Genomic DNA, 57,671 nt, shown 5'->3' with positions numbered 1-57,671 from the left:
CATGGATGGTTGAGTGTAGGACAATCCGCAGCTATTCTGTTCTGGTGTTTTATTGGCTGGGAGGCCGTCTCCCATCTGTCAGAAGAGTTCAAAGATCCACAGCGTGCAGCGGTTAAAGGTGTGACCATCGCCGCTATTATAGTAGGAATATTATATTTCCTATCCGCTTTAGCCACTGTCGGGACACAAAGTTACCTTAAAGGTGGCTCAGGGGCCTCACTCGTCTGGATTATCAGCCAGCCTTTGGGGGCTTGGGGCGGATTTATAGCAGGACTTACAGGACTTTTTATCTGTACGGCTACCATCATCGCTTACTCGGGTGCTGCCTCCCGCGTCGCCTTTGCTTTATCACGTCAGGATTATGCACCAAAGTGGATGGGTAAGCTGTCCAAACGATTTAATACACCTACGGGAGCGATTGGGTTTCTGTTGTTATGTTACACCTTCGTACTTTTCTTATATGGAAGCCGACTTCTCTCCATTACTACATTAATACAATTTCCCAACGCCACCTTTATTCTTACTTACATAGGAGGATGTGCTGCCGGTATCCGTCTCTTAAAAGGAAACACCCTAGGAGTGACGATCAGTTGGATTTCCTTTTTGGCAACAGCAGCCGTGTTCCCCTTTACAGGTTGGGCGATTGGATATCCGCTACTTATTACACTGATATTTGTAGGGTTTATATCTATCCGAAGAAGTGGCATCTCCGTAGAGTCTACTATTATCGCAACATCTCCAGGGGACAGAGAATAACCTGAGACTCGTTTCAGGTCGGCGGCTGGTGGTTATGAATTGGAGTGAGAGAATTTGACTATGATAGACCAAAGGAGTCGATTCCAATGCCAGAAGTGAACAAGATTGTCCTTGAACCCGCCGCTCAGAAATTCGCCGATGATAACTCCAAACCTCCCTTTTTACCCGATCTTGGTCCTGAAAAAGGGCGAGAAACGGTAAATCAAGTACAGTCAAGCGAAGTATACAAACCGGATGTAGAAATAAAAGACCTTAAAGTACCCGGTGGACCAAACGGAAGTATTTCCGTAAGAATCGTCCGCCCTAAAAACCCTTCAGCAGCCATCCTACCTATTATCGTCTATATTCATGGCGCAGGCTGGGTGTTCGGCAATGCACATACGCATGACCGATTGATCCGCGAACTAGCCGTCGGTGCTGAAGCAGCTATTGTGTTTCCAGAGTACAGCCTTTCCCCGGAGGCCAAATATCCAATAGCCATCGAGGAAATCTATACCGTTGTGAAATGGGCTGCCGAAAAGGGGTCTGAACATGGGCTTGATTCAAGTCAATTAACCATAGCAGGAGATAGTGTAGGCGGAAACATGGCCGCAGCGATTACACTGATGGCTAAAGAACGCAAAGGGCCTAAAATTTCCAAGCAGCTTTTGTTCTATCCGGTCACGGACGCTTCCTTCGATACGGGTTCCTATAATCAGTTCGCCGAAGGTTATTTCTTGCAGCGTGAAGGTATGAAGTGGTTTTGGGATCAATATACCACCGACCCTGAAGAACGGGCGCAGATCACTGCCTCTCCCCTTCGCGCCAGTATCGATGAGCTGCGTAATTTACCAGAAGCCTTGGTCATTACCGCTGAAGCGGATGTATTGCGTGATGAAGGGGAAGCCTATGCCGCCAAATTACGTGAAGCAGGCGTTAAAGTGACAGCAGTTCGTTTTCAAGGGATTATCCATGATTTTGTTATGCTGAATATTCTGGCAGACACCAATGCCAAAAAAGGTGCAATTCTACTGGCCACTACTTGGTTGAGGGAATAGTCTAATGTAACACAACCCCAAATAAAGCCATCTTCACTTCAAAGTGAGGATGGCTTTTGCTATTAGATTAATGGTTACTCCCCTTTTTGAAGGTATCGACCGATCCGTTTAGCTGCTTCCACTAATCTTGACTCTTCTTCAACGAGCGCAATCCTTACAAACCCCTCTCCTTGTGAACCGAATGCATCACCAGGAATCACGGCTACTCCCGTCTTCAGTAACAAATCGCGGGCAAAAGCTCGAGAACTCCCGACCTCCGAGGGGTTGTCCATTTCTTCTGGAAGTGGAGCCCAAATGAACATTGTTGCTCTCGGCTTCGGGACCACCCAACCTTCTAGAGCCAGGGCTTCGACAAATACATCACGACGGCGTTCATATAATGAAGCAACGCCTTCACTCGCGTCGTTCCCCGTCATAGCCAATTCCAAAGCTACAATAGCCGCTTCCTGTATAGGGTCAAACACACCGTAATCCATATTCCCTTTCAACTCGCGGAGTGCAGAGATGGCTTCTCGATTCCCTGTCATAAATCCAATACGACACCCCGCCATGTTAAAGCTCTTGGAGAAGGAATGGAATTCAACCGCCGTATCTATCGCTCCAGGCACCTGTAAGATACTTATAGGTTTATAGCCATCGAAGCCCATCTCCGAATAAGCGAGGTCATGAATAACGAGGACCTCCCATTTACGGGCAAGTGAGATTAGTTTTGCAAAAAAGTCCATATCCACTTCCGTTGAAATGGGGTTTCCAGGAAAATTTAAGAGGATGAATACAGCCTCTCTCCATACTTCTTCCGGGATGCTATCTAAATCCGGTAAAAAGTCATTTTCAGCTAGCAACGGAAGACTCCATGGTCTCACCCCTGCAATTGCTAGTGAACCGGCATAGATAGGGTAACCTGGATCAGGTACAATCGCCAGATCACCCGGATTACAAATAGCCAACGCCATATGGGCAAGACCATCTTGTGAACCCATAAGTGCAACAAGCTCTTCTTCCGCATTCACAGTTACGCCAAAACGTTTTTTCATCCAGGCGGCAGCCTGTTTACGAAAGGCCAAGCTCCCCTTTGATGAAGGATAGGAATAACTGTTCTCCCTGATAACCGCAGCGCTTAAAGTTTGGCGTATTTCAAGAGCAGGTGCCTGATCCGGGCTGCCAATCCCTAAATCAATCACATCCAAACCCGCCTGAATAGCCTCTCCCTTCCAACCTGCTACCTCTGAAAAAATGGAGGAACCAAGATGTGATAATTTTTCAGCTCTCCATTTCACTTTATTGCCACTAAAAGTCAATGAAATCCACCCGCTTATTTTTTTCAATCATTATAGCATGCTCAGGCAAAGCTTGACCGCTACAAAAAACAATAAACGTGATCAATGATCATCTGGATTATTACCTAAGTTAATTTCTGTGATCCGGCTTTCCAGGTGAATGGATTCACTGGACCCAATATGAAAGGCCGTCCCGTTGGAAAGAGATAATACCTTGATAGCATCCAAACGTATAACCGACGCAGACGAATCCGTCATGATCTCCATTTCATCGTCTTCATCCAAAGTATTCAGCCAAACCGGGAACGCTTTATAGAGCGTTTTCTCTTCGCTGTCACCTTCGTTCGGCTTCTCATTTGATTGGAGAACTTCCTTTCTCCCCATAAAGTTTGATTTCATACAACCGACAGATCCGCATACAAAGATAGAACTATTGGACAAGTCATTAATATAGACATTTCTAATCATGGAATTGCGCATAGGTCAATTTTCTTTATCCGGCAGAGGAGAATCTGGACTGTTTCTGCTGTCACATACAGATGAACAGTTAATGTTTTGGGCATCTCCTACTAACAAGACCGACGATCCTGATATCGATATCACTTTCACTGCGCTCATATTCAGTTTTTTATTAACAACAGTCAGATTCATCTGGATTCCACCTTCGCTTCATATTCCAATTCGACATGCCGTTTCATAGTCTTATCAATATCAACTTTAATTTGCTCAAAAATGGAAACGCAAATCTCTTCGTCGTTTTCCAGCCTCTGCTGTGCAACGGGAAGCTGACCGAGATATTCAAAAATCCGTTCATCCATCTGACGCTGTAGATCCTGCATCACCATTTGAATGTATGTCTCGTTAATACTTAGTCTGCTCTCGATGGCCAATTGTAAAATCCGCTCCGGGGCTTCTTGCTGCAAATAATCCACAACCTGCGGACGGATTTTTTCATATAAAGCTGTGCGATCTGCATCCTGCGACCCAATGGATTGACCGTTAACCATTACCTCTTCCAGCTTGTTCCCTTCACTCGGTGTTACTCCTATATTTAAAGTGCCTTCCAGCTTCTCAATTTTCAACTGCTCAAAATGGTAATTAATTGGCCCGATAGTCGCCGCTTTATTATTTTTCAGACTGTCTACCTCGCTTTGCAGGTCCCGAACCATCTTTTCTAACTGCTGAAGTTTCTCGGATTGCACACTTAATAGATCAAATAACTGCTGTACGTAAAATGGGTGCATACAATTCCCCCCTCTAGCTTAATTGTATGCGGGGGACCCACTCCTAATTCAACGTGGATATAGCTTAGTGGGTGCCGGTAGGGGTACAAGAGGTGCATCTTTTATTGTCGTAGACCTGGCCGGAGGTGATCGTGTGTCATTACTTTCATAGTTGTGTGATAAGGCGTTAATCTTGCCGGATGTACCCATCTGAAAAACCGACGAATTAGAAATGCTGCCTATTTTAAGATTTTGTACTGAAATGCACTGATAGACTGAAATATTCAATTCAACCACACCCTTTAAGTAGGTGATACCTGATCCACCACATCCGAATCCATCGTATTCGCGATGCTGCCTTGATTATAGGTAATATTGGTACCGAGAGAGTCGCCTATGGAAAAAGAGTTGGTACCGGCATAGTACTTAGAGTTACTGCTTAATATAACGGAGGCTGTATTTCCAACCAGAACAGTGGAACTGGGGCCTACGCTGTTAATTTTGATATTTCCAATGATGGATACCACCATTCCACTCCCTTTTGAAGATGATAAGCCATTCTATGTAGATATTCGCCCAAGTGTCACTGAAAAACTCCTCCGCCCATACTATGGATAAACACAGATGGGAGGCGTAAGACTCATGAAATCAAATAAGTCCAACCCTATGGATTGGATGAGTGAGGATCCTTTTTTTAAGAAGCAGTTATCTATAAAGGGCCTTGAGGATCAGCTGAAGCTGGACCCGCATCAAATCGACAGCTATGTGGAAAAAATAATCCGGGAGGCGACCTCCTCGGCCTTGACGAACGAAGAATCCAGTTTGCGTTATGAACATGTCGACACCCACAATTTCCTGATTACAAAAATACGAATTCCGAGTCGGATCCATCCCGAAAATATATGGGTGCAGCTAAACAGGACACAGATAAAAATCAATGGAATAGGAAATGACAAAGGTGAAGTCATTCAGCTCCCGGTTCCAATTAACCCGGATCAGAGCAAAGGTACCTTCAAGCAGGGTTCTTTGCAGCTCAGAATGCCAAAAATGCTTTCCGGCCGTTTTAAAGACATAGATATCCGTTTTTTATAGTTTTCCCCTCTTTGTTTTCACCACCCATTGACCATGTGGACAACTGAAAACCCCTTAAAAGCGAAACAGCGTATAATTTATGTTATACGCTGTTTATTTTCGTGATTTACTCAACTTATTCGCATAATTAACAGGTTTTAAACTTCGCGAACAAAGTATGAAAGAATCTCCGAACTACTGCATAGATATATAGAAACAAGCTAAGAAAAGGTGGGACCATTCATGTCTAAAAATAAACGTGGCAAAGCGCTCTGGCGTATGCCATCTCGCAGCAGAGGCACTTGTCCGATTTGTGGCAGCACTCGTATCAAGCTTTTGTTTACCGGAAAAGGAATTTCGGGGGAGAAAATTGATGTATGCAAGAAATGCCACGGCAAGCAAGCGGGCTAAATGCACAATTAAAAGCGGCAGTCTTGGACGAGAAACAAGTCCACGGCTGCCGCTTTTTTTATAAAATGATTATTTTACTCAAACGGACTCCACAGCCCTTATTGTTGTCTGAATGTCCTGGTTAGATTATTAACGGACACAGATAGCACTATTTGTGTATCCAAAGCCTTAATTGACCTCATTTCGACTAAATAGCTGCATCTCTGTCCGTATGCTTAAGAAAAGAGCGTTTATCACATAAATAGGGTCACCTGAGTCCGCTAGACCACGATTTGAGTAAAGATCCAGCACTATTGTTGATAGGTTATCTCGTAGAAGCTTCGATTCTCTCCCCATTCATTTCTCTCGGGCCGCCCTTTGTTTAACTAACTAATATGTCCCCATGGGTGAACACTTTGATATCCTACATAGGATACCTGTATTGAATTGAGTTGGAACTTCACCAGGAGTGTAGCTATTGATGATCTTGATGAGAGGTGAGAAATTATGAAGGTACACGACTGCCCTTCTTGTAACTCCTACAGTAAAGAGTCTATGATCGTCATCCAGAATGCGTTGGATCTTTCAGAAGAGATACTAAAGTGCAGTGTCTGTTCCTGAAGCGGAAAGTGGTCGGACATGAAAGTCCGGGAGATTCCAGGCTACGAACTGATTACAGACTATAGGGGTGCTTCATTCCGATCAAACTAGAATTCAAGCTTCGGAGGTTGTTGCCCTCATTGTCGAGGAGAGGATCCTTTATTCTGGTGGCAAAACTTTCTAAGTTGTTATTTAAGCATCATCCCCTACTTACTTACACGTTTAATCTAAGAAACGACCGTTAGCACAAAAAAGGGATACGCTCGCTTGTCAGCGATGTATCCCTTTGGATGTTCGTATACTGGTTAGGTCTGCCCGACCAGTCCTGCCCGGCTGTTTTTGTCCCAACAATCGCTGTGTGTACACCAGGTGTACTGAGAGTGAACCGTAAAGCGGTCTCTACTCCCTTTTGATGATCTGCCAAGAAGCCATACCCTAAATCACGCAAGCGGTTCCAGTAAATATAAGGATAGGCGGTTTCATCCATACTCTCATAAGTCCAGGCTGCATTGGCGATTGGTCGCTTAGCGGTTACGCCCACATTCCGTTTGATCGCCTCGTCCAGCGTTAAATCGATCGCTTCCTGATCGGCAATGTTAACCGAGATCTCCAAGCTGTCGAATAAGCCAGTCTGAACAGCGTATAAGGCATCTTTTCGATCCCCGCTGTAACCGATATATTTAGTTTTGCCAGCCTGCTTTGCGCGCTGGAGAACTTCAATCACTCCGCCCTCACGCAAAACCTCTTCTCTGCAGCTGTGCAAATGAATCATATCCACGTAATCCGTATTTAGACGCTTAAGACTTCGATCAATACTTTTTTCGAGCATCAAGAGATCCCAGTCGGCATAATCGAATCCCGCGGAATGTCCGCATTTGGTGAAGAGATAATAATCGCTTCAGCGCCCACCTAACACTTTCCCAATCAGTTCCTCGCTATTGCCATAGCATTCAGCCGTGTCAATTAGGTTAAGTCCGGCATCTACTGCCCGTCCTAGCAAGAGATCTACCGTTTTCTCATCCGAGCTGCCAATTTCAGCCCCACCAAAACCCAGAATACTAACATCCATATCTGTATTGCCATATTTGCGCTTTTCCACAATAGCTGCCTCCCTTAGCAATTTGAGATATCTTATAGATTATACCCCTCTGGGAAAAAAGGAAACTTTCAGAGTATCTCAAATTATTCTAAAAACCCTAAGCACACTTATGAAGGCATGAGGGTTTGTACTCATTTTAATGCTAATTCGGAAAGTTTAACTGCCACGACACACCAAATCGATTGTTGTATGAATAAGCTTTTCCAAATTAAACTTTACATTTCGTGGCATATAGCACAGGATAGAAGCTAGTCTATTTATGGTTACAGGTATAGGCTCATGTATTATAAAAGGGGTATGAACGGCTTCGGCTAAACGCATTCTAAACTCCTTACACTTTTATTTCTCCCTTTTTACATTACAATTATATAGAATAGAGTATAAATATTCATACATAAGAACGTATTTACAGTAGGGGGTTCTCTCATTTATGAATCAACATTTAAGACATATTCATCCTTTAGCATGGACAATCATCATCGGAACCATGTTCGGGCGCCTCGTCACCTCAATGAGCATTCCCTTTCTATCCATCTATCTAACTCAGGTGCTGGGCGTTTCTCCTACTCAAACAGGATTTACCGTCGCCGTCAGTTCACTCGCTGGTGTCTTGATCAGCTTCTACGGAGGTTATATCTCGGATGTCATTGGCCGCAAAATCGTAATGTTGGTTTCTGTTTTTGGCTGGGCTGCCGTATTCTTTGGGTTCTCCGCAGCCCAGCATCTCTGGGTTTTCTTCCTGGTGAATACACTTAACGGGTTATGCCGTGCCGTATTCGAACCCACTTCACGGGCCTTATTGTCAGATATTACACCTAAGGATCATAAACTGCTTGTGTTCAACTTAAGATACGCTGCGATTAATCTGGGTGTTGTCTTTGGTCCTATTATTGGCTTACAGCTGGGCTCAGCGAAATCAACCTTCCCGTTTCTCATTGCTGGAATCGTCTATATCGCCTATGGTCTTGTTCTATTTTTACAATTTAACCTACATAGTACTAGCCTGCCCGAACCATCGAAGGTCCAAGCCCCGCGCTTACTTGAAGCTTTAGCAACCACTGGACGAGATCGTGTTTTCTTACCTGTGCTGCTGGGTACCATCTTTTGCGTGCTCGGTTATGGACATTTCAGCTCCACGCTAGCACAATATTTAGCGATGAACTCTCATTTTTCCGATGGCAGGCAGTTATTCTCTTATATGCTGTCCCTAAATGCAGTTACCGTTCTGGTTGTGCAATACCCCATTGTCCGTACAGCCAGTAAATTCCCTCCGCTCGTACCTCTAATCCTAGGAAATGCCTGTGTAGCGCTTAGCTTGCTTCTGTTTGGGCTGTCTGAAAGTGTTGCTTTGCTTATGTTCAGTGTTGTTCTGTTTACTGTAGGTGAGGTTTTACTGTTTACTATGATGGATATGCTAATTGATCGAATCGCTAAGCCGGAGTGGAAAGGTACTTATTTTGGAACCATAGGGTTTAATAATATAGGAAACGTAGTTGCACCCATTCAAGGTGGGCTCCTGCTGGATTACTTTGGTGCTTATAACGGCCCTGCCGTCTTTGGACCTCTGGCTATAACAGCGGCTTTGGGTCTTCCTTTCCTGATCACTGCTCATAGACGCCTTACAGTAAGGGAGAAGCTAATAACAATGAGTGAAAGCAACAATGTACAACTTTGATAGCTACGTTTTGATTAGAACCCAGCAAAAAACCTTTTTCAGGTTTTTTGCTGGGTTCTTTGTTTATGAATGGAAAAATATATAATTAAGTTTACATAATATTAATTATGTAAACTTAATTATATTCATATTCCCATACGCTCCCAACAATACCCGACCTTTAAACGGATCCTGCGCAGCATCAAATATCAGGTTTGAGAATTTTTTATATAAAAAAGGGCTTTTTGGGAAATATTAAAACCAATAAATAGATTGTCGAAGGGAATATTCGAATGAAAGTGAGCCAGCTTTATACCGACCTGCAGCAAAATGAGGATCAGATCCGCTTAATTTATGCCAACTGCTCAGATCTTGTCTACCGCTCCTTCATTATCGAAGGTCACACGAAGGCAATCTTGATTTATATTGACGGTCTTTCTGACTCTGCTGGCATTGAAAAAAATGTTATCTGCCCCCTTATGCAAGAGGTAAACGGAAAACCATATGAAATAGGGGAGCTGGCGGAGCGAAAAATATCTGCTTCTCAAACAAAGCCTTTTACCACCTTCGAAGAGTGCGTCGAGTATTTATCGAATGGTCTTCCGATTTTGCTGCAGGATCATGAAGCAACGGGACTTGCATTGGGTCTGAACAAATGGGAGATGCGTTCTATTGAGGAGCCTGTGGCTGAATCTGGCATTCGAGGGCCTCGTGAAGGTTTTACCGAAACACTGCGTATTAATACCTCTCTTGTCCGCCGCATCGTGAAGAGCCCTCTACTCAAAATGGATTCTATGAAAATCGGCGGTTACACCCAAACGAATGTCGTCATTGCATACATTGAAAAGCTAGTCGATATAACATTGGTAGAAGAAGTGAAGAAACGATTGGAGCGTATTCAGATCGACGGTATTCTGGAAAGCGGATATATCGAAGAATTAATTGAGGATATGCCTTTATCACCCTTTCCGCAACTGCTTACAACCGAACGCCCTGATGTGACCTGTGCAAGTTTACTGGAAGGTCGGGTAGCAATAATGGTGGAAGGAACTCCATTTGTATTAGTCGCTCCCATAACCTTAATCTCCTTAATGCAGTCACCTGAAGATTACTATCAGCGGTTTTGGGTAAGCACCGCTATGCGTTGGCTTCGTTATTTATTTACATTGATTTCATTGATGCTTCCCTCGTTGTATGTAGCAACACTGTCCTTTCATCAAGAGATGGTACCCAGCTCCTTACTTATCAGCATGGCTGCATCGCGGGAAGCGGTGCCCTTCCCAGCATTAGTTGAAGCTCTTATTATGGAGGTCACCTTCGAAGCACTACGTGAAGCGGGTGTAAGGTTACCCAAGCAGATTGGCTCCGCCGTTAGTATTGTCGGAGCGCTCGTTATTGGACAAGCAGCCGTTCAAGCAGGCCTTGTATCTGCACCGATGGTCATTGTCGTGGCCATCACCGGGATTTCTTCCTTTATGATCCCACGGTACATTGCCGGTATTGCTATACGACTATTGCGTTTCCCGTTAATATTTCTCGCAGGTTCTTTAGGATTACTTGGTATTATGATGGGGGTTATCGCCCTTGTTCTCCATTTGTGTAGCCTGAAATCTTTTGGAGTTCCATATCTGTCTTCCCTCACAACTACAAGGTTGTGGGAACTGAAAGATGTTATGATCCGAGCTCCTTGGTGGATGATGGATACGCGTCCTCACCTTACTGGGAAATTCAACAAATATAGGCAACCAAAGCGAAAACCAAGGCCAAAACGAAGTGAGTAAGCCTTATTAAAAGAGTCGGCAGAAAAAGGGGGCTCAACCCGTGAAAATAGCCTTAAGGATATGTGTTTTGGTGTTCATATTGGTGCTTCTCGAAGGCTGTTGGGATCGTACTGAGCTCAACGATCTGGCAATAGTTACGGCGATGTCCTTCGATAAAGCGGAAGATAACCAAATAATAACTACAGTACAAATCATCGTTCCACAAAATCAAGGTGGTGGAGGTATGTCTGGCGCAGCAACCAGCGGGGCACCACATAAGACAACGATAAGAAGTGGAGTGGGAATCAATATTTCTGATTCCCTGTCTAAACTTCAACGAATCATACCTCGAAAAATGTTCTGGGGTCAGTGTAAAATTTTTATATTCAGCGAAGACGTCGCAAAAGCAGGTATTAAAGATGAATTCGATTTTTTGATGCGTCACCCTCAACCTAGAGAAAGAGCCTTTGTTTTTGTCAGTAAAGAAAAAGCGGCAAAGACGCTTGAAATGTTCCCACCTATCGAACGAAGCTCATCTGAGGTGCTAAGAAAATTGACCGAATTGAAAATTGGCATCAATGTAACACTTGAGCAGTTTAGCATTATGTTGAAAGGAGACGCTGAAGCTGCTGCACTTCCGCTTGTTTATATACTTCCAAAAGCCGAATACGCCGAACCGTTTCAAACGATCCCGTATATCATGGGCACCGCCCTTTTTAAAAAGGACAAAATGGTCGGACAAATTTCAGAAAAAACAACTCGCGGCGTGATGTGGATTATAAATAAAATCGATGATTACACGGTTACGTTTGAAATGAACGGGAAAGATGATTTTGTGTCCATTAAGCCGGTCAATGCCAAAGTTAAGCTCCTCCCAAAAATTCGTGGTGATAAATGGATGATGGAAATCCAGGTGAGAGCTACTGGTGACATTATTCAGAACGGCACCGACCTAAATCCTATGAATCCGAAGCTATTAAAGAAGATGGAAAGTGCTTTTGAAAAAGATATTAATACTCGAATTAAGCTAGCAATTCAAGAGGTCCAAAAACAAAAAAAGACAGACATATTAGGCTTTGCCAATGCCTTTCATCGGAAATATCCGAAACAATGGGAGAAAAACAAAGATCGCTGGGATGTCCTTTATCCTCAGGTCAAAGTAACGATTGATGTTACCGCATCCATTCTGCGTCCTGGACTGATTAACTCACCCGGTGGAATACCAATAGGAGAGGTGCAGCAAAAATGAGGATGGCTGTTTTTAGCGTCGTGACTATTGCGATACTGCTGATTCTGTGGTTAGACTGGCCGCAAATAAGAGCAAAGTCAAAAAGGGATAAGGTGGCGTTCATAACTCTTCTTCTTATCGGGTGGCTGCTGTCTTTGCTGGATCTGCCGAATACACCAGGCCCTGTATTAGTCCTCAAAACCATTTTCAAGCCCTTTAGAGGATGGGTAGAATAATATGTCGAGGTGATAAGCATGTTAGATAAAGGAAAAATATCAGCCGTTCAAATGTCGTTGCTGTTATATCCAACCGTCTTGGCAACAAGCTTTCTATCCATGCCGTCCCTTGCGGCCCAATATGCCCAAAATGACCTTTGGATGACGGGTATCCTCTCGTCTTTCTTCGGATTGCTTACCATATACGTTGCGACAAGGCTTCATGATCTCTTTCCAAAGGAGTCTATTATTCAGCAAAGTGAGCGCGTAATTGGAGTGCTGCCTGGAAAAATCATTGGAATCCTATTCTTTATATTTTATATACATGTCACAGGAATGATTGTCCGCATGTATACTGAATTCGTATCAGGACAATACCTGTTCAAAACACCACCACTACTCATCATTTTCATAATAGTCTTACTGTCCTCAATAGCTGTTCGGGGTGGAATAGAGACTCTGGCTAGATGTGCCGTTATTTTTACACCTATATTAATGTTTTCTTTATTGTTTCTTTTGCTTCTCTTTCCCTCTTTCGACGTACGAAACATCTTCCCTATTCTTAGCCATGGAATTATCCCCGTGCTCAAAGCTTCAGCTTTACCTCAGAGCTGGGTCAGTGAATTATTTTTTATTTCTTTCCTCTTACCCCATTTGACTGATCCTAAAAAGGGTAGAAAGTGGGGGTTCCTGACATTAGGTGCAATAGTGTTGAGTATTATTTATATGAATTTGATAACATTATTATTGCTTGGATCAGATACAGCAAACAAAACATATCCAATCCTTGTCGTATTCCGTTATATAAGCCTCGCCGGTATTTTTGAAAATCTAGAGTCGTTGTTGCTCGCGATGTGGATTGTCGGAAACTTCATCAAAATTAGCTTGTTTTTGTATGTAGCCTCCATTTCTTTCGCGCAAACGCTTCGTTTATCCGATTACCGCCCCTCTGTCTTCCCGCTTGGAATTCTAGTGATCGTATTCAGTTTATGGGATATTCCCAACTTTTCTAAATTGGGGGAACATTTAAGGTATGTCGCTCCATTCGAAATACCACTGGTGATGGTCCTTATTCCTGTACTGATACTTATTATTGCTCGTTTGCGTGGTATCAGAACCTCGAAGAGATAATATTTGTGCTGATAAGCAAAAAAGAGGCTTGTATAGCTGCATTAATCATGCTAACTCCCTGCCTCTTTATACATGTTTATGGAATTGGGGAGTTCGTGGTTGATTGATTAGGAATAGTTGCTAGGTGAGGTAGATGTTTTTATGGTCTACTATTATGAATTTTTCATATGATGAAATAAGTTTTATGAACCCTTTGTCATAAAATGGGCAAACTTCTCGATCGTTTCCAAGGATAGGCCCGAGCTGGATTTTTCTTTTCCTTTGACCATTCGCATAATAAATTTATCCATCAGGGATAGCTTATCGTAATAAATTTCATCTCCAAAAACCTCCGATGCAACCGCTGCATTCCGCAGATCCTCAGGGAAAGCCGTTCGAAGCTCCTCAGGCGCCTGCTCCTTCGATCCGGCACAAATAAACAGCCCCACTCTTTTACCGGCCAGATGTGATAATTGAAGACGAAACGGCAACAACCAAACATCTGATGGATGAGTTGCTGTTGTTCCTTTGTCGGATAGATTCAATACTTATAGGCTTTATGTTTACGGTTGTGTGAAGCAGAAACTTCATCCGATGCCAGCATGGCCACAAACCTCCTTTCATAGGGGTTATAGGAATATAATAGCACATATGTTCGATTCAATGCTAAAACCGCCGATTCTTCCCCAACCTATAGAGGTAGGGGTGTTCTCGGCTTTATTGATAAAGCATCGTTTCTATCACCGCTGTAGCCGATATACCGGGTTTTGCCAGCTTCCTTCGCGCGTTGGAGCACTTCAATAACTCCCCCCTCACGCAATACCTCTTCTCTGCAGCTGTGCAGATGAATCATATCTACGTATTCTGTATTTAAGCGCTTTAGGCTGCGATCAATGCTTTTTTCCAGCTACAAAAGATCCCAATCGGGATATTCCAAGCCCGCAGAATGCCCGCATTTGGTGAAGAGATAATAATCATTGCGGCGTCCTCCCAAGATCTTCCCAATCAGTTCCTCGCTGTTACCATAAAACTCAGCCGTGTCGATTAGGTTTAGTCCAGAGTCCAGAGCCCTTTTAGCAGACGATCCACCGTCCGCTCATCCGAGCTGCCGATTTCAGTACCACCAAATCCGAGGATGTTGACATCCATGTCCGTATTGACGTATTTGCGCTTTTCCATAGCAGCTGCCTCCTTTAGCACTTTGATGTGTCTCCCCTCTGGAAAAAAAGGAAACTTCGCTGCCCTCTAAGCGGTAGCGGCATTTAGTAATTTTCATGCTGTAAACTCATCCTTCTTTGGTTTTTTGACTGCTGGTTGAAATATAACATTCTTGAGACTTAATATGGTTAATATTAAATTTAGACTCAATAATCCTTTGTGCAAATCCGATAATCTAGTTCGTTCGATCCATTTATTAACCAATTCTCCAGTCATAGCTTGTCTCTCCATTCCATTGGAAATAGCAGCTAGGGGGAAATAAAACTCTACCCACGACTGCTTTGCCCATCTGTCATATTTATAATTGAAATCACCAATGGTCTCCATACGCTCCCACCTATAATTCCCCAGTATAACTAGTATACATAGTGACAATAAGCTGATGGTGAACATTTTGTAGCTAACTGGAATCCGCATCATTAGTAAGCCCTCCTGGGAAAATTTAATTGCCAAGACATACCATATCGATCTGCCTGATTTACATTTTATGCTATGCAGTATAGGATTGAAAGCTGTATATTATTTGTTATGGGCTTTATAAGATTAGGAGGTACTCTGAAGAATGAATCAACATTTTAGACATATCCATCCTCTAGCATGGACAATTATTATCGGTACAATGTTCGGTCGCCTCGTTACCTCCATGAGTATTCCATTTCTAGCCATCTATTTAACCCAGGTCCTTGGAGCTTCACCTACGCAAACCGGATTTACCGTAGCGGTAAGTTCGCTGGCGGGGGTGATGGTCAGTTTCTATGGAGGTTATATCTCTGATGTGTTTGGACGCAAAATCGTAATGCTGATCTCTGTTTTTGGATGGGCATTTGTATTTTTCGGTTTCTCTGCAGCCCAGCATCTATGGGTATTCTTCCTCGTAAATACACTAAACGGGTTATGCCGCGCCGTATTCGAACCCACTTCAAGGGCATTATTATCAGATATTACGCCTAAGGATCAAAGACTACTGGTATTTAACCTAAGATACGCTGCGATAAACCTGGGTGTTGTCTTTGGTCCAATCATTGGATTGCAACTCGGTTCAGCAAAGTCAACCTTCCCTTTTTTCATTGCTGGTATCGTCTATATCGCCTATGGTCTTGTCCTGTTTTTACAGTTTAAGGTGCATGGTTCCAGTCTTCCAGCCCGTTCCGCAGCCCAAGCACCTAAGTTAAGTGAAGCCCTCTCCACCGCTGGGCGGGATCGTGTGTTTTTACCTGTACTAATCGGTACAACCTTTTGTGTTCTAGGTTATGGTCACTTCAGTTCCACCTTGGCACAATACTTAGCCATGAATCCTCACTTTTCGAACGGTAAACAGTTATTCTCTTATATGCTTTCTCTTAATGCTGTAACCGTATTAGTAGTACAATATCCAATTGTTCGCACCGCAAGTAAATTTCCACCGCTTATTCCTTTAATTCTAGGGAATTTCTGTGTAGCGGTGAGTCTTTTACTATTCGGTTTTGCCGGGAGTATTGCTCTTCTAATGTTTAGTGTTGTTTTATTTACTGTAGGTGAAGTTCTGCTCTTTACCATGATGGATATGCTGATCGACCGGATTGCCAAGCCGGAATGGAAAGGCACTTATTACGGAACAATCGGTTTCAACAATTTCGGAAATGTTATGGCACCTATAGTGGGTGGCCTGTTGTTGGATCAATTTGGTGCTCACAACGGTCCAGCTGTCTTTTTACCTCTGGCTTTATCAGCAGCTTTGGGTCTGCCTTTCCTAATTACTGCTCATAGAAGACTAACCCTTAGAGAGAAGATTACCCTAAAGGATGCTGATTTCAGTGCGTGATTATTCTATAAGATAAAATAGAAATCTAGTTGGTTTACATAACTAATATTATGTAAACTTTATTTGAAGGGAATAAATTATGATAATAAACAAACAAGATTTCAATGTGAATGGATTAACATATACGGTCAGATCTGCAGTCGATAAAGATGCATTAGCTTTGTCTGAACTAAGACTACAGATTGATGGGGAGACCGAAAATTTAGACAGAGAGAAAGGCGAAGGGTTTATTGATGCCTCTGGTTTCGAACAATTGATCCAATCAGATACTGAAAATAAAAGGAACTTATTTCTAGTAGCAGTTGTTTATGATCGGATTGTTGGATTTTCTAGATGTGAAGGAAATCATTTACTTAGAAGTTCTCATAAAGTAGAGTTCGGAATCTGCGTACTAAAGGAGTTTTGGGGCTTTCATATGGGTAAAAATCTTCTTATGGAATCCGTCTCTTGGGCAGACACCAATGGTATTACAAAAATCACTTTGAATGTGCTAGAAACAAACGAAAAAGCTATTAAACTCTATACAAAGCTTGGTTTTGAGGTAGAGGGAATACTAAAGAAAGATAAGATTCTTTCTGACGGTTTATACTACAACACTATAGTTATGGGGAGATTTCTCCACAAATCATAAAATCATCTTAAATCGGTAAGGAGAACAAATCTGCATGAACCCCTTTCAGATGGATCCTAGTGCTTTATCGGTAACATGGAATAACAGCACCCTCTTGTTTTTGCCCAAGGAGTTCGCGTTGTTGGAGTACTTGTATCTAAATAACGGTCAAACCTTATCAAGGGAACAGCTTCTAAATGCGGTATGGACATTAGAGGAACCTACAGATCGAACCGTGGATGATCATATCTATCGATTGCGTAAAAAACTGCGGGCCTGGCATCCAATGATCAATATTGAAACGTTGCGGGGCTTAGGGTACCGATTACAACTATTGAAATCACAGCATCAGGAGAATCCACTGCTTCACAATCCTACATATAAAGAAGATATGCGGGATATCTCAGACATGTATCTCAGGTATGGCCGCGGAGATGCTCTATTTGCTTTAGCTCAGAATAAAGAAATTTTTGGATTTGAACTGGAAAGTCCTCTTCAGGTCATCGTCGATCTAATGCAGGGTGGTGTCGAAGTTCTCTTAGAGGAAGGGAAATTGCCTATAGAGGAACGTCTCTTCACTTTGCTGGTTCTATACCAAATGATCGACCCTAGTGGAAATCGAAAATATCTAGAAGCCGCTCTTCGAGGTAAAGTTCTTTCACCCCTCTTACATCATGAGATTGAGGTTATAATCTATCCTTCCATACTAATGGACTGGGGGGACCTTAAGGGAGCTAAGTTAAAGCTGGATGCCCTAGCTGCTGAAGTCGAACGCCAGGGATGGGACGGATTAATCCCTTACGTGAATAATATGAAGCTGGAATATGATCTCCATACACAGAATTGGTCTGCTCTTGAGAAAGATATTGTGTGGGCGGAAGAACAATGGAACAAGTATCCCTATCTGCGGGAAAAAGGACAACTCCTTATTTTCAAAGGCCTAGCTTTATACCGATCAAATCATAAGGAAGCCACCCATCTAATGAATGAAGGAATTTCAATTATAAAAGAAACTCATTTCACTACCCATTTGCTCAGGGGGTTGCAAACTATCCTGTATTTCTCCAAAACGTTCGGATGGAAGGAACTTTACGAAACGTACGACAAAGAATGGGGTCGCTTATTGGTTCACGTTGGAATTGCTGAAGTGAAGGATCGAATGGATCAGTTACTTCATTCCTATTTACGGGAATATTTATGATTCCCTCTGATATTCCTCTGACATAGAACCTTTACTTTTAAGGAAATGAATGTTGGAGGTAAAGGTATATATGGAATCTGTAATAAAAAATAAGAAACAAGCTTTTTGGTCACCGTTGCAGCGCCCGCAATTTCGAAGATTATTTATAGGTCAACTGTTATCGGATTTAGCCAATTGGCTAGACTTCGTAGCGTTAGGTACTTTACTCGTATATGGTTGGGGACAAGGTTCCCTTGCCTTAGCAGCGCTGTCTGTCTCTATGGGGCTTCCTTGGGTTATTGTGGGTCCGCTTCTAAGCGCACGTTGCAGTCAATTTTCGGGACGCAGATTACTTATACTGTGTGACATCCTAAGAGCATTCCTTCTCCTGGGGCTGATTTGGTCCGATTCGCTCGCTATCCTTCTTCTTTTTGTCTTCCTCAAAATGAGTGTTAGTTCGGTTTTTGATCCGATTAGACAACATGCTGTGAAAAACCTGACTGAACCCGATCAATGGGCACAATCCTCTTCTTTAAGCCAATTGTCCGTTAATCTTATGAAAATTGTTGGGCCAATGGCCGGCGGAGGACTGCTCGCACTATGGGGAGACCGTTCACCCTTTTTAATTGGGGCCTGCTGTTATGCTATATCTGCATTGGTCCTTTTCGGGCTGCGAGAATGGTCAGTTCCTAGTGAAACAAAAAATGAGGGCAAATCTAAATCTGTTATCCATGAAGCTTGGCAACATGTTACTCTACACCCTGAATTGAAAGCAGGAATAATATATTCGGCGCTCCTCTTCTTCCTAATCTTTGTGTATGATGGTTTATTCGTTATGGTCGCAAAAGAGGCTGGAATGGATGAAAGCCAATTCGGCCTGATTATCGGGTCCGTTGGAATCGGCAGTGTGCTTGGTGCGCTTGCAGCAGGACAATGGAACGGATGGCAGCAGCATCCTTTATCCAGCATGACATTGGCAGGAATGGTTACCGGGGTTTTGGTTGGTGCCGTAGGAGTCGGAGCCTTAGGATGGTTTCCGAATGAATTAGGGTTCTGGGTGATGATTTGCATTCTTCTGGGCGCCTGTGGAGCCTTTTCCTTGGTTCCCTTTGGATATCTGCTGCAGAAGGAAACTACAGATCAAACGATTGTTCCTGTCAGTGCTCTCTCCAATGCGCTGCAAACCGGCTCTATGTTAATTGCACCTATTTTGGGTGCTTTTGCAGCAGAGTGGATTAGAGCCGGAGGAGTATTCTTAATTGTAGGATGTTTGACGTCACTGATGGCTGGAATATATCGTTTACGGGTGCAGAGAACTCTAAAAAAGAGAGAACTTTTATAAGCTCTACAGACGAGTATCTTTTATTCTAATATTGTTACTGAATAGACTGGAATCGCTAGTTAACTTGTATGAAGGATAGCTCTCGTCCGCTTCCAGACGCATGACTTCATCAAACAAAGACTCTTGCTGACGGTCACACAAGAACACGAACGGTTCTTTTTGAATTTCAATGTCCGTATGAAGTGGCTCACTCACGATTAAGATGACAATCACTCCATTACAGCCACATCCCTCTGTATCATAAAAGATCTTAAAGCAACCCTGTTGATCTACAAGGCTCTCTTCTAATCGTTTTGTGGTCAGGTCGTTTAATTTTATAATCATGGAATGTTCTCTCCTTAAATTTAAGTAAGTTCGAGTTATGTTCGAGGACATTACCACAGATTATAATTCTAATATCCGCAGGACTCCTGTGACGGCAGTCACTTCTATTTTGACAGATATTATCCTCTAAGGGCTATCCTATTTTCACGGCCGCCAAAAAGTTGAACAGTCTGCCTTATCCCAAATATTAAACTCGATCAATTTCTCAAGTAATGAGAAATCAACCGGACTATCCCACTGGATACGTATTAACAGCTTGGTGTGATCATATCCAGCCTGCACAATTTCATCAGAAAAATGATTAATCCCTACCCTTTCTGAGGCAACAGCTAAATGCTGTTTGGCTACGCTAAAGCCAATAATAAATGTGTCGTGATCGGTAAACATAGGCTGATTCCACGCAATTTTTGGCATTAAATTTGGAAATTTCTTAGTTATCCAAACCAAAACATCTTCTGTTCGGGCCCGATGTTGCGGGTAATCAATAACAATCATAATATATTTTATAACAATTAAAATATATTGTAAAACGATAAACTTTGTGTTAAGTTCAAATTGAAAATAACTATGTGAGGTGCATTTTATGGAACGAGGAAAAACACTCTTTTTAAAGGTATCTGTTTTTCTTATTGGAATTCCGATTCTTGCTATGTGTATATTTGGGTTGCCTGGGATAGCAAATGAAGCAGCAGAACATTACCCGGCTTACTGGATATATCCCGTTATAATCGGTTTGTATGCAACGGCGATATCGTATTTCGTTGCCTTGTATCAGGCTTTAAGACTTTTAAGCTATATTGATAAGAACAAAGCTTTCTCAGAATTATCTGTAAGACCTTTAAAGAATATAAAATACTGTGCATTCACAATCAGTATTTTGTTTGCGACATTCATGCCATTCTTATTTCTTGTGGCACAGGAAGACGACGCCCCAGGTCTCGCAGCACTCGGTTTGGTCATTACTTTTACTTCAATTGTGATTGCAGTTTTTGCTTCTGTTCTGCAAAAGCTATTAAAAAATACCATAGATATAAAATCAGAAAATGACTTAACGGTCTGAGGTAAATTAACATTATAAAATATGGAAAGGCAAAAGGCCCTTGAAAATTTCACTTTAATACAATATTTTTGGTTTTCTATTGTGAATTTTTCATATAATGAAATTTAATTAGTGTGTCATCGATTGAGCGAACTTTTCGATTGTTTCGAGGGAGAGTCCCGAACCAGACTTTTGCTCTTTCCCCTTTACCATCCGCAGAATAAATTTATCTATAAGAGACAATTTGCTGTAATAAATTTCGTCTCCAAACACTTCCGTAGCTACAGCTGCTTGCAGAAGCACTTCCGGGAATGCCGTTTGCAGTTCCTGTGCGGCTTGATCCTTGTTACCTGCACAAATAAAGAGTCCCACTCTTTTACTGGCGAGCTGAGGCATTACTTTATTCACAAAAGCAGTCATTTCCTTTTGTATTTTCCCATAATAAATCGATCCACCCAGTATAACTGTGTCATATTCCCGAAGCGATGGCTCTTGTGTACGCCGCAAATTGATAACCTCAACCTCTCCACCCATACGGGACTTCAATACATCAGCTGCCTTTTCCGTGCATCCGTACTTCGAGGTATATACGATAATCGTCTTCATTATGAACCTCTCCTTTTCGTAATCTGTATTATATTGTTGTGGTACCTGTTTCCCTGACGTTCTTCAGTAAAATAATAAAACATACTATGATCCCAGCATTAAAAACCGGAAAAATGATAGCCTCCACAGGTGACACATCAACGCCCGCATAAATCATAGCACCCAGCATCGCACTAATCGAAGTCAACAAGCTAACTCCTTTAATGATTACAACAGATGCCAATAAATAACCGAAGGCTTGTCTACGGATCACCATATAACCGGTAATAACTGCTAGCGGAACTATAATTGCAAGATCCATCGCTTGAATCGTTAAAGTTGTGTAATGTTGCAGTATATCTGGAGTAGACCCCTCTATTAAAGGATTCACAATCTTGCCCAGCCACATCATCGCTATAACAAAACCAATGAACCATAGAAAAGCTCCAATCGATTTCGCCGGTAATTTATCATTAAAATAATTATGCAGAGTTGACTTATCAAAGGAAGTTATCGATAAAATAAAGGCGAAGAGGCTAGTTGAAAACAAAGCGACATACACGAGAAACATGGAGTTATACATGGCCAGAAAAGAGTAAGAAGCATAGGTATACAAAAAAAATCCCAGCGTCCCGGTTAACATCAGGCGGCCTTTAATCAACCCTTTTACCGTCATTATTAAGGAGAGGATCAGTAATGGTATCCCCAGGAACAATGTGACACCATCTTGTGCTCTAGCCTGGGCCGCCATGGAAACGGATTCATGTGAATAGAGTCCTTTCCCGTAAATCTGTACCGTTTCACCCCGAATGGACGTAAATGAATACTCACCTGTCCCCCCACTTGAGAACAAACCGAAACCCGCTGCAGCAACCGATAACACAATAATGATCAGACTTAGCACACCCACTGCCCTAATATTCTTAATCAAAATGCTCCCCCCATCGGCAAATTAACTTATTATGATTGATTCGCAATAACCAGCATCGTATCTAGATAATGAGAGATCAATGCTTCTCTCTGTTCTACAGGCAGTTCCTTCTCCACCGTCAAACGTATAATTAACCCAAATGCTGCGCTCCAAATGACTTGGGCAGTCAATTCTATATATACCTGATCCTTCTCTTTTATATGCTGAAATTGGCCTAAACAGTGACATAACATGTCAATCGCTTTGCGCTCCTGTGCAGCTCCTCTAAACAATACGGAGGTATGGCTTAATACCGCAGGGGAATCATTTAACATCACATTCGGGTACTGCGAACCTTCCTCGAGTGCCATCGTGATAAATTGCTGTAAAGATTGCTTCAGAATGAGGCTTGGATCCCCTCCCATTTCTTCCCCCTGAGCAGAACGGATACCTGAAACCATATCTTGATAACCTTTTTGAAGAAGATGTTCTATGATGTCATTTTTATTTTGAAAATAGTGGTAAATAATCCCGGCGGAGTACTCCATTTTTTGGGAAATCTTCCGAATGGACAGCCTTTCAATACCCTCCTCTGCAATGATTTGACCTGCAGCATCCAATATAATCTTCCGCATTTCTTCTCTTTCACGTTCTTTTCTGATTTCCTTAGTCATTTATGATCATCCTTATAGGTTGTATTGTCTGAAAAATAACATCGTTCAATCTATTGAACAGTGTTAAATATATCTTTTTCATTACACGAAGTCAATCCGTTCAGTAATAAATAGGCACTCTTCCATCCATAAAAATCAATATTCTTCGCAAAAATTCACGAAACTCATCAGTAGTTACTTCCAGCGGAAATACTGCTGAAGCAGGTCGCTTTGGATCAAAACGAAAACAAGCCATCCCCCAATAAACCGGAGACTGGCTCGTAAATAACATGTACAGCTTTGAAGTGCAAAACTGACTCGTTCGTGAAAAATATACAAGGAAAATAAGAATATTCAATGACTTAAGACCGTAGGCCGGATGCATTTGAACACTTAATCAGTGTAATATCTTCCTCTAAAATCAACTTCCTCGTATTCCCTCGGTGCGTACCAAGAGACAGCTTGCCGGCTCCAAGCGTGTTACCTGAAGACTGACATCTATGTGTTACTTCTCAATCATTAACCACAACAGCTGCGAAGGGGAAGTTACGTTGAATTTACGCCTTAAATCTCGACCAACTCACGAAGATGTATTGGTGTTTATGGAATTTATGACTTCGTCCGCGGATGCGCTAATGCTGCCATATACTTTTATTATAACTACATCATTTCAGTAGATATAGAGGATATTAAAAAACTGTCCGCTGAGTTTTTTCTCGTCCAGAATCTCGTTCAGTAATATCCAAACTATAGTTCTCGCTATAAAAGAACATTCAAGAAAGGAACCCAAACGAAGAAGATGTATTGAACCTGATGTACGAGTTGCTTAAACGACCCAATTTATTTACCTCAGACTACGATGAAAAATATAATAACTGTGGGATTTATCACTCTATCAATGATATTTATGTTATAACAATATTAAAAACCGCAAAGATTTTGGAAGTATATTTTGATCTCGGTGACGTAACAATCACAACAAAGGATACAAGCGATCTTGCAACCAAGTTTAGGCTCGTTCAACAACTTATAGTATAGATATATAAGAGGATAAAGGAGCCGATCCACCGGCTCCCCTTCCCCTGCACATATTCTCTCGATGCGCTAGCTCTGCTAGATGACGCTCAAGTTTTTTCCGTTAACGACCGAGACAGCTAACATTTGCCTCACAAAATCCAACAACAGCCCCTGACTAGGCACAACAAAAAACCGCCGAGCCCAAGGATAATAAATAATCCAAGGCAGAGCGGTCTTTCTCTTTCTCATTCGAATGATCTTATTCCAGTGCGTACAAATATCCGTCCATGGATGCATAATAAACGACGCCGTCCGCCACAATAGGCGAAGACAAAATCGGAGCCTTCGTCCCTTCGAAGCGCCAAAGCTCTTTCTGCGTTTCTAAATCCACGGCATAGAATGCGTCCCTGTTTTTCCAATTCGTATGAGCGGTTCCGAAATACAGGACATTATCGACGATTGCAGGAGAAGAGAACACTCTGCTATCTGCATAGAAGTCGAAGCTGTGCTCCCCTGACTGACGTTCGAATACATGAATCCTGAAAGAGTCTGACGAGCCGATTGCAACATATTTATCGTTGACCGAGGCTGAAGACACGACCCAGGAACCCCCAGGCGACATATAATTCCATAGTTGCTCGCCGGTCTTGGCATCGATGGCGTAGACATTCGTATCGCGAGAGCCGTAGTACAAGACGCCGTCTTTATAGGCGAGACTGGATTGCACCTGTCTATTTTTTGTACTCCACTTTCTCTCGCCTGTCAACTGATCAAGAGCAACAACTTGCCCCGACATATCAGCAATAAAAACATTCCCTTCCGCCAGCGCCGCCTTGCCGTGGACAAACGCTCCTGTTTTGTAGGTCCAACCGATCTTTCCGTCCTTCCGGTTAACCGCGTAGAAGGAAGGGCCCTCACCGCCTACATAAATGACATCCTGCTCTACAGCCGGCGAGCCGATATAATAGTCCCACTCATCCGTAAACTCCCCCGTGCTGATTGGGTTATCCATAGCGAGCGACCATTTCACCGTGCCTGTTGTACGTTCCAGCGCATATAAGGTCGACGTGCTGTCGGTAAAATAAAGCTCATCCTCATAAACCGCCGCGGTTGATCTAATCTTCCCCTCAAACTCTGCATTCCAGAGTATTTTGCCATTCTTGGCATTGACAGCGTAAAACTGTCCGGCTTCATCTCCAAAATACAACGTGCCGTCCATTAGCACAGGAGAGCTGTGAATATCATTCTCCAGCTTAAGCTGCCACTTCTCCCCGGTTAGCTTCGGCACTCCTTTCGTTACATACACTCCTGTGTTTTGATTGTCGCCCCGGAATATGGCTGAGCTACCGCTCTCCTCTTCGACATTGGCGCTGCAGCCGACGCATATCAGCGCCAAACTCAAAATGGACCCGAAAAATCGTTTGTTCATTTACTTCCCCTCCGTTGTTATGGATAGTTTTTATGCACCCTCCAATTAGTTAGATGCCGGGGAAGAGATAAGTCTTACAATCTTTTTTCAACATAAAAAATTCAGCATCGTCTTCAAGTGCTCCAGTCCGCGCCGTTCGCTTGCTTTAGCCTGCTCGAGCAGCGCTATGCCCTCGTTTCTAAGTGAATTGATCTCCATATTGCCTCCGTCCGGAAAAGGAAATCGCTTTCGCAAATCGGCAAGCGCAGCGGCTGCTGCTGCATAATACTGTGCGGCTGCTGCAGCTGCCGGGGCGATTAACTTCCCGTATTCCCCGTAGACCGCTGCTTCCTTAGCGATTCCCTCAAGAAATTGGACGGCAAAATAACGAGCGTTCGATGTGCACCAAACCGTATAAGCATGGGCTGCAGCATTTATTCCTTTATCCCGCAAAGCCTCTATCCACACGTCGTATGCTGCAATTCCTTGAACGTATTCCTGCTTTATGGTACGCTCCTGGCCTTCTGAGTGCGTGATAATGATACTTAGAGCTCCGCGCAAAGCAGCCGCCGGCTCGATGTCATATGCGTTGCCTAAGGATAAAAGAAACAAATCCGCGCTCCAATCTCGTCCGAACCGCTCGTATGGCAATATGGTTGACTCGAACAATCCCGTAACCCGAAAGATTCGCGATTCATCATTATAACCGTTGATTAAGGCAAAAAAAGGCTGTTCGACCCCCCATACAATGACCGGCATGCCTTGATCAATCGCGTTGTGAACGAAGGAGAACGCCTCGAGGACCAGATCATCCGTCTGAGGGATTCGCAGCCCTTCTCCGATCGTCCTGGCGCCAAATCCCATATTCAGCAAGCCTTTACTGAACATGCTCCGCCAGCTGTACGCTGTCGGTCCCGTCAAATCGAGATGATCGCGGTGGATTTGCAGGCGGAAGGCTTGACCGGTTAATCCCATAATATCCGCCATGCTATAATGATTTTTCTCCGTATATTGAACAGCGTGTATAACGCTAAGAGCGAACGTGTCCCATACTTCTCCGAAGTAAATGCCACGATCGCCGAGGTGTTTGTTTACTGCTGTATTTTTTTTGGCGCGTTCACTCAAGTATCTCGTCAAATTTGATTGAAAATGTTTATTCTGAAGCTTGCGTCTGGACCTTGATAAGGTGGTATATACGTTTGTGGAGGATATCTTGCACATTGCTGCGATTTCATGAGTTGAATAGTGATTGAAGAAATGAGCCTCGAACACTTCTCTTTCTTTAGGGTTCAGGTTATAAAGCAGGCTGAGAATCATAGCGGACGTTTCCTGCCTGACCGCTGCTTGAAAGGGATCCTGATCAGCTTGTTGAATTTGTTCGGAGTTCCGCGCCAATTGATTCAGGATCAGCTCGATTGGATCGTCCGTCCCTGTCTCGCTGGCATCCGATGCTCGCGTAAAAGCCGAGAATGGCCGCTCCTTCGCATATGGTCCGCCGCGTCTGACAAGCATAAGCGCTTGGTTGCGAATAATCCGTTGAAACCAAGGCACAAAACGGTCGATATGCTCCAGCGAATCCAGCTGCATAAAAGCGTTAATCAACGCCTCCTGCACGACGTCTTCGGCCAGATGAGCGTCATTCGTTATTTTTCCCGCCCAATTCAGCGCCTTCTTCCGATGCCGCAGCACCAGCTCGTTGAACGCTCCGTTCTGTCCGGTTCGAGCTTGCGTCACTAATGCATCGTCTGACAGTTTATGTAATGGACTGCCCTCTATCATTCCCAGCTTCTCCCCCTGTTCTTCACGTTAAAAACTGCGGATGGAACCATTCATATCCTACCATAATAGAAGCACAGTGAAATAAAAACAACTTGTTTTTGGCAATTGACGCGGTCGCGCGAGCCTAGGATCGAGAGTTCCGCTTGTCACGCTTGTCATGCCAGTCTGCATAAATGGCAAAGGGAAATGGATGTCCTCCATTTGTAGCAAGGACATAACACGAAGCCACACTTGACAAATTAGATGCAACGAAGCGGCGTTGGTCCTCAGAAACTTCGAGATTAAATATCGTACGCCGGTTTTCTAACGTAATTTTTCTGAGCGTAATCATTTAGAGATTCCCCCTTACGCCTGTTGGAAATAACAATCATAATAGTCTTTCATAAGTATATAACATTCCATTCTTGGCTTTGATAAATGACTTCCCTTTATAGCCCCGTTTAATTAATTCTTTTCTTAAATAAAACATTAGTGCTCCATGGCTGACTATTAGTAAATTTGGTTTTTCCAGAATCTCTAACTGTTCTACAAATTTCCGAATTCTTTTAAGGGTTTCTTGCTTCCCTTCTATTTGTGAACGATGTGAAACTAACCAAGCAATTCGTCCTAATAAAGTCCAAATGTTGTAATGTAATTTTAACTGAGTTCTGAATACTGATCGAATTGTTATCTCTCTTAAGGAATCCGTGTGTATAATATCTTTTAGATAAATTGTCTTCGCAGTTTCAATAGCTCTAGACAGATCACTTGAAAAACAAAGATCCCAATTGTATTCACTGAGATCGAGCCGATCCTTATATATTTCACACTGGTCGTATAGAATGATCCATCTGTCAAACTCGTCCGAAGTCATCCATGGTTTTTGGGGTTTAGATTGAACGACTTTAAAATGTCTTACTAGTCCAATAATCCTCATATTGCTCCTTTAAGTTTTGAAATGTCTCGCCATATTTCTTATAAGGTTTCTGATTCACGACGTTCGTTCAAGCGTCTTAATAGGTCCGGGTGGCTCCACCACTTAGCCAGTTGAAGGTGTCCGGTGACTATTTTCCCTCGAAATGCCACTTCCGGACCAAAAGCCAGTCTTGTCCTGGCTTGCAACGTTAATGCGAAGTTAGACGAAGGATCTGCCTTTCTTGAGTTACTCACAAAAATAGATATATTCATCTTCGGTTTTGATAAATATTTCTTTATATCCAGCCCAATTATTATAAAAGTATAACTCTTCAGCCATTAATATATTTGATTTAAAAGTAACTCGTTTATCGTAACCCTCACTATACTTCCTGTTTATGTAAATTCCAACTTCTGAACAAGGATAATGATATTGTTCATGACTTATTGGGTGCTGTATTCTATATTGGGTAACATAATTATTCATTTATTATGTAATCTCTGATACTCTTCTCGATCGAAGTTTTCTAATAAATAATCAATAGAAATATTACTACCTATACGGATTCCGAGCTCATTAAGAGTGTTTATTTGATCTTCTAATGCAATCTTTTTCCTCTTAAATAATCCAAACATACTTCTCTCCTCATTTTTTCTATAGTTTTTGTATTCTCTGGCGGTCCAAGGGCGGAATGGCCCTGAAGTGTGTATACGATGTTGCTGATGATGTTACTTCTAAGAGATTCTTTCAAAAACAGTTACGTTATCATTCCTGTTTGCATAAATATCTTTTTCAGTGATAATTATTCGAATTGTTTTATTTCCTTCATTAACAAAATTTTATTTATGATTTCCTTGCTTAGCTATCTGATAACGTTCTTGTATTCACGACGCCACACCACCTTAAGCGACGAAGTGACGTCGCGATGCGGTTGGGGTACGGGTGTTTCCGGCCGAATCGACTGCTCCGAAACGTCTTAAGGTGAGCGAGGGCGGAATAGTCAGAAGCGTGTTGTTATAAGATGCCCCCGCATTCTTCGAGTTGCTTGCTCAATTCTTTAATCCATCTCTTGTTTCCATTCATTTCCTTTATACTTTGAAATAACCATAACTTTGATTTAGTATCATTGGTTCGATTCATATATATTTCAAAGTCATGTTCATGTTCATCTTCAATTCTTGTCCTAAAACTTTAGAATCAACCGCAAAAATCAGTGCTTGACTATTTAGCCGAAAAAATGGGGCTTCGCACCAAACGGGTGTATAGCCAAAATGAGGTTAGCTTGGATCTAGCCTCTAACGGACCGTATCGCCGCTATTTGAGTAATAATCCGTAATTGAAGTATGGAACGGACTCAGAAGCCTCTATTTCTTCCAAAAAGACCTTTTATGAGGAAGAAAACGGACAATAGAGTCATTGGTGAGTCCGTTATTCTCCAAATTTAACTTTTTTAAAGCAAATAAGGGCTTTGGTGTCCGTAGCTCCTTCTATCCTTCCACTCCGCACATGATCCCTTTACACCTTGTCTTTTCGGCCAAGCACTAGTTTTGGTTTTGAGCCAAACTTTTGAATAATAATTGCCACGCAGGATTCACATAGGGAATCTCGCCAGACTTCTTATAATATTCATTCATATTCATCTTGATTTGATTGTTCTTTCTAAAAATGATTTGGTCCTCAACCCGGTCTGTAAGCAATAACTCAATAAATTCCTGATCTCTGAAAAGATGTAGGCAATACCTTGGAAAACTAGTGTCGTTTATATTTGTGACCTTATCAGATTTTGAAGTCTAATAAATTCTTCAGAGTTTATCATTCTTTTCTCCTATTTTAAGTATTAAGCATTGCGGGATTTCGTATAATGTTGTTGTATTCACGACGTCCCACCACCCTAAATGTGCGAAGTGATAGGCCGCGATGCGTTTGGGTGGTGCGGATGTGTCACCTAACTTCTGTCCGGACCAAGGCAGCTGTTTGCCGAAGCTTGAATACGGTGTTGGACGAGTTCCTGACCTCTTCGAATTGCTAGAAGGTTTAACTTAACTATTGGTTAAAACTCTGTCGCCCGTAGTAGTTGGTTGAGATATTACTAAAAACTCTATTGAATTATCTGTCTTATTAATAATTTGATGCGGTGTTAATGGAGGCACTTCAATACCTTCTTGTTGATTTATTTCGTAAATTTATCCATTTATTTCTATTACTGCTTTTCCTAAGAGAATAAAAAAGAATTGTCTTGATCGATTATGATAGTGTCTTGCCTCCTCAGTACCTGGAGGCATTCTTTCATGAATTATGCTTAAATTATCTTGTTTTAAGAGATGCCATCCATCACAATTTGTACCCCAACTATAATATTCTCCTGTTTCTTACTTATCTTCACTATGGAATACTTCCTTTCAGTTACAAAATTTAGCTACGGGTATTCGCTACTATCTATATTAGCTTTAATGTGTTATTGGGTTCTTAACGACCAATAAGTTAACATAATTAATATTATGTTAACTTATATTTAGAAACTTCATTTCCTACGATTTCATCATTAAATTAATCGATGTCTGCGACCTTCCATTCACCTTGCTTGTTACGCAATAAAGGAATTGAAACTGTCCGTTCTGAATAATACCCCTCTGAAGTCATTTGTTCATAATTCACATAAAACATGACTCGTTTTGAGTCATTCGCTTGTTTCTCATAGATAAGCTCATTGAATCGAAAAATGTTATTATTATCAATCCAATATTGCAGCCTGTCTCCTTCACCGGTGTAATATAGAGTTGAATTAAATTTTTCTTTATCTTTTGATACGAGTGCCTCCAAGCAGCGCATAACTTCTGTTAATATCTGCTTCTTTTCTTTGAGGTCCTCCATTTCGGGCTCTTTGACGAACACACCGGCAACTAAAGCAGCTCTCTTTTCCAAGTAGTGAATATCACGAATCATATCCATAAAAAGAGGCCGCAGATACGCTCGCTGGTCAGCATTTGTTCGGATCAATGCCCGATAGGATTGACCTTTTGCCACAAAAGAGAAAACGTCGATAGTTCCCTCTCCATCCACATAGTTACCCAAGTACTCTTTATATTTGCTGAGTGTTGGATCTTCGCCAGTGATTGTAGGCAACCGTGTTGCGTCAGTAGCACCTACAATGGTGATATAGTTCTGTTTATCTTCAGATCCCCATGCCGTTCCACCATTCAAATCGAAACGCAACATAGTCTCAGGCATAAAGAGTCCAAGCGGCAATATTTTATGCACCAAAAATTCTGTCTGGAGTTCATTCCCATCCACTATATAACCACGTCCGGAACCATCAAAATCCGGAATTTGTTCTTCAAATAAGGATACTGACTTTGCCTTTGGTGCGTCTGACGCCTTGACTTCTGGAGTTGTCACAGACGTTTCTAGCGGTGTAGTTGTAGCTTGTACGACAATTGCTGCTCCTGTTGGTATGGCTGCCTCACCCTTTGAGCCCTTGCTAACATCTGAGAGATCACCTTGGCAGCCAGAGTTTAATGTGGCTATAATCAATACACATCCAATGGACAATAACACTTTCTTATTCTGCATCTCGTAATCACCTCAATTACCAGACGCTGGGAATTGACAAATGTTGCGCTAAATAGCTGAAAATCAGAAGCCAAATATGCTCATGCCACCATCCACCAACAGCGTTTGTCCTGTAACATAATTAGCTGCATCAGATGACAGGAAGACTACCGGCCCTACTAACTCCTCCAGGCTTCCAATACGACCCAGCGGAGTGCGATCCAGTATCCGTTTCAAATATTGTTCATCAGCGAGCAGCTTTTCCGTTAGCGGGGTGCGGAAATACCATGGACCTACTGCATTCACACGAATACCATAGTCTCCCCACTCCAATGCCAGATTTTTGGTCATCTGTATGAGTGCCGCCTTGGTCGAACCGTATACCACTCCTGTACGCAGCGCCGTGTGGCCGGCTACGGAAGAGATATTAATAATACTGCCTCCGCCCTGCTCCTTCATCACTCTCGCTGCTAGTTGTGAAGCAATTAACGCGGACTTCAGATTTGTACCCACAATGGTCTCCCATTCAAGGTCTGTAACCTCAAGTGCAGGTGTACGGATATTCATCCCTGCATTATTAACAAGTATATCCAATCGGCCAGCATCTGCCGCGAGGCGTGTGAACACTTCCTCCATTTGATCACGTTGACTTACATCAGCAGGATAACAATAGCTATGTGCTGAGGTATGCTCTGAGATTAATGCAGCAGTTTCCTGCAAATCACTTAAGGTTCTGGAGACTAAGGCTACATTGCAACCGGCCTCTGCCAGACCTATTGCCAAAGCTCGTCCTATTCCTTTTCCAGCTCCTGTTACTAACGCAGTTTTTCCTGTAAGTTTAAATGAAGGTAAGTACAAGTCATCAGCCCCTATAATTAGTACGCTCTAATGTCACACATTACGGTATAAAAACAATCCGAAGCCTAGTGTTTCCCGACCCCAGGTCAGGTAAGTACGGCGCCAATCACATATTTTGTTCCGCATTTCCTTGATGTTAGGATCCTCCGGATGGTTCTGACAGTATTGTTCAATCGCCAGACTGTAATTCCATTCAAACCGATCCCAATCATCTTCACTAGCTACGGAAGCCCATAGTGGAGTTAGTCCAAAACGCTCACCCAAAAGAACAGTAGAATCATAACGCAGCAGTTCATTCTCTTCTGAACCCAGAGCTCCCAAATAGGACGGATCCGGTTTCTTTTTCCAATATCCTTCCCCGATCAAAATACTTCCTCCAGGGCGAACCACCCTAGAAAGCTGGCGCAGTGTTCCTTCCATACTTCCAAGGGCATGACAAGCTGCAACGCAAATAGCCACATCATAAAACCCATCTTCTACGCTCGAAAGGTAGGTAGCGGCATCTTGTTGTATCCAATGTATACGTGACTCCGGTGCATTCTCAGAGGTGCGTTTCTTAGCCTCCTCTATTGCATATGTACTAATCTCTACGGCATGGAGCTCGGTATTATACTGATGAACCAAGCGTCTAGACAGCTCTCCTTGTCCCGAGCCTATTTCAAGGACATGTGCGTCTGCTTCTAACTGTAACAGCGAAAGAACCTGATCTAGCTTGGCCTCAGACATAGGATTGTTGAATTTGTGGCGGGAATGTCCGATATAAGAAAATTGATCTTGCTCCATAGTTCGTGCGCGCTCCTTATTGTTTGAGTCTATTGGGTGGTAACGTACTGAAATACTGACTAGGATTCCCCTGCTGTGGATTGAACCGTTCTTGAAAAGTACTCTTCGCATAGTTGCCAATTACCCGATGCCAAAAATCACGGGCAGCTGAATTCGCACGAATCTGCGATACCTTCCAGTCCCCCGGGAACATATCGAACAGACTGTGTGCAGCCCATGTACCAACGCCTGAACGACGGTATTTTTGCATCACAAAAAACTCGGTCATATAGAACTGTCCTTCAGGATTGTGAAGCAAGCGATCTACTAGAGCAAACCCGGCAAAATTACCATCTGCAATAATCAAGAACGGGTATTTATTATTTCCGCTATACCAATAAGATTCCAATCCGGGATAGGACGGGAAAACTCCCTCCTGATTCAAATCGAAATCCAGATAACGGGTAAAATCATACAGGTAAAACTGCATCAGCTTGCTGATAATATGCTTTCGTTCCTTGGTAACCAGTTCTAAACTAAGCTCCATAGTTCACCTCTGTCTGAGTGCGGATGTTTGTAATTGAATATTCCGTGGCTTGGAGAATACTTAACTGGTAGTATTTTATCACAAAAATCGTTTCCTTAATAATCGTTAGGATACACAACTATTCATCATAGCCAAAGTCTCCATCCAGTTCCCTTATAATTGTGTCAATCTGCTGCTGGTTTTTATGTGGCCAATAGGTATCATAGACATGTTTTTCTTCCAGGTTTTTCTTATGCTTATCTAAAAAGTCTGAAGTTTCTCCAATTACTCTAGCGGGATTGCCTGCAACAATACATCCGTCCGTAATTGATTTGGTTACTATTGATCCGGCTGCAACGATAACATCATCGCCAATAGTTACATTACACAAAATCACGCTGCCAAACCCGATAAATACTCTATTCCCAATCTTCACTCTTCCTATTTTGGACTTGTTAAAATATAGCTTCGTACTGGCATCGTGGGCCAGGATCGCACTGTTTGTTATAGTAACATCGTCGCCAATTTCAATAAGCCAGCAATGTCCAAAATCGATATGACTATTAAAAAAATTAAAGTTTTTTCCGTATTTTAACCCGCGTTCTTTTAGGATCTCCAATTCTGTTTTTGGATTGATTTTGTTCTGTATCCTAATTTTAATAGACTTCAGTATTCTGATCAGCATGTCCCAGCTCCTATTCCTAGTTTAATTGGTATTCAGGATTATTTTACCATGGGTGAATATCATTGTAGTATGAACTTTTGATATAACTGGACAAGAACTCTTATAAAACATGATAAGATAAAGAAAGAATCTTTATTCCTACAACGAAAAAGGTGAAGCCCCATGAGTATTCAAAAGAATAGCGACCGCATCAAGCTGGAACAAAAGCTGCCGTATATGCCCAATTTTGTACAGCAATTCATAGATTATAAGCTGCCTGACCTTTCACCCTCTACCCTGCTTGAATATCTAAGGGATTATGAGTCCTTTTTCGGCTGGTTGCGTGCTGAAGGACTTACACAAGCCACCAAAGATACTGAGATAACTTTGCACGATTTAGAGATCCTCCATATGGACAGCGTAGTCGGATACCGGTTGCACCTTATGACTCGAATTGAAGGAACGAACACCAAAATTACAGTATCCCGTAAACTGTCTGCTTTACGTTCTTTATTTCATTATCTAAGTCAGATTGCTGAAGATGAGAATTTTTATCCAATGCTTAAACGAAATGTGATGGCTAAGGTTGAGATTAAGCGTATACATAAACCTAAAGATACCGCCGCCAAGCTCAAAGGTAAGATTCTGGAGGAGGACGAGCTGCTCGAGTTCGTGGGTTATATTCTAGAGGGTTACGGAGTCGACGTGATGAACAACAAGCAAGCTTACTATTCTTTTCAATTAAATCGGGAGCGGGACGCTTGTATTGTTAGTCTTATTCTGAACTCCGGCTTGCGTGTTTCTGAGGTCGTGAATCTTAATGTGGATGATCTGGATTTTGGGAACAAGCTGTTATATGTATTCCGTAAAGGCCATAACGATGAAACATTCAAAACCCCTGTCTATTTCCGGGAGCAAGCAAAAGATGAATTGTCGTTATACCTAAGCCTCCGGCAAACCCGGTACAAAACGCCGAAGAAAGAAAAGGCATTATTCATAACCTTGCCCAATGGACAATCTGAAGGTAAACGTATGACAAAACGAGCGATACAAGAAATGATCATTAAATATGCTAAGCGATTTGGCAAGCCTTATCTTACCGTACACAAGCTGCGCCATTCCTTCGCAACGGACTATTATTTGCAAAATGATATTTATAAAACTAAGGAGCAGTTGGGGCACGCTTCAACAGAAACTACCGAGGTATACGCACATCTAACGGATAAAACGATGTCTCATGCGATTGAACGCCGTTTGGATAATTAATTATCTTCTATATCGCGCAACACACAACAGCCCCATTTCGTCCATCATGGACTTTGTTGGGGCTGCCTCTTTTTACGAATGGGTTACAGGACGTTGCATTTAGGGTGGAACGATGATTTATGAGGTTTTCTATTGTGAATTTTTCATATGATGAAAGTTTTCTATATATCCCGTTGTCGGTTCAAATGTAGAGCGATCGCAGAAATGTCGTTGATGTCATATTGCGGCATCTCCGATGGCCTGAGTAAATCTACTGAACTCCACATGGATTCCCAAACCACCACTGCAGAAACAGCTGTTAACGATAACAGTTCCAGCCCTTCTTTTTCATGAATAAGCACTAGTTTGGGATAATTCTCATTCTTAAAACCCTCGACCAATATATAGTCATAGCTTTGAAAAGATTCAACCAGTTCCTGCAGCCCGCTTCCCTGCTCTTCGATTCTTGCCGTCCGCATGCTGTTGGTAATGGCAACGGCTGATGCACCCGCTTCTCTTTGACGCCAGGTATCGGTGTGAGGATGATCTATTTCAAACCCGTGGTGATCGTGCTTAATTACGGCCACCGTATAACCATGATGTCGCAGTCGTTCGATTAGGGCGCATACCAGTGTGGTTTTACCACTGTTTTTGTAGCCTACGATCTGCCAGATTGATGTTGTATGAGGGGTTTCAGGTGCCTGATGTATTCGGCGTATGCCTCTCCCTCTTGTTGCCTTCCTCTTTCTCACCCTATCACCCGCCTCTAACATATCATACGCATCGATATCATACGCATCGTCTACTTTCCTTTAACTCTCGATTACTCCTGGGAGCTTAATCACAGTCACCTTAGCTCCTGCGGTTAATCCCCGCTCCTCGGGAGGTACTACAATAAGGCAATTACTGTCTTTGATGGTAACCATCACAGATGATTCGTCAATACTTGCGGGATATGCATAGAGGGCTCCCTCGCGGATTTCCAGACGGGCTCGCACAAACCGGGTGTAATTATTGACTTTTGAATAATCCTTACCAAGCGTAGCGGTCCATTCCGGTAAATAGGGAAATAGAGCTCCTTGCATCAAGCCAATCACTGGGCGGGCAAATAATTGAAACCCGACGAAACAGGCTCCCGGGTTGCCGGATAATGCAAGCAGAAGCTTGCCACCACGAACAGCCGCCGTAGTTACACTCCCCGGTCTCATTGTTACTTTATTGAATAACATTTCAGTACTCTGTTCGCGTACCAAATCGCCCATTACGTCATAATCTCCTACGGATACCCCTCCAGTGGTAATGACGAAATCATATGTTTCCATAGCCATTTGCACCTTGCTCCTTGCGAGCTCCAAATCATCAACAATTGCACCCAGAAGGACGGGTTCTCCCCCTGCCTCTCTTACCAGTGCCTCCAGCATAGGCGAATTGCTGTTGCGGATCTTACCAGGCTGCAAGGGCTCATGCACCTCCAGCAATTCAGTTCCGGTAGCAAAGATACCGACTTTAGGCCGGCGATGTACCTTCACGGTATGAATCCCAAAGGCCGCCAGAACTGCGATGTCTCCTGCCGAGATTAAGGTACCCGCCGCCAGAACAGGCTCGTCCGGACTGAGTTCAAAACCGAGCGGTGTAATGTTGCGACCTGCGGCCTGCGCCTTGCGAATGCCCACATAAGTGGTTCCGTCCGTCTCTCGCGTCTCTGTTACTTCCAGCATGACAACCGTATCTGCACCGCCGGGAACCTGAGCTCCAGTCATAATTCTTGCCGCTTTACCACTACTAATCTCCACTGAGGGTACAGCACCACAAGGAATATTGTCCACTACCTGCAGCCAAATTACATTCTCGCTGCTGCATCCTTCGATGTCCGCTGCAATTAATGCATATCCATCCATTCCTGAGCGGTTAAAAGCAGGAAATGGATGCGGTGCTATCACGGTCTCTACCAAGTAACGCCCACAGCTTTGACTCAGCGGCACGAACTCAGCATCGAGTAAGTTAGCGTAGTTAGTTACTCTAGCCTGTGCCTCTTTGACCTGAAGCGCTCTGCGCTGGAATTTATCTTTATTCATATCCTGATTCCTCTGCATTAACACTCCTCCTCATGTTCTGTATCAACAGCACTATTTTAACATGAGTTTCTATATAGTATAGTTTATGTTCTTATACAAATCCTCCATTCACACGCAACGTCTGACCTGTTACCCACTGCGATTCCTGGCTAGCCAAGAATAATACCACATTTGAAATATCTTCAGGTTGACCCAAACGTCCAAACGAATTCATATTCCCGATGCTGGTAATTTGTTCTGCCGTCTTCCCAACTGTGAAAAGTTCGGTATTAACAGGCCCTGGAGCCACCGCATTAATAGTAATTCCTTTCGGGCCAAGTTCTTTGGCCAGCTGACGGGTAATTTGCTCCACAGCTCCCTTTGTCCCTGCATAGGCGCTATAGGTAGGGAACATTTGACCGTTAACAGAAGTTGAAAAATTTATGATGCGACCATTCACATTCATATGCTTCGCAGCTTGCTGACAGCTAAAAAATGTACCTTTGACATTTATCGAAAACTGTTTGTCGAAATCCTCTTCCGTCATATTTGCAATGGGCTTAGTGATCATAATACTTGCATTGTTAACGAGAATATCCACTTGACCATAGGCTTCTAATGTCTTCTGGAACAACTGCTCGATGTTTGCCACCTTGCTTATGTCCGCTTGAATTGCCAGTGCTTCTCCTCCATTATGCTTAATTCCCTCTACTACTTCTTCAGCGGAGGCCGGATTACTTGAATAGTTCACGATAACCTTTGCTCCGTGGCGAGCCAGATCTTCGGCTATCATCCGCCCGATCCCACGCGAGGCGCCTGTCACTAATGCAACTTTCCCTGTAAATTTGTTTTCCATTATTAATACCCCCTCGAATTTTATATAGTAAGCTCCATAACTTTTCTGTTGAGTTGATTATATATCAGCAAATAACATATATCAAGTGACATTTATTGATTTTTGTCATTTAATTATTAAAAAAAAGCCCCTTCTAATCGTGTTCATCAGATGGGCTTCGTTTTATTTATAACCTCTTTATGCCTATAAAAGGTTTGTATACTTTGTCGCTATCTTAAGCTGCTCCAATTCTTTAGCCGATAAATTTTCTTTTCCGGTAAAATGATTTACTAACTAAGAAGCCCGAATCACCTTTACATCCGCCGTGATCACTTTCTCTCCTTCATACAACATAAAGCGTCCGTTCTGCCATTCTATACGCAGCAGGCGATATTCATCCGTCTGATATTGCCATACATGCTGATCCCCGCCGTTCATAAAAGGGGTTTGGCCTAAGACAGCTACATGACCTTCGTATTCTTCTTCCAAATAAAACACCTGATCATCAAGTTCAAGTGTAGCCGGTACCGCCGCCGGATTATCCAGCCGTCCGTCTATCGGTTTGTACAATCCATATTGTAGCTGTTCTCGCTCTTCAATATGCAGATAAGAAATGTGTATTCCGTCGCGAAGTGTCAGAACAACTGCATTACGTCCTCGGTTATGGGTACGTCCTGTCACCTCATACGTAACCAGAGATACTTCGCAGATATCTCCAGGTGCCAATTGCAGCATACTTTTTTCTACAGCGGGAGGCTCAGACTTGGAAAAAAGATTTCCGATACGTTTCCACATACTCATGTTTCATCAACCTTCCTAGTAAGCTTTGTCGAGCTGTCACTCATTTATAAAAAAGAGGAAATTATTAACGCCCCGGCGATATGCAGTGAGCCTGCAACTAAGCCGTATCCAATTTTGCCCTGCTGGGTCCCGTGATCCAGATTCATCCTGCCCCATTTCCACAACAGTACACGAACCGTCCTCTCCAGTACAAGCAAAAGAAAAAAAGAAATCAAAGAGACAATCAGTGCTTCACTGAGCCTGGAAGAGGCGGAGATCGAGGACGATAATATGTAAGCCTGTGCCAATAGCTTCAGCACGAAGCGAGTGGTCACCGCCATATTGCCGTTCTTTATTTCCTCTAAATCGTGATATCGGGTGAACACGGAGTCAACATACATCAACACAAACAACAGTACCGCGCCACATACCGTCCAGACTGTCATGGAAACTAGAAGTTGGATATCCACTCTTTAACCTCCAGTTGGCAGGTATACCTGCAAAGATAAGGCGAAGAAGAGACGTTACCACTGTCTCTTCTTCGCCTGTAAATCTAAAGCTGCTATAAGCAGTAGATATATGTTATTGCTTCTCGTATTGTTTCATCAAAGCTGCAAGTTCATCGTCAACTTCTGAATCCTTACTCAATTTCTCGAACTCATCGTCAAGAGATTTGTTACTTGAGCTCATCTCGTTGCTGGCTTCTGCCTGTGCCTCAGCCTGCAGCATCTTGTCTTCCATACGTTTCAGTCCCGCGGAAGCCGAATCTGAGCTAAATCCGCTCATAGCCTTATTAATTTCCGTTTGGGCCTTAGCAGCATTATACCGGGCAACAAGTGTCTCGCGTTTGTTCTTCATTTGGGTAAGCTGTTTACGCATTTCATCAAGTTTGCCGCGAAGATTATCTGCTGATGCCTTGTTTTGGTCGAAGCTTGTTTTGTACTCGGCAAGTTTAACTTCAGCTGACTTTTTCTCTTCCAGTGCACGACGTGCAAGATCGGCATTCCCTGCTTGAGCAGCTGCATGAGCCTGCTGATTGCGTTTATTTGCCAGTGCTTCTTGTTCTTCATAAAGCTGCTTGAATTTTTTTTCAATGGCAATTTGGGCAGCTACCGCTTTTTCGGCATCCTCCAAATCCTCTGTCATATCACGAATGTATTGGTCAGTCATCTTAATCGGATCTTCTGCTTTGTCAATAATCGAGTTAACGTTAGACATGGTTAGATCACGCAATCTTTTAAAAATCGACATTGTTCATTCCTCCAAAAGATAATTTGAAATCCTTATTTGTTATCTTTTACGCAGAAAGGTTCAACCCGTTTCAAATTTATTGCATCAAATATAAATTAACCTTATCCTCGACAATTTTAACAACTTCCAAAATGCCCTCTTTTGAAAGATTGTCATAATGAATTCCCATTACAACAGTCACTGTCCGACGTGTAGCTTCTGCTACTCTCATCGCTATGGACTCAGTGAGGGTGTGCTCTTTATGGTGAGGTACGGCGGAGGTTAACACCTCGATATGGTCTCCAGCGACATAGGCAGTGCTGGTTGCGCCGATATGCCGAACGCCTCCCGTAATCAACAGTAAAAGATCCCGGCCTACAACCGTTTCGGACAATTCTATATCATCCGGATGAACATACGGAGTAGTCAAAGGTTAACCTCCCTCCCCATTATATTAACCGAATTTTACACAATTCCGCGAATTTCATCCAAGGAACGAATATTTTCCTGAATCATAAATTGCTCAAGCTCTTCAACAAGATCGTTTCCTGCCCGTAAATTCATGAAGTTATAAGTGCCAACTTGCACTACTGTAGCACCGGCCATAATAAATTCAATAATATCGGTTGCAGAAGTAATCCCGCCCATGCCTATTACAGGAATAGTTACTCTTTTGGCAACCTGGTGTACCATCCTTAATGCGACCGGCTTGATAGCTGGCCCGGAGAGTCCCGCATACAGATTGTGGAATACACTGCTTCTGCGGCGCACATCTATTTTCATTCCGGAGATGGTATTAATAAGAGAAATAGCGTCCGCACCTTCCTCCTGACACATATAGGCCATATCTGCGATATCCTCTGCATTTGGCGACAACTTAACGGCCAAGGGCAGCTTAGTTGCCCCGCGTACTGCTCGTACTACTTCCTGCGCAGCACAGGTCTTCACACCAAAAGCAATGCCGCCTTCTTTAACATTCGGACAAGAAATATTCAACTCAATCATATCCACAGCCTTATTGCCGGCAAGCATTCTCGCATCAGAATCCTGCTGGATCAATTCCGCTCCGCGCACATAATCATCCATTGTGTTACCGCCAAGGTTAACCATTCGCACCGTATCAAGAGTCTCCCAGTATGGGCATTCCTTCTCCAGAAAGGCCGCAACACCCGGATTCTCCAGACCAACACTATTGAGCATCCCGGAAGCAGTCTCATATACCCGAGTTCCGGGATTCCCCGCTTTGGGATTTAAAGTAAGTCCTTTACCGGAGATCCCTCCAAGCTTGGACACATCATACAGCTTGCCATATTCCCGTCCGAAGCCAAAGGTTCCGGAGGCCATGACAATAGGATTTTTAAATTGGACTTGTCCAATATTTGCGCTCAAATTAATCATGGAAGACCACCTCATCCGCAAAAAATACTGGACCGTCCGTACAAGCTTTACGCTGACCGTCCCGGCAGGAAACGCTGCATACCAAGCAAGCCCCTATACCGCAAGCCATACGATTCTCCATGGACAGGTATACATTCGTTCTACTCCCTGCGGACTCCGCAGCGATACTCTTTAACTGAGCTGCCTTCAGCATAGGATGAGGCCCGCACACAAAGACATGGTCATATTCCGAAAAATCCACGCTGTCTAATATTAATCCGCCTACATCTACCGTCAGCTTGTCGGTATGGAGGCGGAAATCTTCGACTTGAAAAGGTTCACGGCTAAATCCCAAATATACGTCACAGCTTGAGAGTTCTCGTGCACAATATAAAAGAGGTGCAATCCCAATCCCGCCGCCTACAAGAGCGATTCTTCCTTCTACAGCAGGAAAACCGTTGCCGAAAGGACCTTCCAGCCCGATCGCATCACCCGGCTTCAATTCGGATAACAACTCTGTACCTTCACCTACAACATGGTATAAAAAATCAATGCTGTTCTCGTTCACTAGATTTATACTAATAGGTCTCGACAATATCGGATAGGCTCCCCACGCACGCAGCATGTAGAACTGCCCGATTTTGCCGCCATTTCCTCCCTCAACACTGAGGCGATACACTCCATCTGTCAGCCGCTCGTTACTAATCACCGTTCCCACGTTATCAAGCTCCTTCAAATTTAATCTTATTAACCATGCCTTAGAAGGGGCTTAAAATCTGTGACTTTGTTCACAGATAGGAGAGTCTATTTTCTTCTCCAAATGCCTCGTTCATAAGGTTTAGGTACGTTATGCACACCACCCAGCGCTTCTTCGGCATGCAAGGTCCAGTAGGGATCGCTTAGCATCCCTCGTCCGATGGCTACCAGCTCTGCCTGTTCATCATTCACAATGGACTGTGCCTCTTGATAAGATTCAAGTCTTCCTACGGCTATAACTGGTACCTGTAGTCCGCTTCGAATAAATTCCGCTAGGTCCACCTGATAGGCGGAACCTGCATTTGGGCCCCCATTGGAACCGATAGGACCTTCACCACCAGATGACACATGGAACATATCCACTCCTGCTGCCTTATAACGGCGACAGATACCAAGAGCATATTCAGTTCCGTATCCCCCGTCTACATACTCCTTAGCCGATACTCTCATTAATAGTGGCATATCAGCAGGAAGTTCTTCTTTAACTGCTGTAATTACTTGTTCACCAAAGAGTGCCAAGTCGGCCCCGTATTCATCATTTCTTATATTTGTTAAGGGAGAATGGAACTGGTGAATGAGATAACCGTGAGCCCCGTGAATTTCTACAGTGTCAAAACCTGCCTCAACGGCCCTTCTAGCCGCCTGACGGAAAGCCTCAATCAATTCTTCAATACCTTGGGCTGTTAGAGCCGCCGGCGTCTTGGAATGTTCGTCAAAAGGGATTGCTGAAGGTGCTGCTGGAGGTTCGGCATCCTGCGCCTTACGTCCTGCATGCCCTAATTGGATGCCGATTTTGGCACCGTTGGCGTGCACACCCGCTGTTATTCTACGATAGGACTCTATATGTTGGTCGCTCCAAATTCCGGTATCATTATTGGTGATACGCCCATCCGGATGTACACCTGTCATCTCTACAATGATAAGTCCTGTACCTCCAACAGCCCGACTTACATAGTGAACATAATGCCAGTCATTAGGAATTCCGTCCTGGTTCTCTACTGCATACTGACACATCGGAGGCATGACCACCCGGTTCTTCAATCTCATTCCCTTCAATTCATAAGGGGTGAATAAATCTGTCATCCTTTTGCACCCTTCCCATTCTACTTATTGTCTTAAAGAAAATACTCCCGTTTCCATAGTATACACGCATTAATGGTATCTAGAAATGTTTTTGAGGGAGATCTGAGAGAAGCATATTTCCATTCAAGTTGGGGGATACCAACGGAATAAAGGGGTTCGTATATGAATCTTCAAGGAGGAACGGGGATGTCCATTGGGCTCGTAAAAAAAGTAGCATTGTTACTCTTACTCAGCTTCATAATCTCGGGCTTTCCTGCCCCTTCTTCAGAGGCCATACCCGTAACCAGCAAAGGTTCTATACTCCTCTCGAAGCAACAGAATAAAATGAATAAAAAGAGACTCACCATGAGTCAGCTAATTCGTAAATATCCGGAGACATTTAAGACTGGGGGCCCGCGGATCAAATCCGTAGCCCTTACATTTGATGATGTTCCCGATCCACGGTTCACCCCGCAGCTACTTGATGTTCTGCGCAAAAATCAGGTAAGAGCCACTTTTTTTGTTGTAGGCAGCCGCGCTAAAAAACATCCTGATCTGGTAGCCCGGATCGTTAGAGAAGGGCATATTATCGGCAATCACTCATATAATCACCCTCAGTTCCGAAAGCTTAGGATGAAAGAATTCAAAGCTCAAATTTTACGTACGGAGAATATTATTCAAAATATTGTAGGGTATAAGCCCAAGTTGATTCGGCCGCCTTACGGGGAAATTACGGAACAACAGTTGGAATGGGCCAAATCACACGGATATAAAGTAGTGAATTGGAACGTGGACTCTCAGGATTGGAAGGGTCTTCCTAAGGGGGAGGTTAAAGCCAATATCCTTTCTGCTGCCGGTAAAGGAGCTATCATTCTTCAACACGGCGGTGGGGGCCCAAGCAGTCACCTAGAAGGGTCTATACAAGCCCTGCCTGAGGTGATTGCCAATTTGAAGCAACGTGGATACACGTTCGTCACAGTTCCTCAATTACTTCATGTTTCCAAAAGCAAATAAAAAAGCCCCACAAGGCGGGGGCATTTCGAAGTCATTAAATATCGTTTTATTATTGAATCACGTATAATTGTACATATTGAAAACCGAACTCTGACACAAAGCTTTGACTGCCAGGTATAAAGATATCAATTCGATTACCTTTAATGGCGCTACCCATATCCGTTGCAGTCGCCAGAAAGGCCTGCTTGGGTAGTCCCGGGTGCGAATGTCCGGTGACCAGAACCTTTGTGCCCATAGGAATCACATCCGGGTCAACGGCGATAGTCCCCAGCTTAAGCGGTTTTCCAAAGTAATCCACTGCACCCCACTTGCCGTTTTCACTGGCTGCAGATGAATACGCTGTAGCTTTGACTTGTATTGTTTTTTCATAGCTAAATTCTTTGCCCCAAGCTTGGACTGTATTGCTCTCCGGCTCTACATTAAGACTGGCAGTTATCACCTTAGGTTTAACTGTATCCGTCTGTACTGCAGCTCCAACCTTGGCTTTACCCGGAATAATCAGCTTTAGTCCTGGATAAATATTCAGGGGCTGAACCTTGGGATTGGATTTCATGAGTTGGTTCATGTTCACACCGTACTGCTTTGAGAGGTTATAGAAGGTATTCCCTTCGGTAGCGATATGAATTCCATCCGCTTGTGCGGGAACGGCATGCAGCAGCACACTTATTCCAAGAACGGTTGCGAGTGACTTAAATACTGAAAATTTAATCTTCATACTTTGGAAACTTGCCTCCTTGGTACTTCTATGTATAGTAAATGACAACAATGAATATATCACAATTTTGTAACCTATGCCTAAGAAATTGTTACCATTTCGCAATAACTCCATTTTTTCCGTTTATTTTTCGCTGAATTTTAACATTGCGTTAACAAATCTTTCTTCAGTAAATAGTAGAATGATAGAATACTATAGAAACATAAAGATAATGAGCCAACTTTGGAGGGTCTATGAACGAAGAAGAGAAAAAAAACATAAACCACAGCACCCCGGCAACTGCTTATTTAAACAGGGACTTAAGCTGGATAGAATTTAACAGACGTGTGCTTTCAGAGGCTCAGGACCAGGATAATCCACTGTTAGAAAGAGCTCGATTTCTGGCGATTGTGTCGAGTAATTTGGATGAGTTCATCAGTGTTCGCGTAGCTGGAATTCAGGATCAGATCCGTGCAGGCTATACCAAAATGGATTTTACAGGCTATACTCCATCCGGATTATACAAACGTCTTATTAAACGTGTCACCAAAATCATTGCCGATCAATATCGCACCTTTAAGGACATTTCTCGGCAATTGCATAAGGAAGGTATTGTATTCGTTAATTACGAGGATTTAACACACGCTCAGGAACTGGCTGCGGAACAATACTACCGGGATATTATTTTCCCTGTTCTAACTCCAATGGCCGTTGATCAGAGCAGACCCTTCCCGCTCGTGCATAGCCAGTTTATTTATTTGGCTGTCGTGCTCCTTAGTAAAAACAATCACGAAGAGGAACCTTATTTTGCAATTCTGCAAATTCCGTCCAACCTGCCGCGGTGTATTCCGCTTCCTCACCGATCCAATAGTAAGAAAAGGCAATTTGTTTTTATTGAGGATGTAATCAGACAGCATATTCAAACCTTATTTAGCGGCTATGAGCCAGTAGCTGTTAATGAATTTCGATTAACTCGTAACTCCGACCTCACGATTGACGAGGAAGGTGCTGAAGACCTGCTGGAGGAAATTGAAAAAGAATTGCGCAAGCGTCGGAGGGGTGTACCCGCCCGTTTGGAGGTCCAAAAGGGCATTCATCCTTATGCTCTTGAGCAGCTTCAGGCTGAATTTGAAATTGATGATTTCGTATTTGAAGTAGAGGGTCCGCTTGATCTGGGTTTTTTAAGAAACTTTGCCGGAAGTCTTAAAGGTTTCGGTTATCTGAATTTCCCTACTATTGAACCAGCCTATCCTGCAGAATTCGATGAAAATGAGGACTTCTTCGAGGTTCTGCGTGAACGGGATGTGCTTGTTTATCACCCTTATGAATCCTTTGATGCGATGACTGATTTTATTACACAGGCTTCCGAGGATGAGCAGGTTATGGCAATCAAAATGACTCTGTATCGTGTAAGCGGCAAATCGCCTCTCATTACGGCTCTCGCGAATGCAGCGGAATCCGGAAAGCAGGTTACGGTTGTTGTAGAGCTGAAGGCCCGATTCGATGAGGAACGAAATATTGCCTGGGCACGCAAGCTGGAGCAATCCGGCTGTCACGTAGTGTATGGATTGGTCGGACTCAAAACTCATGCCAAAATAACACTTATTGTTCGCCAGGAAGGCCCGGAACTGCGCCGGTATGTTCATGTAGGTACAGGAAACTATAACGATAGTACAGCCAAAGCCTATACAGACCTCAGTCTGTTCACCTCAGAGCATCAAATTGGATTGGATGCTTCAGAGCTGTTTAATCAAATGACAGGCTATTCCTCTAAATACGACTGGAATTCCTTCATAGTCGCACCTACCAACATGAGTCTCTCCTTAGAGAGGTTAATGCATCGTGAGGCAGCACATGCTGCCGCAGGAAGACCAGCACGGATCATTGCTAAGATGAACTCTCTCTCTAATCAGCCGGTTATTGACGATCTGTACAGCGCGGCTCAAGCCGGTGTGGATATTGACTTGATCATTCGCGGGGTTTGCTGTTTGCGTCCAGGTATCCCTGGCTTAAGCGAACGGATCACCGTGCGCAGTATTGTGGACCGTTTCCTGGAGCATTCACGCATTTACTATTTCGAGAACGGCGGCAAACCCGAGGTGTATTTATCCAGTGCAGACTGGATGACCCGCAACCTTACCCGCCGGATTGAACTGATGTGCCCAGTGTTAAATAGTGATATCCGTAAACAAATTATTAAGATCCTGGAAATGTCTCTCAAAGACAATGTGAAGTCCAGCTTCCTACAATTTAACGGAAACTATGAACGCCCGGACGACAAAAAGGCCCCTTTCCGGAGCCAGTTTGCTGCAATGGATGTTAAGCGTTGGAAGGGAAATCGAGCTTTACTTTCAAATCCCAAACATTCTTAAAGGCCTTGAGGGCGTTCTCTATGTCTTCTACACCAAGTAGCGGGCCATGAACGCCTTTCAGGTTAATGTCTAGATTATTGCCGCGCAAATAAGCTTCAAGATCCGTTACAACACCGGTCTCACTGCCATCCAGTGCAATACTTAATTGCACCAGTGTCCCGAGCTTATGAATCCATTCTTCGTCGGAAGCCAGCAAAATGTCCTTGTGCGTAAGGGACAATTTCTGCTTCCGGCTTTTTGTGCTATACGAGGCGATCAGTGCACACAGGATAAGCTGGCGATGAGATAGTCCCCGTATAGGTGAATTCATCAACCAATAACGAGTATGACGTTTGGATTGATAATAATTAATATTGGAACCGGTTCGGTGCAGCATTATGGAGACGTAAATCAACATCTCTTGCTCTTTCGTATTGCCTCCATTTTTCAACGAGTCAAAAAGACGGTTAGCCAGCTTGCAAACATGATCTAAATGCCGTTTAGAAGCATGGATATCAAAGCTTAGAATAGTACCCAGACTATACTCTAATGAACTGTCACGCACTGGAGCCTCGGGCTCAAGCAAATCATGCAGCATACCTTCGCGGAGACCCTCTCCGCTGATTATTGCACTGCTCGCACCGATATATTGGTATACCGTTTGAAAGATAATTAACCCCGACACGATGATATCTGCCCGGCTTTTGGACAAGCCATCCAGATCCTTACGTTTCTCGAAAGTCATCTCAGGTAAGATACTCATAAAGCGATCAATAGTTTCACTGGACATGGTATACCCATGCGAGTTCGGCAATGAATATTCTCGTTGCTTCTGATCCAGCTTACCTAGTGAACGAAGTGTACCCCCAAGCCCAAACAAAGGTAACCCTGTACCGGTATTCAGCCAGGAATGCTCCACCAATCTACCGGTTACATAAGCTTGGAGCTTGCGTACCTGGTCAGCATTCCAATTGCCGCCAAGGCCAAACATGACATTGGTATTCACAGCTCCAAAGGGAAAGGAAATACTGTGTTCATAGCGACGTCCGCGGAATAAGGTAATCTCCGTACTCCCCCCGCCAATATCTATAACAAAGCCGTCCTCTATATCAAAGGCATTGATGACCCCCAGAAATCCAAAGTAGGCTTCCTGATACCCACTGATTATTTCGATAGGAATCGATGAGGCTTCTGATAAATAGGTAATAATCTCTTCGGAGTTAGCCGCATTACGAATCGCTGCAGTTGCCCCGGCTCTTACTTTATCAACACCAAAGGCCTGGCATACTTCTTTAAATTGCATCAGGACCGGAACTACAGTCTTCATATCCTTCTGCTCAAGTCGTCCCTCTTTGGTAATCTTCTCACTCAGACGGGCGGAGCTCTTACATTCCTTTATAATTTTATATCCACCTTCCGGTGTCGTATCATATATCACAAGGCGAATGGAGTTGGATCCGATATCAATGATCCCAATCCGACAGAGGTTATCTCCCATTAATGTATGTACTCCTTTGCAAAGTTGATTGATCATCTATTATACATGGTTTATATGCATAAATGAAACGGCCTCCGGTAATTATCACCGAGGGCCGTTTCAACCACTATGATTACAGAACCTTGCTTAAGAAGTCCTGTGTCCGTATATTCTGCGGATTTCCGAATACTTCTGCAGGAGTGCCCTGCTCTACGATTACTCCGCCGTCCATGAAAAGGATACGATCCCCTACCTCACGGGCAAAGCCCATCTCATGCGTAACAATAATCATCGTCATTCCGTCTTCAGCCAGCTTTTTCATAACCTCAAGCACTTCGCCGACCATTTCGGGGTCAAGTGCTGACGTAGGTTCATCGAACAGCATCACATGGGGCTGCATTGCAAGCGCCCGCGCAATCGCAATCCGCTGCTTTTGCCCACCGGACAGCTGGGAAGGGTATGCATCCTTTTTATCCTCAAGACCTACTGTTCTCAGAAGCTCCATTGCGATTTTCTCTGCTTCGCTTGTTTGGATCTTCTTTACTTTAACCGGAGCTAAGGTAATATTTTGCAGTACGGTTTTATGAGGGAACAGGTTAAATTGCTGGAACACCATGCCCATTTTTTCACGAGTAATGTTGATATCATGCTTCTTAGCGGTAATAGATTGGCCTTCAAAGCTAATATCACCACCAGTTGGCTCCTCCAGAAGGTTCAAACAACGCAGAAAGGTACTTTTACCCGATCCACTGGGTCCAATAACAACGACAACCTCACCTTTTTGGACTTCCAAATCGATGCCTTTTAGGATTTCCAGCTTTCCGAAGTGCTTTTGTAAGTTTCTAACCTCGATCATCTGTATTTAACCTCCTTTCCAATCTGCCAAGAAGTTTGGACAGTGTAAATGTCATCACAAAGTACATGAATGCAATAATTACAAGCGGCGTAAAGCCGTCATAAGTAATCGTTGATACAGACCGTGATTGGAACATCAAATCCATTACCCCGATAAAAGATACGATGGATGATTCCTTGATAATGGTAATAAATTCATTCCCGATCGCCGGCAGAACACTTTTGAGTGCTTGGGGAAGAACGATAAAACGCATGGTCATTCCCTGTCTCATCCCTAGGGAACGTGCTGCCTCTACTTGTCCGCGGTCCACGCCTTGAATCCCTGCACGGAAAATTTCAGCTAGATAAGCCGAACTGTTAATGGACAACGTAATCGCTCCGGATTCCATTGCGGTAAATTCAATACCGAATGTTGCGAGACCATAATGGATCAGAAAGAGCTGAACCAGCATTGGTGTCCCGCGCAGGAACTCCACCCAGGCCGTAGCGATAAAACGAACCAGCCACCATTTGGACATACGCAGCAATGCAATGGCGATCCCGAGCACAAAACCGAAGAACACGCCTAAAACTGCTAACAGCAATGTGTACTGTAATCCTGATAAAAAAAAGTTCCGATATTCATAAGCCATATTAAAAATATTCATTAAACGTAACCTCCGATCTCCAAAAAAATAGAAAACAGCGGGTTACCGCCATTTTCTGAAGGGTCTAACCTCCTGCTATGCAGGATTTATTCTTGGTAGTGGCTTCTGAATTTACTTATTTGCTCTCAGACAATTCACTTGCCGCTGCAACATACTCATCGATCTTGCCTTCTGAGTTCAGACGGGTAAGTGTCTTATTCACTTGATCAAGAAGCTCCGTGTTCCCTTTTTTAATACCGATTACGTAACCATCATCTTCAACCTCTGGTGTAGCATCGGTAATCACTAAGCCTTTTACATTCTTAACAAAAGATTTGGCAACCGGCCCTTCCATGATGGAAGCATCTACACGGTTGGTTTGAAGCTGAAGCACGATTTCAGATATTTTAGTTAGCGATGTCAACTGTGCGCCTTCGATTCCCTTAGCGATATCCTCTTGAATGGAACCCGCTTGAACACCGATCTTAGCACCCTTAAGTGTATCCATGGTTGCAAATTTGTCTTTGTCTGCTTCACGCACTACTACGGCTTGTTGTGCTTTGTAGTAAATATCTGACAGGTCAACGGCTTTTCTGCGTTCTTCAGTCGGACTAAGCCCGGAGATAACCATATCAATCTTCCCGCTTGACAGCTCATTCAGCAAGGATTCGAACGGCAAATCTTTAATAACAAGCTCTGCACCCATATCGGCAGCAATATCTTTAGCAATATCAATATCAAAACCAACGATTGTATCATTGCCGCCTACAACCTTATGAAATTCATAAGGAGGAAAGTCAGCACTAGTACCTAAGGTAATCGTCTTTGTGGTTGGAGCTTTGTCCGTATTGCCTGCTGCAGCAGAATTATTGTCATTCTTATTTTGGCCACAGCCTGTAAGTAAACCTACAGTAAGCAGCATTCCTAATGATATTTTACCCCATTTGTTCATTCTTATATCTCCCCTATTCTCTTTTTCATTCTGTAATTTGCCTTGTTGACCGATTTATTATAAATCACATCGCATGAATATGCAAAGGCATTTTTGTGACAAGCCTGTCATTTATTAGACTCGGTGCGAATCGACACTCTACCCATATCCGATATTTAAATTGAACATACTGGCAGCTCCTTCCTGTCGATTCATAAAGGTAGTCATAATACTCGCTCTTATTAAGAGTAATAAATTTCGAAACAAATATTACATAAATATGAATGGCAACATATCCTAAAAGGATATTATAGAAATAAAGGTGTTTATGATTCATACAGATGATCTAAAGGGTAAAAAGTATGTTAAATAATTCGTCATACTTATACCCGTTTCATTAATAAGGAGGTACTGTCATGCTTTTGGAAGCTTTGTACCATGTGCCTCGAGATAAATGGGCCTATGCTTACGATACAGAAACTATACATTTGCGAGTTCGCACCAAAAAAGATGATGTCGATTGTGTTGTGGCTTTAACCGGTGATAAATATGACTGGGAGCACACCTATTTCGAGGTGATGATGGAGAAGGCCGCAACTGATGATTGTTTCGATTACTGGGAGTGTGCCGTCCGGCCGAAGTACAAACGTTTGTGCTACACATTCCGCTTAAGTACAGGTCCTGTAAGTATATACTTATTGGATAACGGCACACGTTACGAATGTCCCCCTCCCCCCATTCATTACTTTGAGTTTCCTTATATCCACGAAATTGATCTATTTAAGGTACCTGCGTGGGCAAAGGAAGCTGTGTTTTATCAAATCATGCCGGATCGTTTCGCCAAAGGAAATCCTTCAATAGATCCTGACGGAACCGAACCCTGGGGCGGCATTCCTAAATTAGATAATTTCTTTGGAGGAGATCTGCAAGGCGTGCTGGATCATCTAGATGACCTGCTGGAGCTGGGTATTAATGCCATCTATTTCACTCCCGTATTTGTCTCCCCTTCCAATCATAAATACGATATCGTTGACTATAAAAAGGTCGATCCTCACTTTGGTGATAATGCATTGTTGAAGAGGTTGGTTGAAGAATGCCATAGTAAGGGGATTCGTGTAATGCTCGATGCCGTATTTAATCATTGCAGCGATAAATTCCCACCCTTTGAAGACGTTCTGAAGAACGGGAAGAATTCGAAATATAAGGATTGGTTCCATATTAATTCTTTCCCGGCTGAAGTTGTCGATGGTATCCCTACCTATGACACCTTTGGCTTTTTTAGTAATATGCCGAAATTTAATACAGCCAATCCAGAGGTCAAAAACTATCTTCTGGAAATTGCTGATTACTGGATTAGAGAAATAAAGGTGGATGGCTGGCGACTGGATGTAGCCAATGAGGTGGATCACCATTTCTGGCGCGATTTTCGTAAAGTGGTGAAATCCGCAAATCCGGATGCTTATATTGTCGGAGAAGTATGGAGTGATTCCCTCACATGGCTGCTTGGTGACCAATTTGATTCTGTGATGAATTACCCCTTCTCTGGGACGGTGCTGGAGTTTTTCAATGGCGGAATTAGCAGCGGAACCTTCGGAAACCGTATTGGCGCATTGCTAATGAGATACCCGCAGCAGACCAATGAAGTAGTCTTTAACCTATTGAGCAGTCACGATACGCCGCGCCTTCTAACTTGCCTCGGAGAAGATAAACGGCGGTTACAGCTGGCGATTGTGTTTTTGTTCACTTTCATGGGTACTCCATGTATTTACTACGGAGATGAGATGGGCCTTACCGGGTATGAAGATCCCGACTGTCGCAAATGTATGGAATGGGATCCGGATAAGCAGGACCGTGAACTCTACAATTTCTATCGAAACATGATTGCATTACGGAAAAAGAACAATGCGCTGCGCGAAGGACGTTTTCGTATTCTTCAAGCATATGATGATGATTCCTGCATCGTCTACGAACGCGTAGATGATGCAATCCACTTTACGATTTGGATGAACAATACTCCCGAACCTCGCACACTGAGCCACCCTATGGAGACAGATGATTGGCAAGACTCCCTTACCGGAGAGCCTGTTATCCCTGAAGACGGCATGATGAACATTCCGCTCGATCCCTATGGATATCGGATTTTGTGCCGTAGTCTCTGAGCGGCCGCTCCGCGAACGGAACGTTGCTCCAATCGCTGTTGTGTCCAGATTTTATGAATTTTACCTTAACGGTATAAATCCGGACACAAAGGCGACCGCTTTCGCTTTTCCGCAATCGTTCCGTCCTCTCCGCTGAGTTCAGCGGTACACTTCATAGCTATAAAAGCTAAAAAACTAACCAGCCTCCATGTCTTGGAGACTGGCTAGTTTTCGTTTTTTGATTTCTAGTGGCCTGTTTTAGCTGCCCAAAGAAAATTAAGTATTAGACTGACCTCAATATTTCAAACGAAGGCAGCTATTAAAGAGAAAATAAAGTTATACCTTCCGCTGTGTTGTTTAACTAACGTGTCCCGTTAGCTCAACGATTCTTCGGTTATAAAAAATCCAACAGGATAGTTCTCATCGTCTTCTTCATCTACATCGGGGTATCGATTAAAGACTGAAAGGAAATTGTCGTGTTTAATCAAATGTTCGATTAGTTGTTCAATTCTTTCCCTACTTATAATATCTACCAACACCATATCGCTGGACCAAAAATAAGCACCGTTCATGCATTCACCGGTTTGTATATTTTTTTGTCTCAACGTCTCGATATTTCGGTAAGTGAAAACGGTTGCAATCCATTTGGAGCGATCTGGAAAGACAACAATAACATCGGAATTTTTATCCTTACAATCCCATGATCCTACGGGCCATATTTCAGCTTCAATCCATACACACCGCTTTGAAAAGCACATGGACAATCTCCTTTATTAGGTTGTATTTAGGCTATCGTCTTCCGTAGGAGTTGAATCAATTTTCGTTTACGAAAGGCTTATAATCTTGTTCGTACGATAATTTTGTTTCCTCAAACGTTGGAATATCTATGAATTCTACATTTTCTGTGTCCAATCCTAAAAAATCTTTTGCAATTATTCTTATGCTTTTCTTAATTTCATCGACGTCCCAATAATTGGATAATTTTGACCACATATCGATATAGATAGGTTTATACCCATCTATATTCGTCGGAGCAGAATGAGGAACTTGACGAGAAACATCTTCTAAGTCTCTTGGGTATATATAATGATAGTGAATATCTTCATAACCATTTATAAAACTTTCAATTTCCTCACAATATTCTTTGTCATCACCAATAATATCCATATCGTATTTTAAAAGATTGATTAGATCTGTCACGGTTGTAAGTTCAAAATAACCTAAAAAATTCATTTGATTTTGATCAGAATAAAGCGTAATTTCATCATTTCCGCTCTTACTACAGAGACCATAAGCCCCATACCAAAATAACCAATGTCGAACTCGCACAAATATTGTTTGTATATTAATCACCTACCTGAAAGTCTTATACCACCATTAAATATTGAAACAGGCGTATGGTTTGCCCTATCGTCCTCTACTTCTAAATAAGCAGTACGCTCATATCTTAACACATATTGGAAGTATCCTGCCCGTTAGTTGAACAAAAAACAGCCGATCACGTTGATCTGCTGCCTTCTTGTTTTTATTGAGCTAGCGTTTCCAGTTAGGTTAATGCACTTATTCGATCTTGTTTTCTCTATGCATCATTACCATCTACATTGCCTTAGGCTTTCCCTTTCTGATACATTACTTTTTTTTCTAACTTTAATGATTTTTATTCCATTCTCGGGTGTATCAATTAATGTGAAAATGATTCTATCATATGAAGGAGCGTGATGTCCTGCAAAGTTTAATGCACTTGCAGTAACTATATGTCTTCGTGTATCACCTTTAATTCGCTCAATGCTATCTATCCTTGGACACATTATAAAATTCGGATAATCCTTCTCGATTACAGAAAAGTATCTTGTGTACAATGTTTCCTCCAGAAGTTCTTCTTTTGGTGGTCCAATAGGTTCATACTTCCAGCCTACAATGATCCAATCATAAAGCTCTTGCGAAGTTAATCGGATTTTTTTCTTGTTCTTTGTAAGTACAATTTCACCATCAACGGCAGTGCATGTCTTGATAGGACGACCATTACAGCTATGCGCTGGTTCTAAAGTTATTAGATCACCGTTGAGCATGTTTATTTTTAATAGTAATGGAACTTTATCACCCTCTAACTCGGTTGCCTGTTCGCTAGGACTTGATGTATTAATCCAATTAATAACTTTTCGAATAATCCTTTCGTCATATCCATCTGTCATGCTGAAAATCCTTGAATCATCTGTTCCTTTTAAACGAACTACTTGCATTGATGAAATTTTACTATCAGTTAGCTTTAATAAATTTATTCCGTCATTTGCTTCTGCTAATAAATGTGTCGGGAAAATTAATCCAGCAAGCAAAAGGAACACAGTTAATTTCATTTTCTTCAATTATCATCACCTATGGATACTGTCACCATTTTTTAGGGAAAGTATGTACACATAATTCAAACGTTTCATTGAACTATCCTGCCCGTTAGCTGAACAGTTTGTGATGATAATGACGGCATAACGTAAGTGCGTTCACGAACCTTCACTACCTCATGGCTTGCCGGGATGCGCTTAGGTGGTGCGGCCGTGTCCTGGCATTAACCACTACGACATATTTTCTAGGACCGATGTGGCTTGTCAGCCGATGCACGAACACATTGTTAGATGAAGTACAACCTTCCGATACACTATCTAATTGCTTAATTATTTACTACTACTTCAAAGCCTACTTCTTGTATAGATCCTGTAAATCCACTTCCATTTCTTTGCATACCTTTAAACGGAAAGCCAAAAGTCATTCTTCTGTGCTTATCAAGTGGTATAACAATTCTCTCAAATTCAATGTCTACATCATCTAGATAATTTGGAAGGATCGGGTTGATTGCAATTTTATCTACTTCCCCATAATTGAATAATGTGAAAGAACAATCAGCTGTTACAATATTCTCTTCTGATTTAAAACTACACTTGCCACTAGATATATCAATTGAATCAATTCCATTAGAGTTGTACTTTACTAAGAACATCACCCCTTCAGTTATAAAGGGAAAAACAAGAAAAAATGCAATACAACCAATAACTAATCGACTTGAAATCTTAGGGTATCTAGAACGATAATACCTTGCCGCTCCAATAAATCCCATAATAAAGAGAATAATGCCAATTATCACAGGTAAATGTAAGCCTGAATTTTCTTCGTTTGTCCATGGCGAAAATCCAATTGTTTTAAAAATACTATCACCAAATGAATGCTTCAAATGATTCTGTGATACAAGAAATAACGCTAAAATTATAGCAATTAAAGAATAATGTCCTTTCTTCATTGCAACCACTCCCATAATAATTCACTGTATTAATTTCATCCAACGTCATATTTACTAAATTCATTAATTTTTCTATATTTAGGGTATTCGCGAAATAGATTGAACTAACCTCCCTCTATGGGGAATCACTTTTCTCTTGAATGCTCGTTATATCTTTAGTTTCTAATTTTATTCGTTCAGTGCAGACAACTTTATGTTGGAATCAAGTTGAAATTGAAGAAAATGTTGGGACGAGGAAAAGCGCAAAAGAACATCTCCTTAACCACAGTCTGAAGAAAGTGGTTACTTAGGAAAAGTATGGTTGCACTTATGGATCTCCACATTTCTCATGGAGGTCAACCCTCCCAAGTCTCACAGAGTCTACGCTCCCACATTCCTTCATTCAACCTGTCCATGAGGTGGAGGTCAGATATGCTGCCC

57 protein-coding genes and 4 pseudogenes (1 of these 61 running past the window's edge) are annotated in these 57,671 nt (G+C 42.8%); 18 read left to right on the top strand and 43 right to left on the bottom strand.

From position 1 onward, the window contains the following. Together J2T20_RS12880 and J2T20_RS12875 are read left to right on the top strand one after the other, a co-directional pair. Positions 1-756 carry the 3' portion of an APC family permease gene (locus tag J2T20_RS12880; protein WP_307588892.1) on the top strand. It extends 549 nt beyond the left edge of the window, so 756 of the gene's 1,305 nt are visible here — the last part of the coding sequence; its start codon lies off the left edge, out of view; it ends in the stop codon at positions 754-756. A gap of 86 nt (positions 757-842) precedes the next feature. After that, the gene (locus J2T20_RS12875; protein ID WP_307588890.1) at positions 843-1,793 is read left to right on the top strand and encodes an alpha/beta hydrolase; all 951 of its coding nucleotides are present in this window, start codon (positions 843-845) and stop codon (positions 1,791-1,793) included. A gap of 74 nt (positions 1,794-1,867) precedes the next feature. Here J2T20_RS12875 and J2T20_RS12870 read toward each other — a convergent pair whose 3' ends face one another. From J2T20_RS12870 to J2T20_RS12855, 5 genes are all read right to left on the bottom strand, one after another. Further along, entirely contained in the window at positions 1,868-3,091 is a 1,224-nt protein-coding gene (locus tag J2T20_RS12870; RefSeq protein ID WP_307588888.1) for an aminotransferase class I/II-fold pyridoxal phosphate-dependent enzyme, read from the bottom strand. Between the two features lie 81 nt (positions 3,092-3,172). After that, complete coding sequence (locus J2T20_RS12865; protein WP_307589062.1) at positions 3,173-3,538, bottom strand: spore germination protein GerPE; 366 nt, start codon at positions 3,536-3,538, stop codon at positions 3,173-3,175. A 179-nt stretch (positions 3,539-3,717) separates the two neighbouring features. Further along, positions 3,718-4,314 carry a spore germination protein GerPC gene (gerPC, locus tag J2T20_RS12860; RefSeq protein ID WP_307588886.1) on the bottom strand — a complete coding sequence of 199 codons (597 nt, stop codon included), beginning with the start codon at positions 4,312-4,314 and terminating at the stop codon, positions 3,718-3,720. A gap of 48 nt (positions 4,315-4,362) precedes the next feature. Then, positions 4,363-4,590: a spore germination protein GerPB gene (locus J2T20_RS25770; protein WP_373457791.1), complete on the bottom strand. Its 228-nt coding sequence runs from the start codon at positions 4,588-4,590 to the stop codon at positions 4,363-4,365. 5 nt (positions 4,591-4,595) lie between these two features. Further along, the gene (locus J2T20_RS12855; RefSeq protein WP_307588884.1) at positions 4,596-4,823 is read right to left on the bottom strand and encodes a spore germination protein; all 228 of its coding nucleotides are present in this window, start codon (positions 4,821-4,823) and stop codon (positions 4,596-4,598) included. Between the two features lie 112 nt (positions 4,824-4,935). Between J2T20_RS12855 and J2T20_RS12850 the strand changes: the two genes are divergently transcribed. Together J2T20_RS12850 and J2T20_RS12845 are read left to right on the top strand one after the other, a co-directional pair. Beyond that, positions 4,936-5,385 (top strand): Hsp20/alpha crystallin family protein, encoded by a 450-nt coding sequence (locus J2T20_RS12850; RefSeq protein ID WP_307588882.1) that lies wholly within the window; start codon positions 4,936-4,938, stop codon positions 5,383-5,385. Between the two features lie 222 nt (positions 5,386-5,607). Further along, on the top strand, positions 5,608-5,775 hold the full coding sequence (locus J2T20_RS12845; RefSeq protein ID WP_307588881.1) for a hypothetical protein: 168 nt from the start codon (positions 5,608-5,610) through the stop codon (positions 5,773-5,775). A gap of 820 nt (positions 5,776-6,595) precedes the next feature. Here the strand turns inward: J2T20_RS12845 and J2T20_RS12840 are convergent. After that, positions 6,596-7,453 (bottom strand): annotated as a pseudogene (locus tag J2T20_RS12840) (aldo/keto reductase). A 430-nt stretch (positions 7,454-7,883) separates the two neighbouring features. Here J2T20_RS12840 and J2T20_RS12835 point away from each other — a divergent pair. The 5 genes from J2T20_RS12835 to J2T20_RS12815 all read left to right on the top strand — a co-directional run bounded on the left by J2T20_RS12835 (position 7,884) and on the right by J2T20_RS12815 (position 13,441). After that, entirely contained in the window at positions 7,884-9,128 is a 1,245-nt protein-coding gene (locus J2T20_RS12835) for an MDR family MFS transporter (protein WP_307588880.1), read from the top strand. Between the two features lie 272 nt (positions 9,129-9,400). Further along, positions 9,401-10,888 (top strand): spore germination protein, encoded by a 1,488-nt coding sequence (locus J2T20_RS12830; protein WP_307588879.1) that lies wholly within the window; start codon positions 9,401-9,403, stop codon positions 10,886-10,888. A 40-nt stretch (positions 10,889-10,928) separates the two neighbouring features. Next, positions 10,929-12,116: a Ger(x)C family spore germination protein gene (locus J2T20_RS12825; RefSeq protein WP_307588877.1), complete on the top strand. Its 1,188-nt coding sequence runs from the start codon at positions 10,929-10,931 to the stop codon at positions 12,114-12,116. Next, a complete protein-coding gene (locus tag J2T20_RS12820; RefSeq protein WP_307588875.1) occupies positions 12,113-12,331 on the top strand; it encodes a hypothetical protein in 219 nt (72 codons plus the stop codon). Before J2T20_RS12825 ends, J2T20_RS12820 begins: the two co-directional genes overlap by 4 nt. 18 nt (positions 12,332-12,349) lie before the next feature. Next, positions 12,350-13,441 carry a GerAB/ArcD/ProY family transporter gene (locus tag J2T20_RS12815; protein ID WP_307588873.1) on the top strand — a complete coding sequence of 364 codons (1,092 nt, stop codon included), beginning with the start codon at positions 12,350-12,352 and terminating at the stop codon, positions 13,439-13,441. Positions 13,442-13,623: 182 nt separating this feature from the next. Here J2T20_RS12815 and J2T20_RS12810 read toward each other — a convergent pair whose 3' ends face one another. The 3 genes and pseudogenes from J2T20_RS12810 to J2T20_RS12800 all read right to left on the bottom strand — a co-directional run bounded on the left by J2T20_RS12810 (position 13,624) and on the right by J2T20_RS12800 (position 15,058). Beyond that, positions 13,624-13,911: a flavodoxin domain-containing protein gene (locus tag J2T20_RS12810; RefSeq protein ID WP_307588871.1), complete on the bottom strand. Its 288-nt coding sequence runs from the start codon at positions 13,909-13,911 to the stop codon at positions 13,624-13,626. 233 nt (positions 13,912-14,144) lie between these two features. Beyond that, positions 14,145-14,599, bottom strand: a pseudogene (locus J2T20_RS12805) (aldo/keto reductase); the annotation flags it as partial. A 93-nt stretch (positions 14,600-14,692) separates the two neighbouring features. Then, positions 14,693-15,058, bottom strand: a complete 366-nt coding sequence (locus J2T20_RS12800; protein ID WP_307588869.1) for a hypothetical protein — start codon at positions 15,056-15,058, stop codon at positions 14,693-14,695. Positions 15,059-15,200: 142 nt separating this feature from the next. On the opposite strand from J2T20_RS12800, the gene J2T20_RS12795 reads away from it, so the two are divergent. The 4 genes from J2T20_RS12795 (at position 15,201) to J2T20_RS12780 (ending at position 19,571) form a co-directional block, all read left to right on the top strand. Next, positions 15,201-16,439, top strand: a complete 1,239-nt coding sequence (locus tag J2T20_RS12795; protein WP_307588868.1) for an MDR family MFS transporter — start codon at positions 15,201-15,203, stop codon at positions 16,437-16,439. 79 nt (positions 16,440-16,518) lie between these two features. After that, the gene (locus J2T20_RS12790) at positions 16,519-17,070 is read left to right on the top strand and encodes a GNAT family N-acetyltransferase (protein ID WP_307588867.1); all 552 of its coding nucleotides are present in this window, start codon (positions 16,519-16,521) and stop codon (positions 17,068-17,070) included. 34 nt (positions 17,071-17,104) lie between these two features. Further along, positions 17,105-18,250 (top strand): winged helix-turn-helix domain-containing protein, encoded by a 1,146-nt coding sequence (locus J2T20_RS12785; protein WP_307588865.1) that lies wholly within the window; start codon positions 17,105-17,107, stop codon positions 18,248-18,250. A 70-nt stretch (positions 18,251-18,320) separates the two neighbouring features. After that, positions 18,321-19,571, top strand: coding sequence for an MFS transporter (locus J2T20_RS12780; protein ID WP_307588863.1), 1,251 nt, complete (start codon positions 18,321-18,323; stop codon positions 19,569-19,571). A gap of 3 nt (positions 19,572-19,574) precedes the next feature. Here the strand turns inward: J2T20_RS12780 and J2T20_RS12775 are convergent, their stop codons facing one another. Next, a complete protein-coding gene (locus tag J2T20_RS12775; RefSeq protein ID WP_307588861.1) occupies positions 19,575-19,895 on the bottom strand; it encodes an iron-sulfur cluster biosynthesis family protein in 321 nt (106 codons plus the stop codon). 144 nt (positions 19,896-20,039) lie between these two features. Further along, entirely contained in the window at positions 20,040-20,390 is a 351-nt protein-coding gene (locus tag J2T20_RS12770) for an iron chaperone (RefSeq protein ID WP_307588859.1), read from the bottom strand. Between the two features lie 88 nt (positions 20,391-20,478). On the opposite strand from J2T20_RS12770, the gene J2T20_RS12765 reads away from it, so the two are divergent. Further along, the gene (locus J2T20_RS12765; protein ID WP_307588858.1) at positions 20,479-20,955 is read left to right on the top strand and encodes a DUF2975 domain-containing protein; all 477 of its coding nucleotides are present in this window, start codon (positions 20,479-20,481) and stop codon (positions 20,953-20,955) included. Between the two features lie 108 nt (positions 20,956-21,063). On the opposite strand, the gene J2T20_RS12760 is transcribed toward J2T20_RS12765, so the two are convergent. The 13 genes and pseudogenes from J2T20_RS12760 to J2T20_RS12700 all read right to left on the bottom strand — a co-directional run bounded on the left by J2T20_RS12760 (position 21,064) and on the right by J2T20_RS12700 (position 34,561). After that, positions 21,064-21,540: a flavodoxin domain-containing protein gene (locus J2T20_RS12760; protein ID WP_307588856.1), complete on the bottom strand. Its 477-nt coding sequence runs from the start codon at positions 21,538-21,540 to the stop codon at positions 21,064-21,066. Positions 21,541-21,568: 28 nt separating this feature from the next. Further along, complete coding sequence (locus tag J2T20_RS12755) at positions 21,569-22,450, bottom strand: hypothetical protein (RefSeq protein WP_307588854.1); 882 nt, start codon at positions 22,448-22,450, stop codon at positions 21,569-21,571. A gap of 29 nt (positions 22,451-22,479) precedes the next feature. After that, positions 22,480-23,103, bottom strand: coding sequence for a TetR/AcrR family transcriptional regulator (locus J2T20_RS12750; RefSeq protein WP_307588852.1), 624 nt, complete (start codon positions 23,101-23,103; stop codon positions 22,480-22,482). A gap of 1,255 nt (positions 23,104-24,358) precedes the next feature. Then, on the bottom strand, positions 24,359-25,528 hold the full coding sequence (locus J2T20_RS12745; protein WP_307588850.1) for an outer membrane protein assembly factor BamB family protein: 1,170 nt from the start codon (positions 25,526-25,528) through the stop codon (positions 24,359-24,361). 87 nt (positions 25,529-25,615) lie between these two features. After that, on the bottom strand, positions 25,616-27,286 hold the full coding sequence (locus tag J2T20_RS12740; RefSeq protein WP_307588848.1) for an RNA polymerase sigma factor: 1,671 nt from the start codon (positions 27,284-27,286) through the stop codon (positions 25,616-25,618). A 163-nt stretch (positions 27,287-27,449) separates the two neighbouring features. Next, a pseudogene (locus J2T20_RS12735) lies at positions 27,450-27,617 on the bottom strand (GNAT family N-acetyltransferase); the annotation flags it as partial. A gap of 36 nt (positions 27,618-27,653) precedes the next feature. Next, positions 27,654-28,139, bottom strand: coding sequence for a histidine phosphatase family protein (locus tag J2T20_RS12730; protein ID WP_307589060.1), 486 nt, complete (start codon positions 28,137-28,139; stop codon positions 27,654-27,656). A 2,081-nt stretch (positions 28,140-30,220) separates the two neighbouring features. Further along, a pseudogene (locus tag J2T20_RS12725) lies at positions 30,221-30,564 on the bottom strand (cupin domain-containing protein). A 164-nt stretch (positions 30,565-30,728) separates the two neighbouring features. After that, positions 30,729-31,751, bottom strand: coding sequence for a hypothetical protein (locus J2T20_RS12720; protein ID WP_307588846.1), 1,023 nt, complete (start codon positions 31,749-31,751; stop codon positions 30,729-30,731). A gap of 63 nt (positions 31,752-31,814) precedes the next feature. Continuing rightward, entirely contained in the window at positions 31,815-32,588 is a 774-nt protein-coding gene (locus J2T20_RS12715; protein WP_307588844.1) for an SDR family NAD(P)-dependent oxidoreductase, read from the bottom strand. 33 nt (positions 32,589-32,621) lie between these two features. Then, the gene (locus J2T20_RS12710) at positions 32,622-33,371 is read right to left on the bottom strand and encodes a class I SAM-dependent methyltransferase (RefSeq protein WP_307588842.1); all 750 of its coding nucleotides are present in this window, start codon (positions 33,369-33,371) and stop codon (positions 32,622-32,624) included. Between the two features lie 16 nt (positions 33,372-33,387). Next, positions 33,388-33,897 (bottom strand): GNAT family N-acetyltransferase, encoded by a 510-nt coding sequence (locus tag J2T20_RS12705; protein ID WP_307588840.1) that lies wholly within the window; start codon positions 33,895-33,897, stop codon positions 33,388-33,390. Positions 33,898-34,015: 118 nt separating this feature from the next. Then, positions 34,016-34,561 (bottom strand): acyltransferase, encoded by a 546-nt coding sequence (locus tag J2T20_RS12700; RefSeq protein ID WP_307588838.1) that lies wholly within the window; start codon positions 34,559-34,561, stop codon positions 34,016-34,018. 162 nt (positions 34,562-34,723) lie between these two features. On the opposite strand from J2T20_RS12700, the gene xerS reads away from it, so the two are divergent. Beyond that, positions 34,724-35,806: a tyrosine recombinase XerS gene (gene xerS / locus J2T20_RS12695; RefSeq protein WP_307588836.1), complete on the top strand. Its 1,083-nt coding sequence runs from the start codon at positions 34,724-34,726 to the stop codon at positions 35,804-35,806. A gap of 161 nt (positions 35,807-35,967) precedes the next feature. On the opposite strand, the gene mobB is transcribed toward xerS, so the two are convergent. The 10 genes from mobB to J2T20_RS12645 form a co-directional block, all read right to left on the bottom strand. Beyond that, positions 35,968-36,537, bottom strand: a complete 570-nt coding sequence (mobB, locus tag J2T20_RS12690) for a molybdopterin-guanine dinucleotide biosynthesis protein B (RefSeq protein WP_307588834.1) — start codon at positions 36,535-36,537, stop codon at positions 35,968-35,970. Positions 36,538-36,597: 60 nt separating this feature from the next. Beyond that, positions 36,598-37,878: a molybdopterin molybdotransferase MoeA gene (locus tag J2T20_RS12685; RefSeq protein WP_307588833.1), complete on the bottom strand. Its 1,281-nt coding sequence runs from the start codon at positions 37,876-37,878 to the stop codon at positions 36,598-36,600. Positions 37,879-37,951: 73 nt separating this feature from the next. Next, a complete protein-coding gene (locus J2T20_RS12680) occupies positions 37,952-38,695 on the bottom strand; it encodes an SDR family oxidoreductase (protein ID WP_307588831.1) in 744 nt (247 codons plus the stop codon). Between the two features lie 273 nt (positions 38,696-38,968). After that, positions 38,969-39,475 carry a DUF4178 domain-containing protein gene (locus J2T20_RS12675; protein ID WP_307588829.1) on the bottom strand — a complete coding sequence of 169 codons (507 nt, stop codon included), beginning with the start codon at positions 39,473-39,475 and terminating at the stop codon, positions 38,969-38,971. 44 nt (positions 39,476-39,519) lie between these two features. Then, positions 39,520-39,924 carry a DUF350 domain-containing protein gene (locus J2T20_RS12670; RefSeq protein WP_307588827.1) on the bottom strand — a complete coding sequence of 135 codons (405 nt, stop codon included), beginning with the start codon at positions 39,922-39,924 and terminating at the stop codon, positions 39,520-39,522. 112 nt (positions 39,925-40,036) lie between these two features. Next, on the bottom strand, positions 40,037-40,705 hold the full coding sequence (locus tag J2T20_RS12665) for a PspA/IM30 family protein (RefSeq protein WP_307588826.1): 669 nt from the start codon (positions 40,703-40,705) through the stop codon (positions 40,037-40,039). Between the two features lie 76 nt (positions 40,706-40,781). Continuing rightward, positions 40,782-41,114 carry a prenylated flavin chaperone LpdD gene (gene lpdD, locus J2T20_RS12660; protein ID WP_307588824.1) on the bottom strand — a complete coding sequence of 111 codons (333 nt, stop codon included), beginning with the start codon at positions 41,112-41,114 and terminating at the stop codon, positions 40,782-40,784. A 35-nt stretch (positions 41,115-41,149) separates the two neighbouring features. Then, positions 41,150-42,082 carry a dihydroorotate dehydrogenase gene (locus J2T20_RS12655; RefSeq protein ID WP_307588822.1) on the bottom strand — a complete coding sequence of 311 codons (933 nt, stop codon included), beginning with the start codon at positions 42,080-42,082 and terminating at the stop codon, positions 41,150-41,152. Continuing rightward, entirely contained in the window at positions 42,075-42,779 is a 705-nt protein-coding gene (locus J2T20_RS12650; RefSeq protein WP_307588820.1) for a dihydroorotate dehydrogenase electron transfer subunit, read from the bottom strand. Before J2T20_RS12650 ends, J2T20_RS12655 begins: the two co-directional genes overlap by 8 nt. Before the next feature lie 86 nt (positions 42,780-42,865). Then, entirely contained in the window at positions 42,866-43,900 is a 1,035-nt protein-coding gene (locus J2T20_RS12645; RefSeq protein WP_307588818.1) for an NADH:flavin oxidoreductase/NADH oxidase, read from the bottom strand. Between the two features lie 162 nt (positions 43,901-44,062). On the opposite strand from J2T20_RS12645, the gene J2T20_RS12640 reads away from it, so the two are divergent. After that, the gene (locus tag J2T20_RS12640) at positions 44,063-44,893 is read left to right on the top strand and encodes a polysaccharide deacetylase family protein (RefSeq protein WP_307588816.1); all 831 of its coding nucleotides are present in this window, start codon (positions 44,063-44,065) and stop codon (positions 44,891-44,893) included. A gap of 49 nt (positions 44,894-44,942) precedes the next feature. Here the strand turns inward: J2T20_RS12640 and J2T20_RS12635 are convergent, their stop codons facing one another. Next, positions 44,943-45,608, bottom strand: coding sequence for a 3D domain-containing protein (locus tag J2T20_RS12635; RefSeq protein ID WP_307588815.1), 666 nt, complete (start codon positions 45,606-45,608; stop codon positions 44,943-44,945). A gap of 233 nt (positions 45,609-45,841) precedes the next feature. Here J2T20_RS12635 and ppk1 point away from each other — a divergent pair, with 233 nt between their 5' ends. Beyond that, complete coding sequence (gene ppk1 / locus J2T20_RS12630) at positions 45,842-47,959, top strand: polyphosphate kinase 1 (RefSeq protein ID WP_307588813.1); 2,118 nt, start codon at positions 45,842-45,844, stop codon at positions 47,957-47,959. Here the strand turns inward: ppk1 and J2T20_RS12625 are convergent. The 4 genes from J2T20_RS12625 to J2T20_RS12610 form a co-directional block, all read right to left on the bottom strand. Next, complete coding sequence (locus J2T20_RS12625) at positions 47,907-49,436, bottom strand: Ppx/GppA phosphatase family protein (RefSeq protein ID WP_307588811.1); 1,530 nt, start codon at positions 49,434-49,436, stop codon at positions 47,907-47,909. The two genes, ppk1 and J2T20_RS12625, sit on opposite strands and share 53 nt — an antisense overlap. Before the next feature lie 112 nt (positions 49,437-49,548). After that, positions 49,549-50,271: an amino acid ABC transporter ATP-binding protein gene (locus J2T20_RS12620; protein WP_307588809.1), complete on the bottom strand. Its 723-nt coding sequence runs from the start codon at positions 50,269-50,271 to the stop codon at positions 49,549-49,551. Continuing rightward, positions 50,258-50,917, bottom strand: a complete 660-nt coding sequence (locus J2T20_RS12615) for an amino acid ABC transporter permease (RefSeq protein ID WP_307588808.1) — start codon at positions 50,915-50,917, stop codon at positions 50,258-50,260. Before J2T20_RS12615 ends, J2T20_RS12620 begins: the two co-directional genes overlap by 14 nt. 115 nt (positions 50,918-51,032) lie before the next feature. Further along, positions 51,033-51,848 (bottom strand): transporter substrate-binding domain-containing protein, encoded by an 816-nt coding sequence (locus tag J2T20_RS12610; protein ID WP_307588806.1) that lies wholly within the window; start codon positions 51,846-51,848, stop codon positions 51,033-51,035. A 395-nt stretch (positions 51,849-52,243) separates the two neighbouring features. Here J2T20_RS12610 and J2T20_RS12605 point away from each other — a divergent pair, with 395 nt between their 5' ends. Beyond that, a complete protein-coding gene (locus tag J2T20_RS12605; RefSeq protein ID WP_307588804.1) occupies positions 52,244-53,986 on the top strand; it encodes an alpha-glycosidase in 1,743 nt (580 codons plus the stop codon). Positions 53,987-54,339: 353 nt separating this feature from the next. Here J2T20_RS12605 and J2T20_RS12600 read toward each other — a convergent pair whose 3' ends face one another. The 4 genes from J2T20_RS12600 to J2T20_RS12585 all read right to left on the bottom strand — a co-directional run bounded on the left by J2T20_RS12600 (position 54,340) and on the right by J2T20_RS12585 (position 57,251). After that, complete coding sequence (locus J2T20_RS12600) at positions 54,340-54,723, bottom strand: hypothetical protein (protein ID WP_307588803.1); 384 nt, start codon at positions 54,721-54,723, stop codon at positions 54,340-54,342. Positions 54,724-54,778: 55 nt separating this feature from the next. After that, the gene (locus J2T20_RS12595) at positions 54,779-55,318 is read right to left on the bottom strand and encodes a hypothetical protein (RefSeq protein WP_307588801.1); all 540 of its coding nucleotides are present in this window, start codon (positions 55,316-55,318) and stop codon (positions 54,779-54,781) included. A gap of 236 nt (positions 55,319-55,554) precedes the next feature. Further along, positions 55,555-56,328 carry a hypothetical protein gene (locus tag J2T20_RS12590; RefSeq protein WP_307588799.1) on the bottom strand — a complete coding sequence of 258 codons (774 nt, stop codon included), beginning with the start codon at positions 56,326-56,328 and terminating at the stop codon, positions 55,555-55,557. A 299-nt stretch (positions 56,329-56,627) separates the two neighbouring features. Beyond that, positions 56,628-57,251, bottom strand: a complete 624-nt coding sequence (locus J2T20_RS12585; protein ID WP_307588798.1) for a hypothetical protein — start codon at positions 57,249-57,251, stop codon at positions 56,628-56,630. Positions 57,252-57,671 lie beyond the last annotated feature (420 nt).

This window comes from Paenibacillus wynnii (assembly GCF_030812855.1).
GTDB classification, from domain to species: domain Bacteria; phylum Bacillota; class Bacilli; order Paenibacillales; family Paenibacillaceae; genus Paenibacillus_AQ; species Paenibacillus_AQ wynnii_A.
The sequence above is the reverse complement of the archived record's forward strand: the minus strand, read 5'-3'. Positions and strand labels throughout refer to the sequence as shown.

Coding starts and splice junctions, on each gene's coding strand:
- J2T20_RS12875 (WP_307588890.1), top strand. CDS start 843: ATGCCAGAAGTGAACAAGATTGTCCTTGAACCCGCCGCTCAGAAATTC.
- J2T20_RS12865 (WP_307589062.1), bottom strand. CDS start 3,538: ATGATTAGAAATGTCTATATTAATGACTTGTCCAATAGTTCTATCTTT.
- gerPC (WP_307588886.1), bottom strand. CDS start 4,314: ATGCACCCATTTTACGTACAGCAGTTATTTGATCTATTAAGTGTGCAA.
- J2T20_RS12855 (WP_307588884.1), bottom strand. CDS start 4,823: ATGGTGGTATCCATCATTGGAAATATCAAAATTAACAGCGTAGGCCCC.
- J2T20_RS12850 (WP_307588882.1), top strand. CDS start 4,936: ATGAAATCAAATAAGTCCAACCCTATGGATTGGATGAGTGAGGATCCT.
- J2T20_RS12845 (WP_307588881.1), top strand. CDS start 5,608: ATGTCTAAAAATAAACGTGGCAAAGCGCTCTGGCGTATGCCATCTCGC.
- J2T20_RS12835 (WP_307588880.1), top strand. CDS start 7,884: ATGAATCAACATTTAAGACATATTCATCCTTTAGCATGGACAATCATC.
- J2T20_RS12830 (WP_307588879.1), top strand. CDS start 9,401: ATGAAAGTGAGCCAGCTTTATACCGACCTGCAGCAAAATGAGGATCAG.
- J2T20_RS12820 (WP_307588875.1), top strand. CDS start 12,113: ATGAGGATGGCTGTTTTTAGCGTCGTGACTATTGCGATACTGCTGATT.
- J2T20_RS12815 (WP_307588873.1), top strand. CDS start 12,350: ATGTTAGATAAAGGAAAAATATCAGCCGTTCAAATGTCGTTGCTGTTA.
- J2T20_RS12800 (WP_307588869.1), bottom strand. CDS start 15,058: ATGATGCGGATTCCAGTTAGCTACAAAATGTTCACCATCAGCTTATTG.
- J2T20_RS12795 (WP_307588868.1), top strand. CDS start 15,201: ATGAATCAACATTTTAGACATATCCATCCTCTAGCATGGACAATTATT.
- J2T20_RS12790 (WP_307588867.1), top strand. CDS start 16,519: ATGATAATAAACAAACAAGATTTCAATGTGAATGGATTAACATATACG.
- J2T20_RS12785 (WP_307588865.1), top strand. CDS start 17,105: ATGAACCCCTTTCAGATGGATCCTAGTGCTTTATCGGTAACATGGAAT.
- J2T20_RS12780 (WP_307588863.1), top strand. CDS start 18,321: ATGGAATCTGTAATAAAAAATAAGAAACAAGCTTTTTGGTCACCGTTG.
- J2T20_RS12775 (WP_307588861.1), bottom strand. CDS start 19,895: ATGATTATAAAATTAAACGACCTGACCACAAAACGATTAGAAGAGAGC.
- J2T20_RS12770 (WP_307588859.1), bottom strand. CDS start 20,390: ATGATTGTTATTGATTACCCGCAACATCGGGCCCGAACAGAAGATGTT.
- J2T20_RS12765 (WP_307588858.1), top strand. CDS start 20,479: ATGGAACGAGGAAAAACACTCTTTTTAAAGGTATCTGTTTTTCTTATT.
- J2T20_RS12760 (WP_307588856.1), bottom strand. CDS start 21,540: ATGAAGACGATTATCGTATATACCTCGAAGTACGGATGCACGGAAAAG.
- J2T20_RS12750 (WP_307588852.1), bottom strand. CDS start 23,103: ATGACTAAGGAAATCAGAAAAGAACGTGAAAGAGAAGAAATGCGGAAG.
- J2T20_RS12745 (WP_307588850.1), bottom strand. CDS start 25,528: ATGAACAAACGATTTTTCGGGTCCATTTTGAGTTTGGCGCTGATATGC.
- J2T20_RS12740 (WP_307588848.1), bottom strand. CDS start 27,286: ATGATAGAGGGCAGTCCATTACATAAACTGTCAGACGATGCATTAGTG.
- J2T20_RS12730 (WP_307589060.1), bottom strand. CDS start 28,139: ATGACTTCGGACGAGTTTGACAGATGGATCATTCTATACGACCAGTGT.
- J2T20_RS12720 (WP_307588846.1), bottom strand. CDS start 31,751: ATGCAGAATAAGAAAGTGTTATTGTCCATTGGATGTGTATTGATTATA.
- J2T20_RS12710 (WP_307588842.1), bottom strand. CDS start 33,371: ATGGAGCAAGATCAATTTTCTTATATCGGACATTCCCGCCACAAATTC.
- J2T20_RS12705 (WP_307588840.1), bottom strand. CDS start 33,897: ATGGAGCTTAGTTTAGAACTGGTTACCAAGGAACGAAAGCATATTATC.
- J2T20_RS12700 (WP_307588838.1), bottom strand. CDS start 34,561: ATGCTGATCAGAATACTGAAGTCTATTAAAATTAGGATACAGAACAAA.
- xerS (WP_307588836.1), top strand. CDS start 34,724: ATGAGTATTCAAAAGAATAGCGACCGCATCAAGCTGGAACAAAAGCTG.
- J2T20_RS12685 (WP_307588833.1), bottom strand. CDS start 37,878: ATGCAGAGGAATCAGGATATGAATAAAGATAAATTCCAGCGCAGAGCG.
- J2T20_RS12680 (WP_307588831.1), bottom strand. CDS start 38,695: ATGGAAAACAAATTTACAGGGAAAGTTGCATTAGTGACAGGCGCCTCG.
- J2T20_RS12675 (WP_307588829.1), bottom strand. CDS start 39,475: ATGAGTATGTGGAAACGTATCGGAAATCTTTTTTCCAAGTCTGAGCCT.
- J2T20_RS12665 (WP_307588826.1), bottom strand. CDS start 40,705: ATGTCGATTTTTAAAAGATTGCGTGATCTAACCATGTCTAACGTTAAC.
- J2T20_RS12655 (WP_307588822.1), bottom strand. CDS start 42,082: ATGATTAATTTGAGCGCAAATATTGGACAAGTCCAATTTAAAAATCCT.
- J2T20_RS12645 (WP_307588818.1), bottom strand. CDS start 43,900: ATGACAGATTTATTCACCCCTTATGAATTGAAGGGAATGAGATTGAAG.
- J2T20_RS12640 (WP_307588816.1), top strand. CDS start 44,063: ATGAATCTTCAAGGAGGAACGGGGATGTCCATTGGGCTCGTAAAAAAA.
- J2T20_RS12635 (WP_307588815.1), bottom strand. CDS start 45,608: ATGAAGATTAAATTTTCAGTATTTAAGTCACTCGCAACCGTTCTTGGA.
- ppk1 (WP_307588813.1), top strand. CDS start 45,842: ATGAACGAAGAAGAGAAAAAAAACATAAACCACAGCACCCCGGCAACT.
- J2T20_RS12625 (WP_307588811.1), bottom strand. CDS start 49,436: ATGGGAGATAACCTCTGTCGGATTGGGATCATTGATATCGGATCCAAC.
- J2T20_RS12620 (WP_307588809.1), bottom strand. CDS start 50,271: ATGATCGAGGTTAGAAACTTACAAAAGCACTTCGGAAAGCTGGAAATC.
- J2T20_RS12615 (WP_307588808.1), bottom strand. CDS start 50,917: ATGAATATTTTTAATATGGCTTATGAATATCGGAACTTTTTTTTATCA.
- J2T20_RS12610 (WP_307588806.1), bottom strand. CDS start 51,848: ATGAACAAATGGGGTAAAATATCATTAGGAATGCTGCTTACTGTAGGT.
- J2T20_RS12605 (WP_307588804.1), top strand. CDS start 52,244: ATGCTTTTGGAAGCTTTGTACCATGTGCCTCGAGATAAATGGGCCTAT.
- J2T20_RS12600 (WP_307588803.1), bottom strand. CDS start 54,723: ATGTGCTTTTCAAAGCGGTGTGTATGGATTGAAGCTGAAATATGGCCC.
- J2T20_RS12585 (WP_307588798.1), bottom strand. CDS start 57,251: ATGAAGAAAGGACATTATTCTTTAATTGCTATAATTTTAGCGTTATTT.